This is a genomic window from Flavobacterium terrae (assembly GCF_900142035.1).
Lineage (GTDB): Bacteria > Bacteroidota > Bacteroidia > Flavobacteriales > Flavobacteriaceae > Flavobacterium > Flavobacterium terrae.
Map to the genome: position 1 here is coordinate 403,701 of NZ_FQZI01000002.1, position 57,671 is coordinate 461,371.

Sequence of the window (57,671 nt, forward strand, 5' to 3'; positions counted from 1 at the left end):
AAGAGGTACTGTTCAAAATGCAAACACAAACGAATACGAATATGCTGAAGTAGATGTTACTACCTTTAATGCTAGAATTAACAATACTTTTACAGCAACTAAAAAATTACGTTTCCAGTTGTTTGGAATGTATCGTGGTAGAGATTTAAGCTTACAATTTGCTCGTAAGCAAATGTATAAGGCTGATATTGGCACTACATATAACGTATTTAATAATAAAGGGACAATAACTTTACGCTATAACGATATTTTCAAAAACATGCGTTTTGCTTTTGATGGTAGTGTTCCATACAAACAAAATGGAGCATTTTATTGGGAAAGTCAAACATTCTATGTTGGTTTTAACTACAACTTTGGTGGTGGCAAAAATAGAGCGTTGCAACGCAAACAACGTGATGCTAATGAAACACAAGGTGGTGGTGGCGGATTATTCTAAGCCTATATCTAATAAAAAAACCTCAATAAATTTATCGAGGTTTTTTTATTTACTTAATTATGTATGCTCTTTTTATAGAATCTAGTTTTGGAAATTTCTTAAGAAATGCTTTCCTATTTACAGCTAACAAATCATAAACATTCATTGTATCGTTACCATATCCAGAATACAATTTTTCAACGACATCCATACCTTTATAAACTTTTCCTAGTGGTGGAAAACCTTTGACTTTATTATAAAAAACGGTATCCAAACGCTTGTTATCTTTCAAATTAATAAACAAGTGATTTCCTCTTGAATTTTGTCCAGCTCTAGCATAACTAATCACTCCTTTTAAATTACTCCCTTTTACAGGTTCATCTTCTACTTTGTAGCGATCCCAATTATTTGCTGTAGCAGTCGAATCCATATGACCAAACTGAGCTACAAAATTAGGCACTACTCTATAGAAAACAATTCTATCATAAAATTTATGATTAATTTGTTGGTAAACTCTATCGACTGCTTTAGGAGATAAATCCCTAGAAAACTCTATTTCAAAATCACCTTGAGAAGTTTCAAACCTAGCTTGAAATGTTTGTGGTGCTTTTTCATCCATCCATTTTGGATTAAAAGTTGATTTACCACAACTTAAAGCAATCAATGAAGCAATGATAATAGTTTTTTTCATCTATTACCACTTAATAATAACACTACCCCAAGTAAAACCTGAACCAAAAGCAGCTAATACAACGGTGTCTCCTTCTTTAATTTTTCCTTGCTCCCAAGCTTCTGTTAAAGCGATTGGAATTGAAGCAGCAGTTGTATTTCCATATTCCATGATGTTATTATATACTTTATCATCAGTTAATTGAAATTTTTGCTGAATAAATTGAGAAATACGTAAGTTGGCCTGATGTGGAATTAACATATCTATATCCGAAACCTCTAGGTTGTTTGTTTTTAACCCTTCCATGATTACTTCACTAAAACGAACTACAGCATTTTTAAACACAAATTGTCCGTTCATATAAGGGTAATAACTTTCATCATCAGGATTGTTATCTGCAATAATATCTGTAACCCATCTTTTGCCCATACCTGGAGCAATCAAAGACAACTCTTCAGCATGTTGTCCTTCAGAATGTAAATGGGTAGATAAAATTCCTTTAGTTAAATCTTCTTCCCTAGAAAGAATTGCAGCTCCTGCTCCATCTCCAAAAATCACCGAAACCCCACGACCACGTGTAGTAAAATCTAAACCTCGAGAATGCACTTCAGAACCTATAACTAAAATATTTTTATACATTCCAGTTTTGATGTATTGATCAGCAATAGATATTGCATAAACAAATCCCGAACATTGATTACGAACATCTAAAGCTCCAACGGTTCTTAATCCTAAATCACGTTGTACTAAAACGCCTGGTCCTGGAAAATAATAATCTGGACTTAAAGTCGCAAAAATGATAAAATCTATATCGTCTTTATTAATTTTTGCCCTTTCGATAGCTATTTTGGCAGCTTTAACTCCCATTGAAGTTGTAGTATCTTCTAGGCTATTTACGTGTCTTCTTCTTTTTATTCCTGTACGTTCCTGAATCCACTCGTCATTAGTGTCCATTATTTTAGACAAATCATCGTTTGTAACCACGTTATCAGGCACATAATATCCTAAACCTGTAATTTTAGAATGAAACATATTTTATATTTTAGTTAAAAATCAGTTTGCAAATTTACGTTTACCGCAAAAATTAACAATACAAATTAGCATTTTTTTCTTAATTGACAATTTTATAATTAATTATAAATATATAAAAACTTAAACAAATTACATGTAACAGAAAGACAGTTTAAACCACTAATTGTTAAAATAATTTAAAAAAATTATGAGAATTATTTATTTATAATCTTCATCCTTTAATTTTATACTGAGAAACTAAAAATAAAAATGAGAAAACTATTTTTTACTATTTGCTTTGCTATATTTTATCAAAGCGGTATTTCACAAGAAAATTTGGAATACCAAAAGCCATCAGCTACAATTCTTACTCTTGCTGATTACGAAAGAGCACCATCTGTTAGCATGGACACAAAAAAGGAGTATATGCTATTAACATATCGCAACACCTATAAAACTCTTGAAGATTTAAGCCAAGAAGAAATGCGCTTAGGAGGATTGCGTATTAATCCTATCACCAACATTTCAAGTTCAATAACTTACAGCAACAATCTTAAAATAAGAAAAATTAAAGACAAAACAGAAACGCAAGTTTCTGGCTTACCTCAAAATGCAAGAATTGCATACTTGAATTGGTCACCAGATGAAACAAAAATTGCTTTTACAAATACAACTAGTACTGGTGTTGAACTTTGGGTTATTGATGTACAAAGTGCTTCTGCAAAAAAACTAACAGAAGGGATTCTAAATGCTAATACAGGTTCACCTATTAATTGGTACGCCAACAGCAATAGTATACTAGTGAGACAATTAGCTAAAAACAGAAAAAATCTAATTGATAGCAAAAAAGAATTACCTAAAGGACCTACCGTTTCAACTTCAGATGGAAAAGTTTCTCAAAATAGAACCTACCAAGATTTATTAAAAAGCCCTACAGATGAAGCTAATTTTGAAAATTTAGTAACTTCTGAATACTACACCATTAACCTAGATGGTTCATCAAAACTATTCAAGAACGCAGATTTATATATTAGCGAATCTTTTTCACCTGACGGTAGCCTATTGCTAGTAAATACTCTAAAAAGACCTTTCTCTTACATTGTCCCATTAAGTCGTTTTCCTATTACAACCGAAGTGTTTGATAGCAATGGAAATCTTGTCAAAGTAATTAATGAGTCACCTTTGACTGAAATAATGCCTAAAGGATTTATGGCAGTAAAAAAAGGCAAAAGAAATATTTCATGGCGTAATGATGAGCCTACAACGCTATCATATGTAGAAGCCCTTGATGAAGGTGACCCCGCTAACAAAGTTGATTTTAGAGACGAATTATTTGTTTGGAAAGCACCATTTAATTCAAATCCAATTTCGTTACTAAAAACACCTCAACGATTTGGGGGAATAATTTGGGGAAACAACACAACTGCTATTGCCTATGATAATTGGTACGACACAAGAAATACTAAAACGTATTTATTTAACCCTTCAAACCAAGCAGAAACTCCAAAAGTTATTTCAGATAGAAATCAGCAAGACATTTATTCAGACCCAGGAAACTTTGAAACCAAAAAAAATCAATTTGGAAGAAATGTTTTAGCTATTGAAAACAACAACCTTTATTTAATTGGTGATGGTTTTACTAAAGAAGGGCAATTCCCTTTTGTTGACGAGTTTAACTTAGGCTCTTTAAAAACTAAACGTTTGTACCAAAGCAATTATAAAGATAAAAAAGAGGATATTTTATCTATTGAAGATTTTAAAAAAGGAGATGTTTTAGTTTTAATTCAATCAAAAACAGAATTTCCTAACTATTACTTTAGAAATATAAAATCTAAAGATAAAACAACACCTATTACTGGTTTTAAAAATCCTTTTGAAAGCATAAAAAATGTATACAAAGAAGTAATTAAGTACAAGCGCAAAGACGGAGTAGAGCTTACAGGAACTTTATATTTGCCAGCTGGTTATGATAGAATTGCAAAAAAAGAAAAACTTCCTTTATTGATTTGGGCTTATCCAGAAGAGTTTAAAGACAAGAATTCGGCTGGTCAAAACAATAAAAATCCTAATGAATTTACTTTCCCTAACTATGGTTCATTTATTTACTGGGTAACTAAAGGTTATGCCGTTTTAGATGATGCATCATTTCCAATTATTGGAGAAGGAACTACTGAACCTAATGATACTTTTATCACTCAGCTTGTTGCAAATGGTGAAGCAGCTATCAATGCTGTGGATCAATTAGGATACATAAACCCTAAAAAAGTGGCTGTTGGCGGACATTCATACGGTGCTTTTATGACAGCAAACTTATTGACACATTCAAACTTATTTGCTTGTGGTATTGCTCGTAGTGGTGCTTACAATCGTACATTGACTCCATTTGGTTTCCAAAGTGAACAACGTAACTATTGGGAAGCACAAAAAGTGTACAATGAAATGTCACCGTTTATGAATGCTGAAAAGATGAAGACTCCATTACTTTTGGTTCATGGTGACGCCGATAATAATCCAGGCACTTTTACTTTACAAACAGAGCGTTATTTCCAAGCTTTAAAAGGTTTAGGCGCTCCTGTTAGAATGGTTCTTTTACCTAAAGAATCTCATGGATATGCAGCTAAAGAAAACATCTTCCATTTATTATGGGAACAAGATCAATTTTTAGAGAAATATCTTAAAAACTAATAAATAAAAAGGCTCCTTTAAGGGAGCCTTTTTTATTTAACAACATTTAAGTTTACGTCTAATTGGAGTTCCAAAGGAGTTGAATGCTCAAAAAACAAAGGTTTTCCATTAAAAGCCGCTTTTACAAGATAGTGACTCCCTTTAAAATAGTTTTGTTTCACCGTTACTCTAAGCAATCCTTCCTCAGCTACTTTTAACTGATGTGGGTATACCAAAATCGTTTCAGAAATTGCATTTTTATTCACTATTAATTCATTAACCTCTCCAAATAAAGAAGCTACATACTTATTTTTGGGGTTCTGATAAATTTTCATAGAAGGCGCTTTACAAACTACTTCTCCATCTTTCAAAACTATAGTTTCATCAGCAAACGATAATGCATCTGTACTGTCATGGGTTGCTACAATTACTGTAATTCCTCTTGCTTTCAAATAAGCAAAAAGATTTCTACGCAAAGCATTTTTTCTAAAATTGTCGATGTGACTAAAAGGTTCATCCAGCATTAAAACTTCTGGCTCTAAAGCCAAAACTCTAGCTAGAGCCACTCTTTGTTGTTGACCACCACTCAATTCATTAATTCTCACTCGAGAGTATTCACCCATTTCAACAATCTCTAATAACTCTTGAATGCGCAAACGTTTTATAGCCAATAATTGATTTGATAAAAATTTTCCAACACTTTCGGCAACAGTTTCGTAAGGCATTAACCCAAAATCTTGAGCCATGTATTTCATAAATGGCATCCCTGGTACCAAGTTATACTTTGGTCCCAATACTTCAGTATCATTCCAAAAAATTTTCCCTGCACCTAAATCGTGTAATCCGTAAATTAATTTAAGCAGTGTACTTTTTCCGCAACCGCTTTCTCCAATAACGGCAATATTTTGCCCTTTTTGGATTTCAAAATTAATTGACTTGATAATGGTTTTATCTGTATAGCCAAACGATATGTTATTTACCTGAAGCATTATTTAAAATTAGGAGCACAAAAATAGTGAGATTACCAATAAAAAAGCTGTCACAACGGACAGCTTTTTCAACAATTTATTTTAAAAATTATTGTCCTGCTTCTTTTTTAGCATCTTGAATCATTTTATCATTGGCAGTAATAGCAAATTCCACACGACGATTTTCTCCACGCCCAGCATCTGTGTCATTACTTGCTATTGGTTCAGTCTCTCCCATTCCTACAATTTTAAAACGAGATGATACCAATCCTTTGCTGATTAAATAATTTTTAACCGATTCTGCTCTTTGTTTTGACAAACTCATGTTGTAATCATCAGCACCTTTGCTATCTGTATGTCCAAATATTTCAATGTTTGTATCTGGATATTCTTTAAAAACAGGTACCAATTTATCTAAATTCCCCTTTGCTTTAGTAGTTAAAGTAGCTTTATTAAAATCAAAATTAACCGAGTTTTCACCTAAAGTCAATTTAATTCCTTCCCCTACTCTTTCCACTTTTGCTCCAGGTAATGATTCGCTTATACTACGCGCTTGACGATCCATTTTATTACCAATTAAACCTCCGGCAACTCCTCCAACTACACCCCCAATTACAGCACCTAAAGCTCCGTTTCCTCCTTTACCTATATTGTTTCCTAAAACTCCACCAAGTACAGCTCCCCCAACAGCACCAATTACCGCTCCTTTTTGCGTATTATTAGCATTTTTTACAGACTCACAACTCGACAATGTCATTCCAAAAATGAATGAAAAGGATAATGTGTATATAATAGACTTTTTCATAATTATTTAGTTACGTTATTTTTTTTGAATTGATACACCACACTGGTTAATTTACCACCAACATCAATTTTATCAATTAACTGAAAAGACTCTTGTGTTTGATTGGACAATAGTAAAATATAACCATCTCTTTCTTTTTTTGCTTTTTCACCAGCATCAAGAAACTTGAGCACAAATTGTTGGTCTTTGTTTACGTACCATTTTATTTTTGAAGAAAATTGAGGACAGTTCCCTTTAGTTATTTCCATAGTACCAGAGTCATTATTAGAAACAAACTGCCAGTTACTTCCTTCGAAACATTTTGAATCAGCAATATCAAAAGAAGTTACTTTAAAATATTCTGAACCAGGAAAAGAAACAGATGTAATGGTCCAATTTCCTTTTATAGCAACTTGTGATCTTCTATCAACTGTTGTAGAAGCGACAGTCGTTTGTTTTGGTTTACAGGATAATACTAGTCCAATTAGACATAAAAATAATGCTAGTCTTCTCATATGATTTGTTTTTAATGTATGAATATTCAAAACTACAACTAAAAGTAGAGATCAAATTTACACAATTTCAGCCGATTTTTATACTATTTCTACTACGTCATTTTGTCACTTTTTAAAAAGTGGTATTTAATTTGACAGTCGCTATTTAATAATTTTTAAATCTATTCTTATGACAACAGGAAAAATTAATGTTTCAGTAGAAAACATATTCCCTTTAATCAAGAAGTTTTTATATAGCGATCATGAAATTTTTCTTCGTGAATTAGTTTCAAATGCAACAGATGCAACACTTAAATTAAAACACTTAACAAATATTGGCGAAGCCAAAGTAGAATTTGGCAATCCAATAATTGAAATTAAAATTGACAAAGAAGGTAAAAAACTACACATTCTAGATCAAGGCTTAGGAATGACTGCTGATGAAGTTGAAAAGTACATTAATCAAGTTGCTTTTTCTGGTGCCGAGGAATTTTTAGAAAAATATAAAGATTCTGCCAAAGATTCAGGAATCATTGGTCATTTTGGTTTAGGTTTTTACTCAGCTTTTATGGTAGCTAATAAAGTTGAAATCATTACTAAGTCTTTTAAAGATGAACCTGCTACACACTGGACATGTGATGGTAGCCCAGAATTTACTTTAGAACCTCATTCAAAAACAGAAAGAGGAACTGAAATTATTCTTCATATCGCAGATGATTCATTAGAATTCCTTGAAGATTTCAAGATTCGTGAATTATTAACTAAGTATAATAAATTCATGCCTGTTCCCATTAAATTTGGAACAAAACAAGAAGCATTACCTAAACCAGAAAATGCTCCTGAAGATTACAAAACAGAGTACAAAGAAGTTGACAACATCATCAACAATCCAAATCCTGCTTGGACTAAACAACCAGCAGATTTAAACGATGAAGATTATAAAAACTTCTACAGAGAATTATATCCAATGAATTTTGATGAACCTTTGTTCAATATTCATCTTAATGTGGATTATCCTTTTAATTTAACTGGAATTTTATATTTTCCTAAGTTGGGAGATAATATTCAAATTCAAAAAGACAAAATTTCATTATATCAAAATCAGGTGTATGTAACTGACAATGTTGAAGGAATTGTACCTGAGTTTTTAATGATGTTAAAGGGTGTGGTTGATTCGCCAGACATTCCTCTAAACGTATCTCGTTCATATCTTCAAGCTGATGGAAACGTTAAGAAAATTTCAAATTACATCACTAGAAAAGTATCCGACAAATTAAAATCTCTTTTCACAGAAAATAGAGTCGATTTTGAACAAAAATGGAATGACATTAAAATTGTTTTAGAATACGGTATGTTATCTGAACCTAAATTTTATGAAAAAGCTGGTTCGTTTGTTTTATATCCAACAACTGAAGATAAATACTTTACTCTTGACGAATTAAAAGAAGCTATAAGCCCTAATCAAACTGACAAAAACGGAAAATTAGTAGTTTTATATGCTTCAAATAAAGAAGCACAACACAGTTATATAGATATCGCAAAGGATAAAGGTTATCAAGTATTGCTTTTAGATTCACCAATTGTATCTCACTTAATTCAAAAATTAGAGGCAGACAATGAGAACCTTACTTTTGTTCGTGTAGATGCTGATCATATTGATAAATTAATTGCAAAAGAAGAAACTCAAATTTCTAAACTTTCTGATGAAGAAAAAGAAAAACTAAAAACTTCGTTGGAAGGAATTGTACCAAAAGAAACCTATACTGTACAACTTGAAGCCATGGAAAGTAATGCTGCTCCTTTTATTATCACACAACCTGAATTTATGCGCAGAATGAAAGAAATGAGCGCAAGCAGTGGGGGCGGAATGTTTGGTATGGGTAATTTCCCAGAAATGTACAATTTGATTGTTAACTCAAATTCAGAATTAGCTTCAGCAATTCTAAAAACAGAAGATAAATCAACTCAAGAGCATTTGGTAAAACAAGCACTCGATTTAGCTAAACTCTCTCAAGGTTTACTTAAAGGAGAAGAGCTTACAGCCTTTGTAAAAAGAGGTTTTGAAACCCTTAAATAAGAATTCTACAAATAAAAAAACCTGCAAGTTAATTTGCAGGTTTTTTCTTTTTATAAATAATCAAATACTATTTCCGAACTTTGACAGTAAATACAACAACATGACACTATCTATAGAAACCCCTGCATTGCTATTTTCTGCAACCTCATTAATACTTTTAGCTTACACTAATCGATTTTTAACCATTGCACAAATCATTCGCAGTTTAAAAAAGAACTATCAAGAAGATCATAACAAATCAATCCTTCTAGAAATTAAAAACTTGAACAAACGATTAACCCTAATTCGTTTCATGCAACTTATGGGAGTTCTTTGTCTTTTTTTATCGGTTTTTGCCATGCTTTTACTTTTTATTGATATGCAAAGCATTGCTATTTATCTTTTTGGTTTAAGTATGCTATGCTTATTAATTTCTCTAGGAATTTCTTTTTGGGAAATAAGTATTTCGGTTAATGCACTTAGAGTTCATTTGAGTGATTTAGAAGAATTTTCTAAAAAAGATTAAACCTTATCAAGTTCTCATGGTCTTATTGGTAAACTAAAAAATACAGACTATGAAAAATTATTTTGTCTCCGCTCTTCTTATTTTAGGAATAACAACATCTTTTGCTCAACAAAACGATACTCCCGAATATTCAGGGGAAAACTTCAGCCTTGAAGGAGCACTTTCTATGCTTAAAAAAGCTAATTCTATAGAGGAATTTGAAACTTTAATTAATAAAGAAAGTAATGATGTAAATAATCTTGATTTAAACGATGATGGAGAAACAGATTATGTTACTGTAGAAGATATTGTAGAAGAAAACAAGCACGTTTTAGTTTTATCTGCTTTGTTAAATGAAAAAGAAAAACAAGATGTAGCTACAATCGTAATCGAAAAAACTGGGAATGAAGAAGCGCAACTTCAAATTTTTGGTGATGAAGATTTGTATGCAGAAAATACAATTGCTGAACCATTTGATGTTAATGAAAAGATGGATTCAGGGAAAAATGGGCCAGCCATACCCGAATTAATTACAACAAGAATTGTAGTAAATGTTTGGTTTTGGCCAAGTATAAGATTTATTTATGCTCCTGGTTACAGAGTATGGATTTCTCCTTTCCGTTGGGCTATGTATCCACGATGGTGGAAACCTTGGAGGCCTATTCGCCATACAGTTTTTGTTACTCGTTGTCATGTGCACAAAACTCACATTCATAGAACACCAACACGTCGTGTAGTTGTACACAAATCATACGCACCTCGAAGACATTCATCAACAACACTAGTTAAAAACAGAAGAGGAACTACAGTAGTTCATAAAGGAAGAGCCGGAAGAGTTAAAGCGGTTCACCATTCTAGAAGAAAATAATTTTTTCAATCAATCCAATAAGAACTCATCACAAAAACGCTTGTTATGAATAAATCATCACTTTGGTCGTTACGCTTAGGATTTTCTAATAAGCAAAGTCAACTAATTGAAGAATTAGGCTTAGAAAAGTTTTTACATCTTTCTTTTCAATCAAAAGTAGATTATAGTATCCCTACTTTTCTTAACGAAAGCCCTAAAAGCTTAGCAGAACTTAGAGACAGAAGAAAAACATTGAAAGATTCTGAAAATAAAGAGTTGGCAAAGCAAATGATTGTGAAAGAAGCTAAAATTTCAAATGAAATGAAAGCTTGGTGGATTGAAAAAATGATGAGTGAGAAACATCCACTTCGTGAAAAAATGACCTGCTTTTGGCACAACCATTTTGTTTCAACGTTTCAAAAGGTGAAAGTGAATTATTGGATTTTCGAATACAATCAGTTGCTTCGTGAAAATGCTTTTGGAAATTTTAAAGACTTAACTAAAAAGGTACTCTATAGCAATGCAATGGTTCGTTATCTTGATAATGTTGACAATAAAAAGGGAAATATAAACGAAAATTTAAGCAGAGAATTACTTGAGCTTTTCACACTTGGAATTGGAAACTACACTGAAAATGACATTAAAAATGGTGCAAAAGCCTTAGCTGGATTAGGAATTGGTCAAAAAGAAGCCTTTTACAGACCTTTATTTGAAGATAATGACACTATTACGTATCTAAGTAAAACGGGTAATTTTAAGGTTGATGATTTAGTTGATATCATTTTTGAACAAAAAAACATCCCTTATTTTCTTACTAGAAAAATTTTGAAATGGTTTATATACGATGAACCAAACGAGGATTTAGTAAAGCATTATGGCGATTATTTTCGTAGTGTTAATTTTGAAATTAAACCACTGCTAACTAAAATTTTCACAGAAGAATATGCTAAAAACAATGCTGGGTCAAAAATTAAAAATCCGTTAGAATACATTATTCAACTTACGAGTGAGCTCGAAATAAAAATTCCAAACAAAAGAATTTTAGTTTTGTTTTTAAGAGATCAAGGAATGGATTTATTCAACCAACCGAATGTCAAAGGTTGGGAAGGTGGAAAATCTTGGTTAACATCTCAAATATATCTTCAACGCAACAATGTGACTGATTTGCTATGTGATGGCAAACCTTTTAGAAGAAATGTTCTAAAAGAAGAAATGAACGATGATGCAATTTCCATCAATTTCCAACCTCAGCTAAATTGGAAAGGAGATACCAACAAAAATATTATAAAAGATCTAACTGACAGATTGCTTTTTTTAGTTGATGAAACCAATCAGAAAGATTTTGAAGCTATTTTAAAATACGACTTTAACCCTGATTCTCAAAATGCCAATCATGCAGTTTTACGATTATTTAATGCAATAACTAAAGTACCTGAATTTCAACTAATTTAATTTGAAACCATGAACAGAAGACAATTTTTATCATTATCAGGAACATTTACTGGCGGGATGCTGGTTCTACCTGATTTTTTATATGCTTTTGGCTCACAAAATAATTCAGGCTTATTAACAGAAGAACAATGCCTTGTATTTATTCAACTTAACGGCGGAAATGATGGATTGAACACATTTGTCCCATTTGATGATCCAAATTACTATTATAACAGACCAAAAATTGCCTTATCAAAAGACGATGTAGTTTCAAAAAATAATGGTATGGCTTTTCATCCTGCTCTCAAAGATTTTGCACAAATTCAACAAAATGGTGATTTAACCGTAATTCAAAACGTAGGCTATCCTGAACCTAATCGATCTCATTTTCGCAGTCAAGAAATTTGGCAAACGGCTTCTGCATCAAATCAATATATTAATGAAGGATGGTTAGGACGCTATTTAGACTTACAATGTAAAGAACATACTCCCACAGCAGGTATAAACATAGACAATATTGACAATTTAGCACTAAAAGGTAATGAGCCCAATGCGATTACTGTAAAGGATCCTAATCGCTTTAAACCAAAAACCGAAACAGATGAAACTGCAAAACTATCAAACAACCCACAACTCGATTTTGTTCGAAAAATAGCTAATTCTGCCACTGAAGGTGCAGAAGATATCCAGAAAGCTTTAGCAAAATCAACCTCAGAAAATAGTTATCCTAAAACCAACTTTTCTAAAAACTTAGAGTGGATTGCCCGACTTATTAAAGGAAATTTGAACTCAAAGGTATATTACACTTCTTTGGGAGGATTTGATACACACGATAATCAATTAGCAATTCACAAAAACAAACTAACAGAATTGAACGATGCTATCTTTAGTTTTTATACCGACTTGAAAAATGCAAAACTATTACAAAATGTAACCATAGTCGTATTTTCTGAATTTGGTCGTCGAGTAAAAGACAATGGAAACGGAACTGATCACGGAACTGCTGCTCCACTTTTTATCATTGGCGGAAGCAATAAAGGAAAAATCATTGGTAAAAATCCTGACTTAACAAATCTTGATAATGGAGATTTAAAATTTGAAACCGATTTTAGAAGTGTTTACGCTACATTATTGAAACAAAAACTGAATTTCGATTATTCTAAAATTGGCATTAACAATACTCCATTGACAACAATTTTTTAAATAAATTACAAATTTTAAGGTTATAGTTTGTAGCTTTTTTTGTCAGTATGGTCTGTAAATCCTCTTTATCTAGGTTTAATTTGTTTTAGAAAAAATCCAACTTGATATTCTTGGATAACAAATTAAATTTTTGCAAGCTAAATTTTCATTATCAGGATTAACAAGTTTCATATTAAGAAGAGATTCAATTTTTAATACTGGTATTTCAAAAATCAAATCAAATCCTTCCTTAGAATCAATTAATTTATTTTTTACCTTATACTCTGTATTAATAAGATAATAATTTGATAAATAAGAAAATGTCTTGTTATTATCTTTATTTAAATAAGTTTTAAAAGAACTAATAGGTTGAAAATTCTCATCTAATTTTATAACTTCTGAGATCAAATCATCAAACCCAAAATTTATTGTCATTAAATTTTTTTTAGAAAAATTGATTGAACCAGCCACCATACCAGAGCTAATATACATGAGATGGTTATTAATTCTATCATAAATTAAAAATGATTCAATAGAACCTGGGCTAGAAACATTCATTTTGGATTTTTTTACTTTATTAAAACCCTCAATTATCATAAAGTTCGGTAAAAAAATATAGACATCAAACTCATTTACAGAATATAGTGGGATTAAACAAATATTAAGCTTTTTATTATTCTTTGAATATAAGTCTATTATTTTTGAGCGAGAAGTATTTTTTAAATTACTCTCTCCAATACAATATTTTTGTCTGTTTTTATTAGAAATATGAATTTTTACTTCACCATTGATTACTTTTTGGCCTTGAAATATTGTTGTTAAACTGGTTTGTGAAAACACAGGAACAGCAACTTGTAATATTATGTATAAAATTAAATTCTTTATGTTATTTTAATATACTTCAATAATCCCCGATAACAGGATTTGCAATCCGTGCTCTATATCAAAGTCAAATCTAATTAAAAAACAACAAAAATTACCCTGCTGGGCAAAGTCAGGAAACTTTGCCCAGCAGAGGAGAAACATTTCAGCGTTACCATGTTTTAAGGTAGTGGCAAATATTTAGAAATAACAGAATTACATAAAGTGTCTTTACAATCATCAATAAAAGTATCTTTCATATTTTGATTTAATAAATTTTCAATTTTTTTTAAAGGAATGCTTTCTAAATTATTGTAGGGTAAAATAATTATTTTGCTTGTTTTAGTTATTTTTTTATTTTCAGTTTTGTAGGTTGATATTTTATATTTAAAATTTGAGTTTTCAACAAACATATATTCAATACTACTTAAAGGTAAAAACCAATTATTTATTTTATATATTTTTTTAATATCGGATGAAAAATTTGGAGTAAATTCTAATTCTGAATTATTTTTTTTGCAAACTGTACCAGCTTCAGCAGTTTGAAAATAAAATAAATTATTACTTTCCGTATTGTAAATTAAATATTTGGAAATTGAGTTTGATATGCATAAATCAATTTGTAAATTAATAGAATTAGTATTGTGAAAGCAATAAAAAGCATAATTTTTATAACTGCTTATTTTATAGGTGCTAAAAACGGATTCATTGTTATCACTAGACAATAATTTAAAATTTTTTTTACACTCAAAATTTGATAGAGAGTCTATGCCTAACCTGAAAATTTTAATATTTGAGTCTAAAATATTAGAGTTTCCAAAATTTTCAATTTTATGAAATTCTTTTATTACAAACTGAAGTTTTCTTTGCGAATAAACCAATGAGTTTAAAAGTAAAAATATTAATAAGTACTTATTCATAATATTAGTTAGTTATCTTGCTCTGCTGTATAACTCGATAGCGCAGATTTACAATCCATGAGCTATATCAAAGCCAAATCTAATTAAAAAACTACAGAAATTAACCTATATTTCCCATCCCTTTCCTCAATCCTTACTTCGAATATACTCCGTATCAAAGCCGTACATAAGCCGAGTAAAGCCGAGTAAAATATTTTCAACAGTACTACACAAGAAAAAAATCATAACTTATAACTTATAACTCATAACTATGCATTATATTTGCCAGCTTTTTAAAAATGAAACGATGGCGAATAACAATGTATTAAAAGGGGTTTTATTAGTGGGTCTAGGAGCCACAAGTTACGGTATGTTAGCAACTTTTGTAAAGCTTGCTTATCATGATAAAGGAATGACTGGTTTACCATTTACACCAGCAGAAGTTATTACATCACAATTTATTATAGGAATTTTTGTAATTCTATTAATTAATGCTTTTCAAAAAGCAAAAAAGAAATCAGAAGTAGTAAAAGCCAATAAAAAAGACATTACTCAATTAATGATTGCAGGTACATCAACAGGTTTGACGAGTATTTTTTACTATTTGGCCGTTAAATACATCCCTGTTTCAATTGGTATTGTATTACTAATGCAAACTGTTTGGATGGGTGTTTTATTAGAATGGATTTTAGAGAAAAAAAGACCTTCAACTATCAAAATTATTGCGGTTATAATTGTTCTAGCAGGAACAGCATTAGCTACAAACCTTATCCAAAATACAATTACGTTAGACTGGCGTGGTGTAGTTTTAGGATTATTAGCAGCAGCTTCATTCACAACAACTATGTTTACAGCTAATAAAGTGGCTACACATATCTCATCTGCACAAAGAAGTTTATACATGCTTTTAGGTGGTGCTTTTGTAGTTTTCATTTTTGCATTTTACACACAAACAACTCCATTCAACTATGATATTTTCATGAAATGGGGAGTGTTATTAGCGATTTTTGGAACTGTTATTCCTCCTATGTTAATGAATGCAGGATTTCCTCATACGGGAATTGGCTTAGGAAGTATTGTTTCTTCGTTAGAGCTACCGGTTTCTGTATCTATGGCCTTTTTAATTTTGGGAGAACAAGTTGTTTTCACACAATGGATTGGTATAGTTTTAATCATTTTTGCCATTGTGATTATGAACATTCAGTTCGGAAAAAAATAATTTTTTAAACTTTGTAAGACTTTTTTAGGTAAATTCGTAAGAAAACTACAGCTTATGGGTTTACCTTGGCATTTATATGCAATGGCTTTATTGTATATTATAGCAGGAATCAATCATTTTAGAGTTCCAAAATTATACTATAAAATCATCCCTCCTTACTTTTCTAATCAAAAGCTTTTAAATATAGTTAGTGGTATTGCCGAAATTATTTTAGGTATTGCACTATGTATTCCGCAATTATCACAATATGCTGCTTGGGGAATCATTATACTATTAATCGCCATATTTCCTGCCAATATTTATATGTATCAAAACGATAAAGCAGCACTTGGTTTACCCAAATGGGCAAGAATCCTGAGGTTGCCATTACAGTTTTTACTCATTTATTGGGCCTTTCAATACACTTGTTAACCAACTAAACTTTTAATATTATGAAGAATTTAATTGCAGAATTTTTTGGAACCTTTTGGTTAGTTTTTTGCGGCTGTGGAAGTGCTCTTTTCGCGGCAGGATATCCAGAATTAGGAATAGGTTTTGCTGGAGTTTCTCTAGCTTTTGGTTTAACTGTTGTAACGATGGCGTATGCTGTGGGACACATTTCAGGAGGTCATTTTAATCCTGCTGTTTCCTTAGGACTTTGGGCTGGAGGAAGATTTGATTCTAAAGATTTAGCACCTTACATTATTGCACAATGTGCCGGAGCAATTCTTGCTGCAGTTTTTTTATACTTAATATTATCTGGTAAAGCTGGTTTTGCAATCGACAACACAAAAGCAGGTGCATTTGCATCTAACGGATATGGAGCATTTTCTCCTGATGGATATTCGATGGTTTCGGCTTTTATTATTGAATTCATTTTAACAATGTTCTTTTTGCTAATCATATTAGGAACAACTGATAAATTTGCCAACGGTAAATTTGCTGGATTGGCTATTGGTTTAGCATTAGTGCTAATTCATTTAGTAAGTATTCCTGTAACCAATACATCAGTAAATCCAGCTCGTTCATTATCACAGGCTATTTTTGCTGGCGGCACACCATTACTACAAGTATGGTTATTTTGGGTTGCCCCAATTGCTGGAGCAATCGCTGGAGGTTTCATTTACAAATCATTTTTAGAGACCAAAGCTGCAGCTTAATTAACAGATTTTAATAAAATAAGGCGACAAAGTTATTGTCGCTTTTTTTATTTTTGAAGCATGAGTTTATTTCCTGATGAAAAAATAGTTTTCACACTTCCAGATGCTGAAATAGAATATTTCCCAGATTTTTTTTCAGCAGAAAAATCAAATGATCTTTTTGAAAAACTTAAATCAGAAGTTCATTGGCAACAAGATACTATTACGGTATTTGGGCACTCCCATTTACAACCTAGACTAACTACTTTATATGGTAATGAAGGTAAACCATATGGTTATTCTAATATTGTAATGCAACCTCATCAATGGACCCCTTTGATCATGTATATAAAAAATGAAGTAGAAAAAGTTTGTTTAGAAAACTTCACCACTGTTCTTCTTAACTTATATCGAAACGGTCAAGACAGCAATGGTTGGCATGCTGACAATGAAAAAGAATTGGGCCGAAATCCAATTATAGCTTCGGTTAGTTTTGGTGCCGAAAGAGTTTTTCAGCTCAAACATAATTCAGAAGACATCAAACAAAATATTGTCCTAAAAAACGGAAGTTTATTAATCATGAAGGGATCAACACAACATTTTTGGAAACATCAAATTCCTAAAACTAAAAAAGAAATAGGACCACGAATTAATCTTACTTTCAGAATTATTAAATAATTTTTTTCATTAAATTTGAGTACTAAACCTACTTAAATTATGATAACCGAAATTGTAAATTATTTTCAAACCATACCATCATCACATAGAAGTTTACTCTTAATTGGAGGAATTACTCTTTTTTGGCTAATCGAAAATGGCTTTCCGTTAATTAAATTCAAATACAGCAAATGGCATCATGCAGGAATAAATTTCTTCTTCACTTTTACCACTATACTAATCAATTTTTCCTTAGCTTTTTTGTTATACAAAAGTTCTGTTTTTGTATCTGAAAATCATTTTGGATTAATTTACTGGTTACACTTAGATAATCTTTGGTTACAAGCCATAATAGGATTATTGTTTATGGATCTCATAGGGGCTTATACTGCTCACCTTGTGCAACACAAAACAAAACCTTTGTGGAGATATCACTTAATTCATCATACAGATACTTGGATAGATACTACTACAGCAAACAGACATCATCCTGGCGAAAGTGTTATTCGTTTTATTTTTACAATTCTAGCCATTATTATTGTTGGCGCTCCTATTTGGTTATTCTTTTTATATCAGTCTCTTTCTGTTTTTTTATCACAGTTTAACCATGCAAATATGTCCTTGCCAAAAAAATTAGACAAATACATTAGTTACATAATTGTCTCACCAGACATGCACAAAATTCACCATCATTACAAATTGCCGTATACAGACAGTAATTATGGAAACATTTTTTCTATTTGGGATAGATTATTTGGAACTTTTATGGTTATGCCTACAGAAGAATTAATTTATGGAGTAGATACACATATGAAACCAGAAGAAAACAACAATTTATCGAACTTATTAGTCATCCCTTTTCAAAAATATAGAGCACCTAAAAATTAAAATTTATTTTTTAATATCTTTTTATTAATATTGGTATAAGTATTGCACAAGTTTATTTGAATTAACATTTTATAAATGAGAAAAAGTAAAATAGCTGATTTAGACAGAGAAACTTTAGAAAGGCTTATCAGCATGGCCCAAGAGGAACGCAAACCTTTTGAAGTAATAAAAGAAGAGTTTGGGATTAGTGAAAACGAAGTCACTGAACTAATCCGGAAACGTTTACCCAAAGATCAGTTTGAACTTTGGAAGAAAAAAGTAACTGCTACAAAACCCAAACCGAAGCAGATTAATATTGATGACTTTGACGACGATCTAGACGGAAAATATTACCTTAAAAACAAGTTCGATTAATTACTAACTCCTGATTATCAGGAGTTTTTATTTTTAGTGTAACAAAAAACAAGAACTATATACTTATACAAGAAAGTAAAAATCTACAAAATGAAAAAAATACTCATAGCAGCATCATTAGCTTTTTTTATGGTTAGCTGTAAAACTGCGCAAACTTCATCAAGTAATGTTGCTGCAGAAGTAAAAGTAAACATTGATTTGAATGTTATAAAAGACGATAAAGTAATGGTAACTGTGTTCCCTACTCCGTCAAAAGAAGAAACAATAACTTTCAATATACCTAAAACGGTACCTGGAACATATTCAGCAGACAACTATGGTAAGTATATAGAAAATGTAAAAGCATACGATGCAAAAGGAAACTCACTTCCTATTGCTAAAATGGATGACAATACATGGAGAATTTCTGAAGCTAAAAAATTAAACAAAGTTACCTATTGGGTTAACGATACTTATGATATTGAAACATCTGGTGGAATAGGCGGAAAAGATGTATTCTCTCCAGCTGGAACAAACATCGATCCAGAATGTTTTATGATAAACACTCATGGATTTGTAGGCTATTTTTCAGATAAAAAAGAAGTTCCTTATACATTAAACATTTCTCATTCTGACAAATTGTTTGGAGCAACATCAATGACTGACATGGATTCTGCAGAAAATCAAGACACTTTTAAAGCTTCTCGTTATGCAGATTTAGTTGATCATCCAATAATGTATTCTAAGCCTGATTATACTACTTTTAAAGTAGATGATATGGACATCCTAATTAGTGTTTATTCACCAACAGGAAAATACAAAGCTGCTGACATTACTCCTGCAATGGAAACAATGATGAAAGCTCAAAAAAAATTCTTAGGACCTATCAACAACACAAAAAAATATGCGGTTCTATTATACCTTTCTGATTTAAGTAAAAATGATGCAAAAGGATTTGGAGCCTTAGAACACACAACATCAACAACTGTTGTAATGCCAGAAATGATGCCTGAGCAAGAAATGGCAGAACAATTAAAAGATGTTGTATCGCATGAATTTTTCCATATTGTAACGCCTTTAGGTATACATGCTAATGAAATTCATTATTTTGATTTTAATGCGCCTAAAATGTCTAAACACTTATGGATGTATGAAGGAGTAACAGAATATTTTGCGAACTTATTCCAAATTAATCAAGGATTAATTTCTGAAGAAGATTTCTACAATCGTATGTCTGACAAAATACGTCAAGCTGCTCAAATGAACGACACCATGCCCTTCACAAAAATGAGTGCTAATGTATTAGAAAATCCATACAAAGACCAATACTTAAATGTATACCAAAAAGGAGCATTAATAGGAATGTGTTTGGATATAACTATTCGTGAAAAAAGTAATGGCCAAAGAGGTATTTTAGATTTAATGCAAAAATTAAATAACGAATACGGAATCAATAAACCATTTAACGATGAAGAATTATTTGACAAAATAGTTTCATTAACATATCCTGAAGTTAAAACATTTTTTGACACTTATGTAAACGGACCAACACCAATTCCTTACGAAGAATTTTTCGCTAAAGTGGGCGTTACTAAAGCCAAAACTAAACTTCCAGGAAATGTATTCCTGAAAGGACAAACACCATATATCACAGTTAATCCTCAAACAAAAGAAATCATGCCAATTCCTGGAATTGATTTGCCAGAGTTTTACACTAAATTAGGTATTAAAAGTGGAGATGTAATTGCTTCAATAAATGGAACCAATTATAATTTAGATAATATCTATGACTTAATCATGGCTAGTCAAAGTTGGAAAGATGGAGATGCTATTACAGTTAAAATAAAACGAGATGGTAAAGAATCTGAATTAAAAGGAAAGATTATTTTACCTTACGAAGAAGTTGATGGTTATCAATTAACTGACAAAAGCAAAAACGCACTTAAAGAAGCTTGGTTAAAAGGATAATTTTCATTTAGAAACAACTATATAAATCCTCATTTTGTAAATCAATTTGAGGATTTTTTTATTACTTTGCGCCAAATTGAAAAAATTATGTATAAAGTTATTATAGCTGCTCTTTCACTTTCACTATTAGTCGCTTGTGGAGAAGAAAAAGAAAAAGGAAACCTAGAAATCACAGGAAACATTAAAGGTCTTAAAAAAGGAAAATTATATATTCAAAAAGTTGAAGACACAACACTAGTTGCGCTTGACTCTATTATTTTAAACGGTCAATCTTCATTTAAAAGTAATATAAACATAGATTCTCCTGAAATGCTTTATTTATATGTAGACAGAGGAGTAACGAATTCAATAGATAATAACTTATTATTTTTTGCCGAACCAGGAAAAATAAACATTGATACTGATTTAGAGTTTTTTCTAGCCAATGCTAAAGTAACTGGATCTAAAAATAATGATTTATACACCGATTATAAAAACATCATTTCTAAATTTAATGACCAACAACTTGAGTATGTAAAAGATGAATTGATGGCTTTAAAGAATAAAAAAGATATTTCGGCAGAAAACTCAAAAAAACAAGATGCTCTTTTAAAAAGACGTTATCTATATGCTGCTAATTATGCATTGACTCATGCAGATAAAGAAGTAGCTCCTTACATCGCTTTAACAGACATTTACGACATGAATATAAAGTATTTAGACACCATACAAAAATCGATGTCACCTGAGGTTGCAAAATCTAAATATGGTCAAAAATTCACTAAGTTTCTTAAGGACAGAAAAGTTAATGAAGCAACTGAAACAAAAAAATAATATTATTCTTAAATTAAAAAATAAAAGCCTCCTAAAACGGAGGCTTTTTAGTTTATGAAATTTCAAAACTAAAACATTATCCTATTATAATAAAAAAGGCCTCCAAATGAAGACCTTATATGAGACAAAGGAGAGACTCCCTTCGATAAACTCAGGATAAACTTCCTGCCCCTTTAATACAAATAAAAAAGGTCTTCAAATGAAGACCTTTTATGAGCCGATGGAGGGACTCTCTTCGATAAACTCAGGGTAAACTTCTCGTCCCTTTAATACAAATAAAAAAGGCCTTCAAATGAAGACCTTTTTGGAGCCGATGGAGGGACTCGAACCCACGACCTGCTGATTACAAATCAGCTGCTCTAGCCAGCTGAGCTACACCGGCAAAAGTGCATTTTCAATATTTAAATTTGAGCCGATGGAGGGACTCGAACCCACGACCTGCTGATTACAAATCAGCTGCTCTAGCCAGCTGAGCTACACCGGCGACTCAAATGCGGTGCAAATATAATGGAGTTTTTTAAACTTCCAAACACTTACACCTTAATTTTATTGATTTTTTTACTACTACAATGCGTTGATTTTATCAACTAATTGATTAGCAGCTGCTTCTAAATCTTTATTTATTTGATTGAAATGTGCTTTTTTATTCTCAACATTCTTAGCATTAACTTTAGCAATTAAACCGTCAAAAGTAACAATCACTTCTTCAATAATTGCGTTAGTCGCATCAGTTGGTTTACCAGTAGTAGTCATTTCGTATAAATAAACTGCCTCAATGATATCACCCATTACAAAGTTGATGTCTTTTTTTAAGTTTTTAACACTTCCCATTTTTATGTATTTAAAATTTCGCTTGCAAAAGTACAATTATTCTTTGTAATATGTACTACTCTATTGTTATTTCTAACAAATTTGCCTCTCCAATTAACTGAAATTCAGTCAATATTGAAGGCAATAAAATTGTATCTCCCTTTTGAAAATCAAATTTGTGATGATGATATTGAATCGAAAACTCCCCTTCTGTACACATATATACTACAAAAGCATCATCGTTTTTAATTTTATTATATTTACCATTCAGCGGGATTACATTAGTTGTAAAATATGGACATTTAACAGCTAAATTACTTTTATTTGGTATTTCAGAATACTCTTTTTTTGACTCAATAACCTCATAATTAATTGCTTCTAAAGCTAAATCAACATGGAGTTCACGAGTATTGCCATTTATATCTTTTCTGTCAAAATCGTAAATTCTATATGTTATATCTGATGTTTGTTGGATTTCAGCAATAACTACTCCTGCTCCTATTGCATGTATTGTTCCCGTTTCAAGAAAAAAAACATCTCCTTTTTTTACAGGAATCTCATCTAGAATCGAAACTAAAGTTTTATTATTTAAATGCTTTAAGTACTCTTCTGGAGAAGATTTTTGCTTGAACCCAACAATTAATTTTGCATTTTCATCTGCCTGCATTACATACCACATTTCAGTTTTACCAAATGAGTTATGACGCTTTTTTGCCAATTCATCATTAGGATGTAATTGAATCGACAAATCATCTTTAGCATCTAAAAATTTAAACAGTAAAGGAAAATCTAATCCGAATTCTTTATGAATTTTTTTTCCTAAAATCTCTTCAGGATATTTTTCTATTAATTCGTTTAAATTTGTGCTTTTATAAATTCCATTAGCAACTACACTTATATCACCTGGCACAGTAGATATTTCCCAGCTTTCACCAGTAGTTTGAGTTGGAATTTCTTTATTAAGCTTTGTTTTTAGTTTTGTTCCTCCCCAGATCCGATCTTTCAAAATGGGCTTAAATAATAAAGGATAAACTTCCATTAAATCAATTTTTTAACTGCTTCGACCACTTTAGGAAAATGGCTTTCTGCATCCATACTATCATATATCATATTAACTATTCCTTTTTTATCTACGATATAGGTAACTCTACCAGGAATCAACCCTAGAAAATTAGTTGGAACCCCAAATAATTTTCTAATACTTTTATCATTATCTGATAAGAGTGTAAATGGTAAATCATACTTGTGAGCAAATTTTTTATGTGCAGCAACGCTATCACCACTTATACCTATAACTTCAGCTCCAAGGTCTTTAAACTCCTCATATTGATCCCTAAAAAAACACGCTTGCTTTGTGCATCCTGGGGTGTCATCTTTGGGATAAAAATAAATAACCAATACTTTTTTTTCGAGAACCGAAGCAATGTAAAAATCATTACCTGCTTGATCTTTGGCTCCAAATAGAGGCAATTTATCACCTACTTTTAATCCTTGTTGCATAATCAACCTTTATAAGTTACAAAATTTCTTGGTGTTTCATAAAGAGTGACTTCCAAATCTTGATCTACCTTCAAACGAGCTTTAATTTTATTCCAAATCACAACAACAATATTTTCTGCCGTTGGATTAAGATTTTCAAAATCAGGCACGTCTAAATTCAAGTTTTTATGATCAAACTGAGACTCAACTTCTTCAAAAATAATATCTGCTAAAATTTTAATATCTATCACATATCCTGTTTCTGGGTCGATATTTCCAGTTACACTAACAATCAGCTCATAATTATGACCATGAAAATTAGGGTTATTGCATTTTCCAAAAACTAACTGATTTTTTTCATCAGACCAATCTTTGCGATACAATCTATGAGCTGCATTAAAATGAGCTTTCCTATTTACTGTAACTCTCATAGTTTATGATCTTCTAAATAATGATAAAACTCATCGAAAATAATTTTAAACCAAACTGTATAAATATTTGGATTAATCACCATATCTTCTTTTACTGCCTCAATACTCATCCATTTCCAAGCTTCAACCTCATCATTATTAATATTTGGCTCTTCATTGAAGTAACCAATCATAACATGATCTAATTCATGCTCAGTCAATCCATTATCAAAAGGGGCTTTATAAATAAAATGAAACAGCTCTTTTAATTCTGTTGTAAAACCCATTTCTTCCATTAATCTCCTACTTCCGGCTTGAATGTTTGTTTCCCCTTCTCTCTGATGACTACAACATGTATTTGTCCATAATAAAGGGGAATGATATTTATGATGTGCTCTTTGCTGAAGCATTAATTCATTTTTATCATTAAGTATAAAAACTGAAAAAGCTCTATGCAATAAAGCTTTCTCATGAGCTTCTAATTTTGGCATCAAACCTATTTGCTCATCCTTTTCATTAACTAAAATTACTCTCTCTTCAATCATATTATTTAATTGCTTGGTAAAAATACAAAAAAAGAAAACCGCCACATTTTAATTGAAGCGGTTTTTGAAATTTTAAAACTAATTTTACTATTCTTTAATAATTTTTTGAGAATAATTCTGCCCCTCAGTATCTTTTAAAACTAAAATATATGTTCCTTTAGACAAACTTTCTATGTTAATTTTACTATCTAATAATTCTTTTTCTAAGACTTTCTTACCAGCTAAATCATATAATTTAGCACTTATTATTTCAACATTTGAAGTATTCATTTGAATGTTAATAACATTCTTTGCAGGATTTGGATAAATACTAAAAACCGAATTGTTGACATTTTTGATAACCGATAATGTTGTTCCTTCTACAACAAGTAATTGCTGATTAGGATTCACATTGTTGTAAGTGTCTACAATTCCAGAAGGCCAATGAATAATTACTTGATCTATAGCTGTTGCCGAACCTAATCCAAAATGAGCGTTTAGAGTACTCATATAAGCAAATCCTTCACCGCTTCTAATGTCCCGAATTTGTTTTCCCCAAGACCCATGAATTTCAATTCTAGCTCCAATTCCATTTTTATTACTTTGTACACCTTGTAAAGCTACTTTTAACCAATTATTACCGTTTGGTATAGCAAAATGAATCGTGCTTCCATTAACAATATCTAGAAAACCATCATCATTCAAATCTCCTACACCTCCTACACCTAATCCTAAGCCCGTGTAAGCAACAGGAGAAAAAATGTTATTTCCTTGATTGAACATAATTTTATTAGCGCTTCCCATAATATCTACAAATCCATTGTTATCAAAATCATAAGCTATATAATCTCGATTAATAGATGTATCTGTATCCCAGCCTGATCCACTGGTAATTTCTGTATATGCTTCTTCTGTATTGTTTGTTAAATCAAGATTGTTTCTGAAAAATTTATGTGCAGTAGACCCATTTGAACCAATTAAAATATCCATATCACCATCATTATCAAAATCTGCAACTGCTGATGACCATGATTGCACTGGTGTTGGATTAATTTGAGCAATTGCAGAAATATCCGTAAAAACACCATTCCCATCATTTCTATGTAATTCGCATGGAGGTCCTGAACATTTAGAAATAAACATATCAACATCTCCATCATTATCAAAATCAGTCCAAATTGAAGCGTAATTTCCTCCACTAGGAGTAAGTCCTAAATTGTAAGCTCCTGGTGTAACTCCTGATTGATAATAGGTTAGATTGTTAGAAGAATTGTTTAAATAATACACATTTCTGTTCACATCATGACATGAAAAAATATCTAAATTCCCATCATTATTAATATCTACAAAATTTGTTCTTTGGCAAAAAATATACTCACCAGGTGTTATAGGAGAATATGTAATTATTCCATTATCATTTTGTGAACGCCAAATCGACAGACCATCACCTGCACCTAAAACTAAATCATTATATCCATCTCGATTGTAATCACCTGCTGCCATACTCCAATTTGGCATTTTACTGGCACCCGTAAGTGTAAAATTTGAAACAGAAAATGTACCAGCAGTTTCTTGAATATGTATTTTTAAATTCCCATTACTTACACCAACAATATCGTCTTTATGATCGCCATTCATATCAACTACACATTTGTTGTGTGTACTATTAATAGTACTAACTACTTGATTTGTGTATGATACAGGAGCTGGAACTGGAACAATTACTGCATTTTCAACTAATTGAAATGTAAAACCATTTGAATTCCAACGATTGTCAAAAGCTATTATATATGTTGTGCCCGCTGTTACATTAAATGTCACTATAGAAGAATATTGATAATAAGTACCCGCATCATCATCTCCCGCATAACATACTAGTGCTCCACAGCTTCCTGTATAAACGTGAACACGAGTGTCTATTCCAGAAGTATTTTGCGTCAAATCAGTTGTAACTGTAACAGTATAATTAGCCGAAGGTGTATAAGCATACCATTCTGCCCCAGGAGGTCTAGTTGAAGGAATTGCTCCATTCTCTGCACAAATCAAGGTAGGCGGTGTTCCATTAATAGTTCCAACCGTGTAAAATCCGGCTGTTGTTATTGGAATTGCTCCGTCACAACTATCTTGCGCTGAAGTAATCTGCAAAAAAAATAGTATTGCAATTAAAGTAGTAATTTTTTTCATTGTTCAGTAGTTTTGGTTTGATTGATTGTTTTTTCTTAAGGACATCCTTGCAGGGAATTAATCCATTGTTCAATAAGCGAAACACCCTCTTCATGAACCATAGTTCTTCCATGAAGTGGCATTCTATATGTCTCATCATTTGTGCTTACTCTAAAATAAAGCATAGACCTTTCTGTATTACCTGGGGTTATAATTTTACTTAAGGCAGAAGGAAACCCTTGCATATCTTGAGTATCAATACAAACCCCTAAGTTGGTCATTCCTAACCCATTTGACAAACCAGTTTTTTTATAGGCAAATTTCATTGGTCGATAATCACAATGTCTTTCATCATCATGACAATGCGCACAATTACTATCAAAATAAGAGCGAACTCTTTTTTCGAGTGGTTTAGTTTGATCATTGTAATCTACAACCGAATTAGCTTCGGTGGGTAATGAAAAATTATTTTCTAAATAACCTGCATCAATCCATTTTTGAATTTGATTGATTGTTTCATTACCATATGTATAGTTAAAATTAAGGTTTTGTGGTTTTATTCCTATTGGGATATTTTTAGTAACTTCAACATTATTTACTGTAGTTTTTGATTTATGACAAACTATACATTGTGACTCTTCAGGAATTCTATAATCAGTACTTTTTACAACATTATTATTGTCTTTCCATTGTATGAGTGTAACACTTCCTTGTAAGTCAAACAAAGCTTCAGTTTGTGCATCGTTCCAAACATAATTTGCAAAAATCCAACCAGATGATTTTCTAATCATAACCCTAGTTTCTATAATTCTAGTAGTATTATTAGGCTGAACATTAGTATAATAAAAATTCTTAATTAATGCGGAACCTACAGGCAGTTCTAAAACTTTACCTTCCTCCGTATAAGTTGCTTTAAGCCCTTTTGGAATCCAAACAAAACGCCTTTTTTTAGCATAATCAGTAAAAAGTGTACTTCTTGGTTCAAAAGGTAATACACCGAGAGAAGGATTCTGATTTTTCATATCTCCTTCAAAAAATTTATAATCTGATAATTTAGGATAAGGAACCTGTGATAAATCAACCTTGACTGGAGAAACTGGAACATATACACTTTCTTCTTCAGTGCTGTCTTTTGAACAAGAATAATATATTGAAATGACTGATAAAGCAAATAATAAAATTAAGTATTTGTGTTTCATTGGGTTATAAAGTTTTCTCAAATATAAATAAAAAAACTTCATGTTATAAAATTGACTTTTTATTCTAAAAATGGATTATATTGATATCTATTTTAAATTATTTAAGGCATTTTAATTACAATTCGCAACAAAACAACTTTTAGTTAATTGATTTTCGTAAGAAATTTCTCTTTTCGAAAATCCGCATTTTTTCTCTTTCACTTAAAAACATAAGTTTTAAACATAAATTGCAAAACAAAAAAAGTCCCTAAAAGGGACTTTTTATCTATATGTGAATTCAACTATTTAGTCAAATACATTTTTCTTCGAGAATATAACTCGTAGAATTGATCATCTTTCAAATCATCTATAAACAAAATACTTTCTCCAGTTGATTTCATTTCAGGACCTAATGCTTTGTTCACACCAGGGAACTTGTTAAAAGAAAAAACAGGTTGCTTAATTGCATATCCATTAAGATGTGGATTAAAATTAAAATCGGTAACCTTATTTTCTCCAAGCATTACTTTAGTTGCATAGTTTACATAAGGTTCTCCATAAGCTTTAGCAATAAAAGGAACAGTACGAGACGCTCTAGGATTGGCTTCTATAATGTAAACCGTATCGTCTTTTATCGCAAATTGTATATTAATTAATCCAACCGTTTTTAAAGCTATTGCAATTTTTTTAGTATGATCTTTAATTTGCTGCATCACAAATTCTCCTAAGTTGAATGGAGGCAATGTAGCGTTACTATCTCCTGAGTGAACTCCACACGGTTCTATGTGTTCCATGATTCCAATGATGTAAACATTTTCACCATCACAAATTGCATCTGCTTCTGCTTCAATAGCACCATCTAAATAATGATCTAGTAGCAATTTATTATTTGGAATATGTTTCAAAATCTCTATAACATGCTCTTCTAGTTCTTGCTTATTGATTACAATTTTCATTCCTTGACCACCCAAAACATAAGAAGGGCGAACTAATAAAGGAAAATCTAAATCATCAGCTAATTTTACAGCTTGCTCTGCGTTTTCTGCCACTCCAAACTTTGGAAAAGGAATATCTAATTCTGTCAACAACTCTGAGAATCGTCCCCTATCTTCTGCTAAATCTAAAGCATCGAAACTTGTTCCAATAATTTTGATTCCGTATTTATGAAGTTTCTCAGCTAATTTTAGTGCTGTTTGACCGCCTAACTGAACAATAACACCTTCAGGTTTTTCATGACGGATAATATCATAAATATGTTCCCAGAAAACTGGTTCAAAATATAATTTATCTGCAGTATCAAAGTCGGTAGAAACTGTTTCTGGATTACAGTTGATCATGATTGTTTCATAACCACATTCTTTTGCCGCTAATACTCCGTGAACACAAGAGTAATCAAACTCAATACCTTGACCTATTCGGTTAGGTCCTGAACCTAAAACTACTATTTTTTTCTTATCAGTAACAACACTTTCATTTGCTACATAACGAGTACCATCAGGGCGTTCGATTTCGGCTTCAAATGTTGAATAGTAATATGGTGTTTGTGCTTTAAACTCTGCGGCACATGTATCCACCAGTTTATAAACACGCTGAATATTCATTGTTTCTCGCAGCGTATGAACTTGGCTCTCCAAGCAACCTAACATATGAGCAATTTGACGATCGCCGTACCCCTTTTGCTTTGCTTCCAGCAACAATTCTTTAGGAAGCGTGTCTAAACTATATTTAGAGATTTCTTTTTCTAGTAAAAATAACTCTTCATATTGTTTTAAGAACCACATGTCAATTTTAGTAATTTCATGGATTCTAGATAATGGTATTCCCATTGCTATTGCATCATAAAGCACAAATACTCGATCCCAACTTGCATGAGTCAACTTTTCGATTATTTGCTCGTAATTTTTATAACCTTTACCATCAGCACCTAAACCGTTACGCTTAATTTCTAATGATTGGGTTGCTTTGTGAAGTGCTTCTTGGAACGAACGACCAATACCCATTACCTCTCCTACCGATTTCATTTGAAGTCCTAATGTTCTATCAGAACCTTCGAATTTATCAAAATTCCAACGAGGTATTTTTACGATTACATAGTCTAATGTAGGCTCAAACAAAGCCGATGTTGACTTTGTAATTTGATTTTGTAATTCATCTAATGTGTATCCTAATGCTAGTTTTGTTGCAACTTTAGCAATTGGATAACCCGTAGCTTTTGATGCTAAAGCAGAAGAACGCGACACACGAGGATTGATTTCGATTGCTACAATATCTTCTTTTTCATCTGGCGAAACCGCAAACTGCACATTACATCCTCCAGCAAAATTTCCTATACTACGCATCATATGCATAGCCATATCGCGCATTTTTTGAAATGTAGTATCAGATAATGTCATTGCTGGTGCAACCGTAATACTATCACCAGTATGAATTCCCATTGGATCCATATTTTCGATAGTACAAATAATAACCACATTATCGTTTTTATCTCTAAGCAATTCTAACTCATATTCTTTCCATCCTAAAAGAGCCTTATCAATAAGCACCTCATGAATTGGAGAAGCTTCAAGTCCGCGAGTTAACAACTCATCAAAATCTTCTTTTTTGTGTACAAAAGCTGCACCAGTTCCTCCAAGAGTGAATGAAGGACGGATTACTAATGGGAAACCGAATTCTTGAGCAATTTCTTTTCCTTTTAAGAATGAGTTTGCTGTTCTAGCAGGTGCTTGAGGAATTCCTATTTTATTTAATAAGTTTTTAAACTGATCTCGGTCCTCAGTGATGTTGATAGCATTAACATCAACACCGATTAATTTGACTCCAAAATCTTTCCAAATTCCTTTATCTTCTGCTTCCAAACAAAGATTCAGAGCCGTTTGACCACCCATTGTTGGTAAAACCGCATCAATTTGTGGATGTGCTTTTAAAATTTCAATGATAGACTTTGTAGTTAATGGCTTTAAGTAAATGTGATCCGCCATTGAAGGATCTGTCATGATAGTTGCTGGATTAGAGTTAATTAAGATAACTTCTATTCCTTCTTCTCGCAAAGATCTTGCTGATTGTGAACCTGAATAGTCAAACTCGCATGCTTGACCAATAATTATGGGACCTGACCCGATAATTAAAACCGATTTAATTGAATTGTCTTTAGGCATTGTTGTGTTGTTTATTTTGAGTTAAACTCAAAATCTAGTTGTTGTTTGTATATAGCCCTGATGAAAGCGGCATCCTTTTTAATTTTGCTACTTTATCTTTCTACGTATAACGCAAAATTAAAAAGATACAGCGTACAGCAGGAAAAAGCTCCAAATATTTATCAATATTTTTATGAACAGTTTAAAAAAAAGGCGTTACTAATAAAAGTAACGCCCATGTATTTGATTGAAAATCAATCATTATTTTTTGTGTCTTGGTTCGCAAGAAACAGTTAACTTATGTCTTCCTTTAGCGCGACGACGAGCTAGGACTTTTCTTCCATTCGCAGAAGCCATTCTGTCCATAAAACCGTGCTTATTTCTTCTTTTTCTTTTCGATGGTTGAAATGTTCTCTTACTCATAGCTTTGTATCTTTAAAATCTTGTATAAATATCTTATCATTTAGGTTTTCTCAAAACCGAGTGCAAATATACAACGAATTTTTATTCTTGCAAGTGCTTTTATAAAAAATAATTTTAATTCTTTTCCTATATTTGCATCTCATAATTAAAAACGTCTATATGTTTCACAAAAACATCAAACTTATACTAGCTGGATTGCTTTTTATTACTGGTATTTGGCAATTTACTGAAGGAAATATTGGGAATGGAATTTTTTTAACACTTCTTACATTGATTCCTATTTTCTTATACTTTAGAAACGAATACATTTTAATGGCTTTCTTAAAATTAAGAAATCAAGATTTTGAAGGTGCAAAAAAATGGTTAGATAAAATTAAAAATCCTGAAACTGCATTAATTCAAAAACAACAAGGTTATTACAATTATTTAAATGGATTAATGGTTTCTCAAACTAATCTAAATCAAGCAGAGAAATTTTTCAAGAAAGCAATTAGTCTAGGTTTATCTATGGATCAAGATTTAGCTCTTGCGAAATTAAACTTGGCCGGAATTGCATTAAGCAGAAGAAGAAAACTTGAGGCTACAAACCTTTTAAATGAAGCAAAAAAGTTAGATAAGCAAAACATGCTGAAAGATCAAATTAAGATGATGAAAGATCAACTTAAAAAAATATAAAAAATTTCCTACATAAACAAATTAAAACCATACTTTTGTATGGTTTTTTTTATTACTGTATTGTAGATAATCGGAAATTTGTATATTTAATCGATATTATTGAAATACAGAGGTTTATATTTATAGTTTTGACTAAGTTTTATTGCTTATGAAAAATATTTACACCGCTATTTTAGTACTTGTTACATGTTCTTTTAGCTCTTTTGCTCAAAATGATGAACTGTCATTTCCTGAAGCATTAAAAGAGCATTTAAATAAATATAACATTGTAAGTAATAATGCATTTGCGAATAGAGAAATTCAAAAGGGACAAATACTTTTTGACTCATTAGTTTCTCATCATTTGATTGGAACTACTTTTGAAGACTATACTTTAAAAAGTTTTGAGAAAAGAAAAATAAAATTAAGTAGTTTTAAAAAACCAATTTTTATTCTGACTTACGCATCTTGGTGTATCCCAAGTAAAGGTGAAATTCCAGCGCTTAATAAATTAGCGCAAAAATATGCTAAAGATGTTCAGTTTGTCATTTTGTTCTGGAACAAAAAGCATGAGGTAAAACAAATTGCTAGAAAATTCAACCACAATATAACTGTATGTTATGCACACGAAACATACAAAAAAGATGCAACTGTTGTTTCACATTTGAAACATACTTTAGGATTTCCGACTTCCTATTTTTTAAACCAAGATCTTAAAGTAGTCAATATTAAAAGAGGTGGTGCACAACCAGATAACAAAAGTACTTATGTAAAAGCTTATACTTTAAATTATAATGTTTTTAGAGAAGGTTTGAGCAGTTTACTTATTGAGAAAAATATTTCTGACGAGCAACTTACTACGAATTAGTTTTATTTCTCCAATAGCATTTTACCAGCTACAATTATTAAAACAACTCCAAATACTTTTTTTAACATTTTTTGGTCAATACCAACAGCTAATTTACTCCCAAAATAACTACCCACAACGAAGAAAACAGCAATAATTGCAGCATATTTCCAATTGATATAGCCTTCCTTATAGTAATTATAAACAGCAAGAGCTGTAACAGGAACAACTAACACAGTTAAACTTGTACCTTGAGCCTGATGCTGATTAAAACCCAACAATAAAACAAGTAATGGAACCATAATTATTCCACCCCCTACACCTACTAATCCGCTTAACATACCTGCTAACAAACCAATCACAATCAATGATACTATTATTGTTCCTGTCATAACTTTCATTGTTAATTACTCTTTATTGGGATCTCTATAACATATTTTTTCTTAGAAGGATTATCTAATTTCTTATCTCTCAACCAAGGATTAGATAATTTAAGCTCCTTATAATTAACCCCTTGAGATTTTGCGAATTTAGCTAAATCTGTAATACTGCTATCTACTTCAATTTTTCTTATCGGCAATGGCTGATACAATTCTTCTGCACTTAAATTAAAACCATAAACATGTTTATTTTGCATAATCTCTTTTAGTGCTAAAATTCTAAAAACATATCTAAAAGTCTCATCCGTTAATAATAAATCGTAATAATTAGTTTCCATTTGCTGATCAACCGCCTTTTGCAAACCGTTCACACCTCCATTATAAGATGCCGCAGCCATAGTCCAAGAACCAAACTTTTCTTTTGCTTTTATCAAATACTCACAAGCCATTTGAGTAGCCTTTTCTAAATGATAACGTTCATCAACCACATCAGTTACCTCTAACCCTTTTTCTTTTGCTGTTAAAGGCATAAATTGCCAAAACCCTTTAGCCCCCGAAGGCGATGTTGCATTTGTTAACGAACTCTCGATTACGGCAAGATATTTAAAATCATCTGGCACATTATTTTTAGCCAAAATAGGTTCGATTATTGGAAAAAATCTGTTAGCACGTTTTATAATCAAAATGGTTGAGCCATGTAAGTTTTGATTTACGACTAGCTCTCTATCAAATCGTTCACGAACATCTGGAATATGTAAAGGTGCTTCTTCTCCGCAAAAATCAATTTTACTAGGTATCTTTTTCTCTCCATTTTTAGCAGCACTTAAAAGTAACGCTCCAAAAAAAACAACTGTCATCAATAAAATTACTTTCTTCATGTTAATTCAAAATTATTTGAGGCAAGTTAGCATTTATCCATCGATATTTATTAATAATCATAATATGTGTTCCTCCTTCAACTTTTATATACTCTTTGATATTTTTTACAGGAAACACTTCATCTGCATCTCCATGAATATGGATTACTCTAGGATCTGCTTCAACTCTACCCCAGTTTAAAATTTGATCTATTGCCCAATCCAAATATGATTTTTCTCTCATACTAAGGAATTTCTCATACAGTTCTAATCTTTTTTTAATAACATCACCAAAAGCATACTTTGCCAAAACCTCAACATTTTGCGCCAAGCTAGTTGGGACCAATTTGTATATTTTAGTTATTCTAGCAATTTTCATTCGGCTAGGCAATTCCTTATTACTTTTTACACTAGATATAATAATAGTTTTTCTTACCTTAAGAAACTGAGCCATTTCTTGAACTAAAACACCCCCAAAGGAAACACCAATCAAAACAATATCTTCATGTTTAATATTTTGGCACATTCTTTTAGCATAATCTACAAGAGTTTCATTTTTCTCAGGCAGCACCCATTCTAAAAAATGCATCTCAAATTGTTCTTCTGGAAGTTTAATTCGCTCAAAAATAGATGAACTAGCTGCCATACCTGGCATAAAGTAAACATGAATTTTACACATAAAATGTTTAGAGTTAGTAAGATTTTACCGAAATTTGCATAAAATTAATTATTTCAAACAAATAGTTTTAGCCTTCTCAGTTAATTTATATTTATTTTAAGATTACTTATCAAAAGTTATGGAAATTAAAGACAACTCTTTTTCTCGTCAATTTGAAGCTATTGCTACTGAAGGCATGGTTACTGTGGAATATTCATTTCAAGAAAGAAAGATATTTCTAACACGAATAAATACTCCAGAAAACTTTGACAACGAAACTTTTATTGATGACTTACTAAAAGAAATCATGACAATTGCTGAAGAAAAAAAGTTTAAAGTTGTCCCTATTTTTCCAAGAATTGCAGCTTTTATCAAAAGAAATCCGAAATACAAAGAATTGCTCCCTCCTGGAATTAGACTTTAAAAACACTATTTATGAGATAATTTTACCCCACAAACAATGAGTCACCAACAAAACAATCAGAGTATTATTGATTTTTTTGAAAAAATTGAAAAATACTACGGAAGTAAAACCGAAATTACAGAAGGCATTTGCACTTCTTACGGTGACTTTAGCGCAGATTATACAACGTGGAATTTGTTTGAATTTGATTTGGTTCGCTCTGCTTATCGAAACAATGGAGCCCGATTTATGATGGAAGGTAGCGGGATGTATTATGAAATTGATGCGCAATCGATCATTGCTTTAAATCAACCTGGAAGAAATAAATTTGAGTTTGTAGAGAAATTAGGCGAAAACGTTTATAGAATTACTAAACTTCGATTTCATTATAAATATTAATATAAAAGCCTGTCAAAATTGACAGGCTTTTTTTTTATGCTAACTCTTTTATAAATTCCATTCGAACACTACCATCTTCATCAATCTTTGTTAGATTCACATGATGTAATGTATTCACTAATTCTGGATTCCAAGGCGTTTTTACTTTCACATAATTTTCTGTAAATCCATGAATATAACCTTCTTTATTTTCGCCTTCAAAAAGAACTGTTCTATCTGAACCAATTTGGCTTTCATAAAAAGCACGACGTTTTTTTACTGATAACCCTCTCAACATTTTACTACGTTTTGCTCTAACATTAGCTGGAACAACTCCATCCATTTCAGCAGCTTCGGTATTATCTCTTTCCGAATAGGTAAACACGTGTAAATATGATATCTCTAATTCATTTAAGAAATTATAAGTCTCTAAAAATAACTCATCTGTTTCACCAGGAAAACCAACAATCACATCAACACCAATACAAGCATGTGGCATTACTTCACGAATTTTAGCAACACGATCTGAATACAATTCACGCAAATAACGACGTTTCATTTTTTTCAAAATAGTATTACTTCCTGATTGTAGTGGAATATGGAAGTGCGGTACAAATGTTCTACTCTGCGATACAAAATCTATAGTTTCATTCTTCAACAAATTGGGCTCAATAGAAGAAATACGCAAACGCTCAATTCCTTCAACTTTATCTAAAGCTTGAACTAATTCATAAAAAGTATGTTCGTGTTTTTTATTTCCAAATTCACCTTTTCCATAATCGCCAATATTCACACCAGTCAAAACGATTTCTTTAATCCCTCTTTCTGAAATTTCTTTGGCATTTTTCATTACATTTTCCATCGTATCACTTCGAGAAATGCCGCGTGCTAATGGAATGGTGCAATACGTACATTTATAATCACAGCCGTCCTGAACTTTTAAAAAAGCTCGTGTTCTATCTCCTATTGAATAACTTCCTACATAAAAATCGGCCTCTTCAATTTCACATGAGTGAACTTCGCCCATGTCATTTTTAGACAAATCATTTATGTAATCAGTAATCTTGAATTTTTCAGTAGCACCTAAAACTAAATCTACTCCATCAACAGCTGCTAATTCTTCTGGCTTTAACTGAGCATAACATCCAACAGCAGCTACAAAAGCTTTATCATTAAGCTTCATGGCTTTTTTTACAATCTGTTTAAACTGTTTATCTGCATTTTCTGTTACGGAACATGTATTGATTACATAAATATCAGCAACTTCTTCGAAATCTACACGGTCAAAACCTTCGTCTTTAAAATTTCTCGCAATAGTAGATGTTTCCGAGAAATTCAATTTACAGCCTAAAGTATAAAAGGCTACCTTCTTTTTATTTTCCATATAATAGCTCAATCAATGAAATCGTTGTCAAAAAATTGAGGGTGCAAATTTACATACAAAATTTGATTAAATGAAACATCTTGTCATTTTATCAAATTAGGACTCTAAACTAACTTATTGTGAGTCAAACCATTCATTCGTCTATTTAAAACTTCATTCGTCTATTTTGTCTTTTAGCATTACAATTACCAATATACTTTTACATCAAATAAAACAAACGCTATGAAAAATTTAATTATTAAAGGGGCATTATTAGCCTTATTATCTACAGGAATCATTGGATGTAGTAAAGATGACAATGATAATCAACCACCAGCTGTTGCTGCAGAAGAGAACCCATTACAAAAATACATTACAGACACAGGTTTTAGTACTACAACTAACTTTGTGAACTCTGGAGATTATGAGTTTGGAATGCGCTTTAAACCTACTACTAACGGAACAATAAACAAAATATTTGTAAAAATTCCAGATGCTCAAACTAATGTAAGGGTTACCATTTGGGATGTTACTGAAGGTATTATTTATAGAACTGAAAAAATAGCATCAGTTACTGCTGGAGTTGAAGCTTCTAAAACAATATCTCCTCTTGCCTTGACAAAAGATAAAGAATACATGATTACCTACAATACCAATGATTGGTACAAAAGAAACAAAGCAGATAATAGTGCAGCAACTTATCCTATTACTGCTGGAAACATTTCTGTTACTGGTTATGGATGGAAATCAGGAACTGCTCAAGCATATCCAACAAACTTTGAAAACAATTACTATGCAGGTGATTTAAGCTTTGCTTTTCAACCATCGTTATAACAATTAAAAAGGGAGATTCATGAATCTCCCTTTTTTTATTTATCTATCTATTCTTTTCTATACTTTTTAGTTTCTTCAAAAACGTGTTCTAAAATTCTGGCATCCTCATCAGTAAATTCTACTTGTCTGCGTGCCATCACTATCTTTGCCGTTTGAAAAGCTTTATTAGTCATGTATGTAGTAAAGCCTGAAGCTCCCCCCCAAGAATAACTTGGCACAAAATTACGTGGAAACCCTGAACCAAAAATATTTGCCGAAACACCAACTACAGTACCTGTATTAAACATTGTATTAATACCGCACTTACTATGATCGCCCATCATTAAACCACAAAACTGCAAACCAGTTTTAGCAAAATTTTCGGTTTCATAACTCCAAAGTTTAACTTCTTCGTAATTATTTTTAAGATTCGAATTATTACTATCCGCACCAATATTACACCATTCTCCAAGCACCGAATTTCCTAAAAATCCATCATGTCCTTTATTAGAATACCCAAACAATACTGAATTATTCACTTCTCCACCAATTACAGAATGAGGACCTACAGTTGTTGCTCCGTAAACCTTAGTAGCTAATTTTACCCTACCATTATCACAAAGTGCAAAAGGCCCACGAATTACTGAACCTTCCATAATCTCGGCATTTTTACCAATATATATAGGACCTGTTGAAGCATTAAGTGTTACAAACTCTAATTTTGCTCCTTCTTCAATAAAAATATTTTCTGGTGATAGAACATTAACCGACTTTGGAATGGGTTGCGAATGTCTACTTTCGGTAATTAATTCAAAATCTTCACGCAGAGCAGCATCGTTTTTGGAAAAAATATCCCATGTATGTTCTATCCTAAGACATTCATCAGTAAATTCAATAATTTCGAAAGTATCAAAATCAACTTCTTGATTTTCTTTGCTATAAAAGGCAATAACTTCTTCTTTATAAAAAATAGCTTGATTTTCTTCTAAAGACTTCACCATTTCCACTAAAACATCATTTGGCAAAAAGGAAGCATTAATCATTACATTCTCTTCCATCTCTACCATTGGATACTTTTCTGAAAGATATTCTTCAGTAACCGTTGTAGTAGTATATCCTAAATATTTTTCCCATTTTTCTCTGATGGTTAAAATACCCACACGAATATCGGCAACAGGGCGTGTAAATGTAAACGGAAGTAATGCATTGCGAACTGTTCCGTCAAAAAGTATATAGTTCATTTTTTAGATTTCAGAATTACGATGTCGCTAAGTTACAAAGTTTAGCAGTAAAATGATAATAGGAAAACAAAAAAGCCTTTCCAGTTGGAAAGGCTTTAATTGTATATAAAAAACAGCTATTATTTGCTGAATTTAGCGTATTTGTTTTTGAATTTATCAATACGTCCTGCAGTATCGATAAGTTTAGATTTACCTGTGTAAAAAGGGTGAGACGTTCTTGAGATCTCCATTTTGTAAACTGGATACTCTACTCCTTCGTGAGTGATAGTTTCTTTAGTTTCAACAGTAGACTTAGTGATAAAAATATCGTCATTCGACATATCTTTAAACGCAACTAATCTGTAATTTTCTGGGTGAATTCCTTTTTTCATGATAAATCTTTTTATGATTTGTTACCTTAGGTTTTGATGCTTTTTTACTAATAAAAAGGTATTAACTTACAGTAACTTTTGTTTTTACTAATTTTATTTTAGGGTGCAAATGTACAACTATTTTTTAAAATTCAAATCTTAATAGTAACTTTTTTGGGTTTTATAATACTAACTGAGTGACTTTAATTAAATTTGCAACCTAATCATTGATACATGAGAAAGAATATCATATTAAACTATGGCTTTTATTTAGGCCTTTCGACAATTTTAACATCTGTCTTAAAGTATACTTTTGGAAATTATTTAGAAAAAAGCTTAGTTGAAACTTTTTTAGGCATTATCCTTATAGTTTTGTTTATTTATTTAGGAATAAGTACTTTCAAAAAAAACAATTCAAATTTTTTAAGTGTTAAAGAATCATTACAAATTGGACTAGGTATATCTTTAATAGCAGCTTTACTTTCTGTATTTTATATTTATGTATTTTCAAGTTTTATTGAACCTAATTTTCAGAATGAAGTTATCAAATTAGAGATAAATAAGATGAATACTTCTAATTTATCGAAAAAAGATATCGAAAAAAGTGTCTCAATAATGAGAAATTATATAATGCCGATGATGTATTTTGGAATTATCATTATGAATTTATTTTTAGGATTTATTACTTCCTTAATATTGGGGCTTGCATTAAAAAAAGACAAATCAGTTTTTAACTAATTCTATTTAATGGATATTTCTATTATCATCCCTTTATTGAACGAACAAGAATCGTTACCTGAATTAACATCATGGATTACAAGAGTCATGACTGAAAACAATTTTAGTTATGAAGTTATTTTTATTGATGATGGAAGTACTGATAAATCTTGGGAGACAATCCAAAATTTATCAACAGAAAATTCAAATATTAAAGGAATTAAGTTTCTAACAAACTTTGGGAAATCTCAAGCCCTACATGCTGGTTTTGCAAAAGCTCAAGGTCATGTTGTAATTACAATGGATGCTGATTTACAAGACAGCCCAGACGAAATTCCAGAATTATACAACATGATTACCAAACAAAACTATGATTTAGTTTCTGGTTGGAAAAAAAAGAGATATGACTCTGTTGTAGCAAAAAATCTACCTTCAAAATTATTTAATTGGGCGGCAAGAAAAACATCTAATGTTCAACTTAATGATTTCAATTGCGGATTAAAAGCCTACAAAAACATAGTAATAAAAAACATTGAAGTTTCTGGTGAAATGCATCGCTACATACCTGTTTTAGCAAAAAATGCAGGATTTGGAAATATTGGTGAAAAAGTTGTTATACATCAAGCTAGAAAATACGGAGAATCAAAATTTGGGATTAATCGTTTTATAAACGGTTTTTTAGACCTAATTACCATTTGGTTTTTATCAAAGTATGGAAAACGCCCAATGCATCTATTTGGAGCAGCTGGCGTTTTGATGTTTATCATTGGATTTATATCTACATTTTTAATAATTGGATTAAAATTACTTAAATTGTATACTGGTTACGAAACCATTTTAGTTACCAGCAATCCATTATTTTACATTGCTCTAACAGCGATGATTATAGGAACTCAACTGTTTTTAGCAGGTTTTTTGGGAGAAATTATTCTTCGAACAAAAAACAATGAGGAACGATATAAAATTTCTAAAGAAATTAATCTCTAGATTTAACATTAACTCTAAAATTAAGATAATGCATATAGAAAAGGCAATTTTAGACAAAGTAAATATTTGGCTTACCCCAACCTTCGACAATCAAACACAAGAAGCCATCAAAGAAATGATGACATCTTCTCCAAAAGAATTAGAAGATAGTTTTTATAAAAATCTTGAATTTGGGACTGGAGGAATGCGTGGTATAATGGGTGTTGGAACAAACAGAATCAATAAATATACTTTAGGTAAAAACACTCAAGGCTTATCAGATTACTTAAAAAAATGTTTCCCTGGTGAAGAATTAAAAGCAGCTATTGCATACGATTGTAGAAATAACAGTAACACTTTAGCCAAAGTTGTTGCTGATGTTTTTTCTGCTAACGGAATTAAAGTATATCTTTTTTCTGACATGCGTCCAACTCCAGAACTTTCTTTTGCTGTTAAGCATTTAAATTGTCATGTTGGAATTGTTCTTACTGCTTCCCACAACCCACCAGAATACAATGGTTACAAAGTATACTGGCAAGATGGAGGTCAAATTGTACCACCTCAAGATGGAGAAGTAATCAAGATCATTGAAAATTTAGAATATACAGATGTAAATTTCAATGCTAACGAAAACTTGATTGAATATATCGACGTTGCTGTTGATGAAGCTTTTAGAGACTCAACTGTTGCTAATGCAAGTTTTGAGACATCTAAATCAGCAAGAGAAAATTTAAAAATAGTTTATACTCCACTTCATGGAACTTCTATAAAAGCAATTCCTGGAGTCTTAGCAAAGGCAGGATATACAGATGTAAACATAGTAAAAGAGCAAGAAGTTCCTAACGGAAATTTTCCTACAGTAAAATCTCCTAATCCTGAAGAACCTGAAGCTTTAGAAATGGCTATGCAATTGGCAGAAAAAATTAATGCTGATATTGTCGTAGGTACAGATCCAGATTCAGATCGTTTAGGAGTTGCCGTAAGAAATACTAAAGGAGAAATGATACTTTTAAATGGCAATCAAACCATGGTTGTAATGACAGCTTTCCTTTTAGAGCAATGGAAAAAACAAGGCAAACTTACTGGTCAAGAATTTATAGGATCAACCATTGTATCAACGCCTATGATGCTTGACTTAGCCGAAGCCTATGGCGTAGAATGCAAAGTTGGATTGACAGGATTTAAATGGATTGCTAAATTCATAAAAGATTTTCCTAATCAAAAATTTATTGGTGGTGGTGAAGAAAGTTTTGGATTCATGGTTGGAGATGCTGTTCGAGACAAAGACGGCGTGGGAGCAATATTATTAGTTTGCGAAATTGCAGCCCAAGCCAAAGAAAAAGGAAGCACTTTGTATCAAGAATTACTTCAAATGTATGTGGACTTTGGTTTCTATAAAGAACATTTAATTTCAATTACTAAAAAAGGGATTGAAGGTGCAAATGAAATCAAACAAATGATGATTGACTTGCGTGAAAATCCGCTTTCACAAATTAATGGTCAACGTGTCGTTTGTGTAGAAGACTATCAGAGTTCTAAAGGAAAAGACTTTATGAATAATGAAGAGTTTGAAATTACAATTCCTAAATCAAATGTTTTAATATATTATTTAGAAGACGGAAGTAAAATTTGTGCTAGACCAAGTGGTACTGAGCCAAAAATCAAATTTTATTTTAGTGTGAATTGCACTATAGAAAATCTTTCAGATATTCCTGAGGCAGAACAACTTTTAGATGCTAAAATAACAAACATCATAAAAGAACTTAATCTTAATTAATGGATAACAATTTAAAAAAAATAATCCCTTTTGCATTACATTACAAAAGGGATGTTACTTTAAACATTATTTTTAACGTACTATATGCTTTATTTAGCACGTTATTAATGGTTTCGTTAATGCCCACTCTCGATGTTATTTTTGACAAAGGCGAAAGGGTATTAATTAAGCCTATTTACACAGGTATAGCTAATATAAAAGATTACGGTGTAGATTATTTAAACTACACAATAACCAGTGTTTCTAATGAACATGGAAAACAAAACGCTTTACTATTAGTTATTGGAATTGTTTTAATCACTGCATTACTTAAAAACTTATTTAACTATTTAGCTTCAAGGCATGTCACTGCATTAAGAAACGGAGTGTTACGTGATTTAAGACAAAAACTATATCATAAAATCATTCATCTTCCTGTTTCATATTATTCAGATCAACGTAAAGGAGATGTGATGGCTCGAATGCTTGGGGATGTTGGCGAGGTTCAAAACTCTTTTTTTCAAATTCTTGAATTAATAGTTAGAGAGCCATTAACCATTGCTTTCTCAATCGTGGCCATGTTTGCTATAAGTGCTAAACTAACGTTGTTTGTATTTTTATTTATCCCAATTTCAGGATTCATTATTTCTAGAATTGGTAAAAGTTTAAAATCAAAATCACAACGTGCTCAACAAGAGTCAGGAGTTTTCATTTCTACGTTAGATGAAACTTTAACTGGTTTAAAAGTGGTTAAAGGATTTAATGCGGAGAATATTTTCATTCAAAAATTTAATGATTCTATAAACCGATTACTAAAGTTATCTAACAGTATTTCCAACAAAAATAATTTAGCATCACCAATGAGTGAATTCTTGGGAATCATGACCATCGGAACTTTACTATGGTATGGAGGAAAATTAGTTTTAGTAGATCAAACATTAAGTAGTACAGCATTTATAACTTACATCGCCTTAGCCTATACTATCCTTACTCCTGCAAAAGCAATTTCAAAAGCTTCTTATCAAGTTAAAAGTGGATTAGCCGCTGCCGAAAGAGTTTTCGTGTTATTAGAACAAGAAAACACTATTACAGACAAACCAGATGCAGTCGAAAAAACTTCTTTTGACAACAAAATTACCATTGAAAATATCAATTTTGCTTACGCAGAAGAAAATGTATTGAAGAATTTTTCATTAGATGTACCAAAAGGGAAAACAGTTGCTTTAGTTGGACAATCTGGAAGTGGAAAAAGTACAATTGCCAATTTATTGACTCGTTTTTATGATGTACAAGAAGGAAACATCTCAATAGACGGAATCAACATCAAAGACATGAACATGCACTCTCTTAGAGGCTTAATGGGCTTAGTGACACAAGATTCAATCTTATTCAATGAAACTATAAAAAACAATTTACTTATTGGTAAACCTAATGCAACTGATGAAGAAATCATTGAAGCACTTAAAGTCGCTAATGCTTATGAGTTTGTAAAAGATTTACCTAACGGAATAGAGACTAACATAGGTGATGCTGGAGGAAAATTATCTGGTGGTCAAAAACAACGTTTATCTATTGCTCGTGCCGTGCTTAAAAATCCTCCAATCATGATTTTGGACGAAGCAACTTCTGCACTTGACACAGAAAGCGAAAAATTTGTTCAAGTTGCACTAGAAAACATGATGCAAAATAGAACATCAATAGTAATTGCACATCGTTTATCTACAATTCAAAAAGCAGACAAAATTGTAGTAATGCAAAAAGGAGAAATTGTAGAGCAAGGAACTCACGATGAACTTTTAGCTAAAAACGGAACCTATTCCAAATTAGTAATGATGCAATCTTTTGAATAAATAGAATCCCGACTAGCTCGGGATTTTTTATTAAATAAAAGAATATATATCTTAGTAAAAAAATCAATTCATGAAGCAAAGCACTTTTACAGGACTCTTTATTATACTTTCAGGAATTATTTTTTATTTGATTAATGAATTTTTAGGTGAATATATTCTCTCGAGATTTATTGTAATCTTTACATTGAGTTCATTTTTCCTTGGAAGATATTCAGCAAAATTTCCTAAATAATAAATATGTACATTCCTAACAGCAATATCAAACTTCCTGAAAATCCAGATACTGTTGTTTGGAAATACCTTGATTTATCTAAATTTTTAGACATTTTGCTGTCTGGAAAAATGTTTATGTCTCGTTCTGACAAGTTCGAAGATCAATACGAAGGTACGTTTAGCGAACCCACTTTTGAAGAGATTAAAAAAATTTCTCAAAACAATCCAAAATTTCTTGATTATTACAAATCACATCGTGAAAATGTAGTAGTTAGTAGTTGGCACACTAATGAATATGAAAGTTTTGCCATGTGGCAAATATTTACTAAAAACAATGAAGGATTAGCCATTCAATCAACTATTGGCAGATTAAAAGAGGCTTTACAAAAAGAAAGACATTTTGAACAATATATAGGCGAAGTAAATTATATAGACTACAAAAAAGAATACATTCCTTTTGATGATGCTTTTTTCCCTTTTCTATTTAAACGAAAAAGTTTTCAGTATGAAAGAGAGATAAGGGTTATTTCTGATGTTACTGCTCACAACTTCAGTATCAATGATGGTTTAAAAATTCAAGTAGACATTAACACTCTTATCGAAAAGATTTACATTCACCCAAAAAGCGAAAACTGGTATAAAAAACTAGTTATTGAATTGGTTGAGCGATTAGGATTTGATTTTGAAATAGAAAAATCAGATCTTGAAAGTGATATTTTGATTTAAATTTTTACTAAAATCAAATTATTTCACCACCTTAAATTCTTCAGCTTTCCAATCTTTGTTAATATTTACTGTAAAATAATGCAGATCATCGTTTTTATCGAAAGCGCCATTTTTATTGCGATCATCGATAGTCCTAAAAAATATTTTATTAGCAGCTTCTACATAGTTCCAATCAATCAACTCTTGCAGTTCAGGTGATACTTTAGTAAAATTTTTACCCATATCAGTACTAATGTACAAAGATTTTATATCATCTGAATCAACCTTGCTGTCTTGATTTGTATCAGCATCTGCAAGCACATAAACTAATACTTTTTTAGATTTCAAAAATGTTACTCTTTCAATCATTAGCAATTTATCTGTTAAAACATGCAATGAATCTGATCCAATTTCTTGAAATTTAATATTTTGCAAATAACCCGTTAATTCGTCTTCTAAAACATTTGAAACATTATATGTTGAACCCGCTTCAATTTTTTCTGTATAACTGCTTTTTTGAAAATTACTAACTTGTAGTGCTCCAATAGTATAAATCAATACATTAGAATTAGCAAACTGAATTGGCAAATCAGCTACCATTAATTTTGAGGTATCCTTTTTAACCTCAACTTTATTTAATGGCTTATCGTACTTCACTTTTGGTTTTTGTTCCTCTTTACAATTCCAAAAAAGTGAAAATAAAGGAAGTATATAAACAATTATCTTTTTCATGCTAGCTAATTTTAATCAAATATATTCTAAAAAATTACAACTTGGCAACCAACTTAACACTAAAAACACGAGTCGTTAGATAATTTGGCACCCCATACTGCTGCTTTGTATAAACATCTCTAACCCATGTATTGGTTATAGCGTTTTGATTATTAAACATATTAAATATTTCAAGACCCAATGATAGTTCTTTGAATTTATACAACCAACTACCTTCTTCTTTTGCTCTAGCTCTATCAGTAAACACATACGAAAAACCAGCATCAGCTCTTCGGTAATCTCTTAATCTCAGTTGATAATCATAAGGATTAGCATAAGACGGTGAACCACCAGGCAATCCTGTATTGTAAACCAAGTTAAGGTACATTTTCAATGCTGGAATATTTGGCACATAATCCTGAAAAAGAATTCCAAATTTTAATCTTTGGTCTGTAGGTCTAGCAATAAATCCTTTGTTATCAATATTTTCTTCAGTTTTTAAATACCCAAAACTTAACCATGATTCTGTTCCAGGAACAAATTCTCCATTTAAACGCAAATCTAGACCTTCTGCGTATGCAGTCGCATTATTATTTGCCGCATAACGAATTCGAACATTATCTAGTGTATATGGATTAACATCTGAAAGTGATTTGTAATATATCTCAGAAACCAGTCTAAAAGGTCGACTCCACATTTTAAAACTATAATCATTTCCTAAAACTATATGAACAGATTTTTGTGCTTTTACATTAGGTTGAACCACACCTTCCTTATCTCTTAACTCTCTATAAAAAGGAGGTTGATGATACAAACCACCTGATAATCTAAAAAGCATATCCATATCCCAATTAGGCTTGATAGCAAACTGAGCACGTGGGCTAAAAGTCATCTGGCTTTTACCATTGATATTATCTTCACTTACTTGCCACTGTTGAGCTCTAACCCCAATATTTGTAAAAATATCATGTTCATTCCATTTTGTCCTTCTATTCCATTGAGTATAACCTGAAATTCGATTGATATCTGTGAAATTCTTTGCCCTAACATTGCTATAAGGTACTAAAGGACCCGTGTAAGGTGTATAAGGTTGTTCATTAACAGGTGTATCTAGAATTGGATTGTTTAAAGAAAAACCAGCAGAGTCAACCACTTCCCATTCTCTTAAACGATCACGAATACTTTCCTTTGTATATTTTATTCCCCACTCTATCTGATTGTCATTTTTTTTATGAAACCCTTTTACTTCTGCATTTACTATTAATGCATCTAAATCATTTCTAGCATGTGATAATTGAGAACCTACTCCACGAGTGTATTCTACATTCCCAAAATTATCGTCACCTAAATTAGAATTTACTTCCCCTAATCTATATTGTGCTAGAATATCAAAATACTCTTGTTCAGTAGTATGATAAGCAGAACCAATAAATTTTAAATCAAAATTTTCATTTACAGAATAAGTCCCTTTATAAGCACCAAAAACAGTAGTATACTTGTCTTTTTCCTGCCCTTGATATTCTATAAGTAAAGCAATTGGCTCACTAATAGTCCCAAAATTTGTTTTGCTAAAAAGAGGTTTATAATCGTACTTATTTTGAGATATATTTCCTAAAAAGCTGTGTTGCCACTTAGCATTTGGTGTAAATGTTATGTAAGTCTGAATATCTGCAAAACGAGGTTTAAAATCTGTTTCAGTCTTCTGACTGTTTACTAACAATCTATTATCTCTATATCTAACTCCTGTAATAGCAGTCCATTTTTGATTTTTTGAAGCATTTTCAACTGCTAAACTAGCCCCAAGGAAACTTGCTTCTAATGAAGCTCCAAATTTTGTAGGTCTTCTGTAAGTGATATCCAACACTGAAGACAATTTATCACCAAATTTCGCTTGAAAACCTCCCGCAGAAAAATCAACGTTTTGAACCAAATCTGTGTTTGTAAAACTCAATCCTTCTTGTTGCCCTGAACGAATCAAAAAAGGTCTATACACTTCAATTTCGTTTACATATACTAAGTTTTCATCATAATTTCCGCCTCGTACAGCATATTGTGTACTCAATTCATTATTTGAATAAACTCCAGGAAGTGTTTTCAAAATATTCTCAACTCCTGCATTGGCTCCGGGAATTAATCGAATGGCTTTAGGAGAAATAGTTGTAACTCCTTCTACTCTCTTACGACTATTATTTGTAATAACCACCTCTCCTATTTGTTCAACATTACTTTTAAGGATTATATTGAATTCATAATCTTCATTAGGCTTTAATTCTAAAGAAATTACTGCTACTTTGAGAGATACATGAGAGAATTTAAGGTTTGATTTAACATTTGATGGAATTGTCAAGATGTAAAAACCATTCGAATTAGTTACCGTTTTATTTTCCTGAAAAGAAACATTTACATTTTCTACTGGCTGATTATTTTCGTCTAACACTATTCCTTTTACCCTTGCAGTTTGGGCAAATGTCAAAATTGATACCAGAAAAAAGAAGATAGAATATAAGGTTTTCAAAATATTTATTTGGTTTTGGTAAAATAGGATTCAAATGTACTAGAATTTCCCATATTATCTTTTACAATTAATTTAAAATCATTTTTACCATTTACAAAAATAGCATCAGTAAAATTATGAGTCAATCTATTTTGCTTAGTTTCATATTCCATTAAAATCCACTTTCCATTCAAATAAGCATTATATTCTTTTATCCCTGATAAATTATCCGAGATAGATATTTTTAATGTTTTTGCTTCATCAAGAACATCTCCTTCTTTAAAACTAGGATTATAAATTCGTGGAGCTTCTTCATCTTTAAACAAGAAAAACTTTCCAAGCTTTTTTGTGTATATAGTAAATGTATTTTCCTTTTTGTATGTGGTATTAAATTCTGTACGACCTCTGTCCAAGTTGGCTATAAACATTTTCTCTCTTTCATCAACAGGTATTTTAGACACATCGAATGTAATCGTAATATTTTTGCTTACTGCAACCGAGTCATTGTGTAAAAACAATTCGTTATTTTTAACATTAAAATCTAAATAAAAATCTTCATAAAAAGTTTTTTCTGGTATAAAAACAGAAATATCATCCTTAACATAACTGTGCTCGTTAAGTGTTTTTAAAAAGTAAGGAGTGATTTTTTCCTTTTTTTTCTGAGTTACAGGCAATACTCCATAAGACACAGGTATTATTACTTCTGTTTTGTTTTGATTAAAATCCTCTAAAATAACTTTATAATTAGATGTAAGATTTGATGAAATAGTTAAAATTCCATCATCTTTTCTGGTTTTTATAATACTTGGAGGAAAGAAATAACCAACAAATAATTTTTGAAAACGTTGTTTTTGAGATTGATATCTTGGATAGTCTATAAAAGTATTTATCAACTTGGTTTCATCAAACGAAAAAGTTTCAAATTCATATCCAAAGTATGGCAACCCGTTTACAAAAGATGTCATTTTAAAAATACCATTCTTACCATAACTATTATCAGCGACATCATATGCATTAACTGCAAAACTAATTTTACCATTAGCTACAATTTTGTTTGTAATATATGTACCATCTTTTTGCAAGTTTAGACTTAAAAAAATTGGTTCAGCAGAACCATTAATTTGAGAACTCTCATCGAGAGGATAAGCTAAAATTGAATTCAGAATAGGCTTTTTTGTATCTTTTAAACTATCACACAGACCAAAATAGAGTGGATTAATAATGAATTCAGATTGAGTATCTCTAATTTCAAAATGCAAATGTGGTCCACTTGACCCACCCGTATTTCCAGAATAAGCTATTAAATCACCTTTTTTAACTATTAATTCATTAGGCTTAGGTTTTATTTCAATTTCATAATTTTGCTTATCATAATGCTCCTTATTCAAAACAGCTTGAATTTCTGGCGCACAACGTTGCAAATGCGCATAAACAGTTGTAAAACCATTAGGGTGATCAATGTATATAGATTTCCCATAACCAGCCGTTGAAATTTTGATTCTTGAAATGAATCCATCAGCACTGGCATAAACAGGCAAACCTTCTTTTTTTTGGGTTCTAAAATCTATACCAGAGTGAAAATGATTGGGTCGCAATTCTCCAAAAGATCCTGCCAATGATAAAGGAATATCTAATGGTGAACCAAAATAATCTTTCGGGTACTTATCCTGAGCAGATAAAAAATTTGTTAGTAAAAATATTGCGGCAACTGCAATTCTCATAAAAAACATTTTTTGCTAATATAACGAATTTGTTTTATAAACTTTTACTTATAAAAGTAAAGATGTAACTATATAACAGCAAACAAATTAATAGACCAAAATGCAAAAAAATAATTTTTTTTCTAAAAGATATTGCTATAATTCATTAGGAATATTAACTTTGTGAAGTTATGTAATGAATTTTTATTGTAATGAGTGATATTGGAGGAATAGTTGATTCTCTTGAAGTTAGATTTCAAAAACTCCTTAAAAAAATGGAGGATTTGAAACAATCAAATCAAGAAATACAACAAAAGCTTAACCAAGCAGAACAAATTATCCAACATCAAGCTCAAGAAATAAGAGATTTAAAGTCAAATTTTGACTCTATTAAAATCACAAATTCATTACTTGGTAGTGACGAATACAAAAGAGATACTAAGCTTAAAATAAATTCATTGATTAGAGAAATTGATTACTGTATAGCTCAATTATCTGATTAAAAAGCATAATGAGTGATAAACTAAAAATTAAAATATCTATTGCTGACAGAATTTACCCATTAACGGTAGATCCTAGCCAAGAAGAAGGACTTAGAAGTGCTTCAAAAAAAATAGATGCAATGATTAAACAGTTTGAACAAAATTATGCAGTGCGTGACAAACAAGATGTTTTAGCCATGTGCGCTTTACAATTTGCAGCTCAAGTTGAACAAAGACAAATAGACAAATCTACTGTTGAAGAAACAACTAAACTGAAATTGGAAAAATTAAATGATTTATTAGCAGATTATCTAGATAAATAACGTTCTTAACATACACTAAAAATACTACCTACATTAGTACTTATTTGATAAACTCAACACTAACAAATTAGAATGAGCAAATCATCGTGACTATAGCAAGCCTTTAAGTAGGAAGCTTGAAAAACGAGTTAGCTCAAAACTTGTCTATACGAGTTTATGCAATTCTCCTAATGTAGGTTTTTTTATATATAAACATTCAAATAAACTATGGACATTTTAACAATAATTATTGCTGGAATTATAGGATTAGCAGGCGGATTTGGGATTGCAAAATTCATTGAAAAAAGTAATGTGTCAAACTTGATTAAAAATGCAAAAAAAGAAGCAGCTTCGATTTTAAAAGATGCTAATCAAGAAGCAGAAAACATTAAGAAAGATAAAATTTTACAAGCCAAAGAAAAATTCATTGAATTAAAAGCAGAACACGAACAAGTAATCTTGTCAAGAGATAGAAAAGTTGCCGAAGTTGAAAAAAGAGTACGAGACAAAGAATCTCAAGTATCTAACGAATTAGCTAAAGCAAAAAAAGTAAACGACGAGTTCGAATCAAAAGCCGCAGAATATCAAACTAAAATTGAAGCTTTAGACAAAAAATCGGCTGAAATTGAGAAGATGCACAAATCTCAAGTTGAGCAACTTGAAGTAATTTCTGGACTATCTGCTGAAGATGCAAAAAATCAATTGGTTGAAAGCTTAAAAGCTGAAGCTAAGACAAACGCTATGGCTTACATTCAGGAAACACTTGAAGAAGCTAAATTAACAGCACAACAAGAGGCTAAAAAAGTTATCATTAACACTATTCAAAGAGTTGGTACCGAAGAAGCAGTTGAAAACTGTGTTTCTGTATTCAACATTGAATCTGATGATGTAAAAGGAAGAATTATTGGTCGTGAAGGACGTAACATTAGAGCAATAGAAGCTGCCACTGGCGTTGAAATTATTGTAGATGATACTCCAGAAGCAATCATATTATCATGTTTTGACCCAGTTCGTCGTGAAATTGCCAGATTAGCGCTTCATAAATTAGTTACTGACGGACGTATTCACCCTGCTCGTATTGAAGAGGTTGTTGCAAAAACTCAAAAACAAATTGAAGACGAAATCATTGAAGTTGGTAAACGTACTGTAATCGATTTAGGAATTCACGGATTACACCCTGAATTAATTAAAATAGTGGGTCGTATGAAATACCGTTCTTCATACGGACAAAACTTATTACAACACTCTCGCGAAGTAGCTAAACTTTGTGGTTTAATGGCTGCCGAACTTGGATTAAATGTTAAACTTGCAAAAAGAGCTGGTCTATTACACGATATTGGAAAAGTTCCTGACACAGAAAGCGACTTACCACACGCTTTATTAGGTATGCAATGGGCTGAAAAATACGGCGAAAAAGAAGAAGTTTGCAATGCTATTGGTGCACACCATGACGAGATTGAAATGAAATCATTACTTTCTCCTATCATTCAAGTATGTGATGCAATTTCTGGTGCACGTCCAGGAGCACGCCGACAAGTTTTAGATTCTTACATTCAAAGATTAAAAGACCTTGAAGATATTGCATACGGATTTGGCGGAGTAAAAAGCGCTTATGCAATTCAAGCTGGTCGTGAGTTGCGTGTAATTGTAGAAAGTGAAAAAGTATCTGACGAAATGGCTTCAAAACTATCTTTTGATATTTCTCACAAAATTCAAACAGAAATGACTTACCCTGGTCAAGTTAAGATTACAGTTATTAGAGAAACAAGAGCTGTTAATATTGCTAAATAAAATTTATTTATACAATAAAAAAGACCGCTCTCAAGCGGTCTTTTTTATTTATTATAATTGTGATTTCTTTTTAAAATAAACTTTAAAAGTAGTCCCCTCACCTACAATACTGTCTACAGTTATTTTACCATCCATTGCTTCGACTTGATTTTTGGTTATATAGAGGCCAATTCCGGTGGAATTTTCATTTCTATGAAATGTTTTATACAAACCAAAAACAGAGTCCTTATATTTATCTAAATCGATCCCAAGCCCATTATCTCTTACACATAAAACATCAAAACCATCTTCTTCTTCCACATAATACTCAATTAAAGGTTGTTTTGAAGGATCCGAATACTTTATAGCATTGGTAGAAAGATTAAGCAAAATACTATCTAAATAAGCAGGAATAAACCAAACTTTTAAATCACTAGGTATATTATTAATGATTTGAACATCATTCTTTTTAATATCATCACCTAAAAGCAAAACTACTTTATTAAAATAATCAAGAATTTTCAAATTTTGACTTTCTATATTATTAGAAACCTGAATATTTACTAATTCTACTAAGTTTTCAATTGTGGTAGTCAACTCATCAGAAACAATGCGGATACTTGATAAAGTCTCTTCAGTTGTTAGGTATTCTTCAGCATGCATTTTTAAAAGCGAACTTAAATTACCTGTATGATTCTTTAAATTGTGAGAAACGATATGAGCAAAGTTTAATAATTTACTTTTTTGATTATTAACCAAATCTAGTGTTTCTTGTAGTTTTTGTTCTCTAATTTTTTGTGAAGTTACATCGGTATGTGTTCCAATTATCCTAAGTGGATTACCATTTACATCTCTTGAAATAACTTTTCCTCTATCAAGAATCCATTTGTATTTTCCATTACACAAAACTCTATGATAGGTCTCATAATATGGCACTCTTCCTTCAAAATGCTCTTTAATATTTCCAAAATAAACATCAAGATCATCTGGATGCACCAATTCATCCCATTTTTCAGGATTAGAAATCAAATCAAGCTCGCTATTTTCTAATTCTAATATTTTTAAAGACTGAGCAGAATAAAAAACTTCATTTGTTACCATATTCCAATCCCAAACACCTATTCCTGAAGCCAAATTAGCAAATTGACTTCTAGCTTCAGATATTTTATACTCAGTTTCTTGATGTTTCAAGGATGTTACATCACTATTAGTTCCATAAAAAGCGATACCCTCTTCAGTTCTTTCGCAGGTACCAACAACTCTATACCATTTATCACCACGTTTTGGCAAAGTGACTCTATAATCAAATTCGCAACTTTTAAGAGTATCAATACTTTCAAAAAAGACCTTCTTCATTTTCTGAAGATCTTGCTTATTGATTCTATTCTCAAAAATTAAATTTGGATTATCATTTATCTGTTCTAAAGAATATTCGAAAAATTCATCAACTAATCCTCTTAAAAAATTAATTGTTACAGATAAATTTGGCGCAAGAGTGAACTGAAAGAATAAATCTTTCTGCTGAGATACTATCTTTTTTAAATAATCATTCTCTAAATCTTCTAAGTAGCCGTTATTCATAAAGAGAAATTTACATAGCAATGTACCTAAAAAAACTTAATTTTACCAGTTTTTTCACTTACAACTTATTTAAAATAAAAAAGCCCAGCGATTAACTGGGCTTTTTTTTGTAGCGAAGACGGGAGTTGAACCCGTGACCTCAGGGTTATGAATTCAAATTTTATCGAAGTTAAACCCTTTATATTGTTGATGTGATGAAAATCGTGTACCGTTTCGTGTACTCAAATTGGATCGCAATATAATCATTTTTTTTAATGATTATAATTCCATTTTCTTTTTCATCTATTAGGCCAAAAAGTTTCAATAAACGAAAAACGAACTAACCTATAAAATATCTCTATTTTATTGATATTTTAAAAATTAAATTTAAACACAAAAAAAATAAACATCCTTGAATTATTGCAATTAAAATTAGAAATCATTGCAATGATATTGCAACCTAAATTGCAACTAAAGATTAGAATTTAGGTTGCTTTTAAAGGAAACACTAAGACTTTATAATAAATACAACACAATTAGCGAATTGTTTTTAATCAACTACAATTTTCAAAGGTTGCAATTTTAGTTGCAACTAAAGTTAAACACACTAATTTAGTATAGAGTTTATCGTATTCTTCTATTGAAAACTTGACAATGAACAATGTAAAAAGTATTATCTTTTCAACGTAAAATGCCCTTTTATATCTCTACCATCTTCCAACTTTATAGAGTACCAATAATCAGAAGAAGGTAATGGTTGTCCTAGATAAGTGCCATCCCAACCTTGGGAAGTTGGATTCAATTGCTTGATTAGTTTTCCAAAACGATCAAAAATATGAATTTGGGTTTTAGTATTTATTTTACTGCTTATTCCTTGAATGTTCCAATAATCATGATAACCGTCTCCATTAGGTGTAAAATATTTTGGAATTCCTAAAACACTAACTTCTTCTTGGGAAATGCCACAACCATTTAAATCTTTTACATAAACAGTATAAACACCCGCAGGTAAATTGTAAAATGTGTTGGATTCTTGAAAGTTAATAGCATCTAAACTAGATACATAATTTCCATTACCAGTAACATTTACAATTATTGAATTCGATTCGGACAAATCACTAACTTGGATGTCTGAAATAGTAGCAAGGTCAGAAGCAACAACATTAATAGTTCTTGTTCGAGTACAGCCAAAAGCATTTTTAACCTCAACTGCGTAAGTCCCTTCATTATTAACATTTAGTGTGTAGTTTGTCTCATTAGAAAGTATAAGTCCATCTTTCTTCCAGATGTAAGTATAATCATTTATTGAAGTCCCATCTTCAATCCCTGCATTGAGAATTTTAGTGATTGTTAATTCGTTACATACAATTTCATTTCCGTTTAAATTGATTTTTGGAACAGGATGAACTACAAAAGGAATATTGTAGATTGCCTTACAGTTTACATTATTAGGATTAACTATCTCAACACGTACATTTTGTGTAGCTGTAATAAATGGATTAGGGAGTGGACTAGCTAATGGATTATTATTTTGATCAAAATAATTGACTATCATACCTGTTTGGTTGCCTAAAATCGAATTTTGGAATGTTGATGTATCAAAAGCAAATAATCCGTCTTGATTCATTGGATTTAATTCATCATCACAAACTGTAGTTAAAGTTGTACTTATTGGGAAAGCTTCAGGTAAATCATCTACAATAAATTTTATTGTTGTTTCATAGTTACAAGCAGTTGGCGTGTTATTAGTCACAACTGCTCTAATAGTTTGTGAAGCTGTTACAAATGGATTTGGTAATGGACTTGGCAAAATATTATTATTTTGATCATAATAAGCGACAGACACATTGGTTAGTCCGTTTAATAAACTTGATTGTAAATTTGTTGTATTAAATGGATATTGTCCATCTTGATTATCATCACAAAATCTGTACTCTTGTGGCTGTACAATAGGAATTCGTTCTACATTTAGTGTTATGTGTTGCCCTAATCCTAAACAATCATTATTTACAGCACTATCTACTCTAATATAAATATTTTGAGAATTAGGATAACCCGTGTTTCTATAATTTGAAATGTCAAATATAGCATTTTGTTCTCCAAGTGCGTCTTGTAAATTTCTATAATAAGATATAATTAGCTGTTGACCCACAGGAAATAGACTCTGAATTTGCGGAGTGACACTACTGAAATCAAAACTACTTACACCATCTATGTTTGTGCCTAAAATAGCATCATCACAAGACGTGAAATTTCTGTTGAAATTTACAGGAATTTGTGTAGTTGATACACTTAAATTAAGTTGTGCTATCCTAAAACAACCATTTATATTAGCTACTCTAACATATACTACATCATTACTTACCACTTGGTTGATATAAGTAGTAAAATTTGTTATGGGATTAACATTATTTTGAGCATCTGAAACAGTTTCAAAATAGCTGAATGTTTCATTTGCAAAATTAGCAGATATTTTACTATTGACTTCAGTTAGATTAAAACTACTAAAACCATCAATATTGTCGTCGCATTGGTTGAGTGAAATGATAGAGTTTATGTTTGGTTTAGGATAAATAGTAATAACTCTTGTATTTGAA

General features: G+C 31.2%; 56 protein-coding genes and 2 tRNA genes (2 of these 58 cut by a window edge). 29 read left to right on the plus strand and 29 right to left on the minus strand.

The window, feature by feature from the left end; genetic code table 11:
• Window positions 1–436: the end of a TonB-dependent receptor gene (locus BUC09_RS06170; protein WP_073309718.1), read on the plus strand. 2,048 nt of this gene lie to the left of the window's left edge; only the last 436 of its 2,484 coding nucleotides appear in the window; the start codon falls outside the window, past its left edge; its stop codon occupies window positions 434–436.
• 49 nt (window positions 437–485) lie between these two features.
• Here BUC09_RS06170 and BUC09_RS06175 read toward each other — a convergent pair whose 3' ends face one another.
• Together BUC09_RS06175 and BUC09_RS06180 are read right to left on the minus strand one after the other, a co-directional pair.
• Window positions 486–1,106 (minus strand): peptidylprolyl isomerase, encoded by a 621-nt coding sequence (locus BUC09_RS06175; protein ID WP_073309719.1) that lies wholly within the window; start codon window positions 1,104–1,106, stop codon window positions 486–488.
• A 3-nt stretch (window positions 1,107–1,109) separates the two neighbouring features.
• A complete protein-coding gene (locus BUC09_RS06180; protein WP_073309721.1) occupies window positions 1,110–2,117 on the minus strand; it encodes a 3-oxoacyl-ACP synthase III family protein in 1,008 nt (335 codons plus the stop codon).
• A 249-nt stretch (window positions 2,118–2,366) separates the two neighbouring features.
• On the opposite strand from BUC09_RS06180, the gene BUC09_RS06185 reads away from it, so the two are divergent.
• Entirely contained in the window at window positions 2,367–4,781 is a 2,415-nt protein-coding gene (locus BUC09_RS06185; RefSeq protein ID WP_073309724.1) for a S9 family peptidase, read from the plus strand.
• 32 nt (window positions 4,782–4,813) lie between these two features.
• Here the strand turns inward: BUC09_RS06185 and BUC09_RS06190 are convergent, their stop codons facing one another.
• The 3 genes from BUC09_RS06190 to BUC09_RS06200 all read right to left on the minus strand — a co-directional run bounded on the left by BUC09_RS06190 (window position 4,814) and on the right by BUC09_RS06200 (window position 7,027).
• Window positions 4,814–5,749, minus strand: a complete 936-nt coding sequence (locus BUC09_RS06190; protein ID WP_073309726.1) for an ABC transporter ATP-binding protein — start codon at window positions 5,747–5,749, stop codon at window positions 4,814–4,816.
• An 88-nt stretch (window positions 5,750–5,837) separates the two neighbouring features.
• Window positions 5,838–6,533, minus strand: coding sequence for a YiaD family glycine zipper/OmpA-like lipoprotein (locus tag BUC09_RS06195; RefSeq protein WP_073309728.1), 696 nt, complete (start codon window positions 6,531–6,533; stop codon window positions 5,838–5,840).
• A gap of 2 nt (window positions 6,534–6,535) precedes the next feature.
• Window positions 6,536–7,027 (minus strand): lipocalin family protein, encoded by a 492-nt coding sequence (locus BUC09_RS06200; RefSeq protein ID WP_073309730.1) that lies wholly within the window; start codon window positions 7,025–7,027, stop codon window positions 6,536–6,538.
• Window positions 7,028–7,196: 169 nt separating this feature from the next.
• On the opposite strand from BUC09_RS06200, the gene htpG reads away from it, so the two are divergent.
• From htpG to BUC09_RS06225, 5 genes are all read left to right on the plus strand, one after another.
• Window positions 7,197–9,083 carry a molecular chaperone HtpG gene (gene htpG, locus BUC09_RS06205; RefSeq protein WP_073309732.1) on the plus strand — a complete coding sequence of 629 codons (1,887 nt, stop codon included), beginning with the start codon at window positions 7,197–7,199 and terminating at the stop codon, window positions 9,081–9,083.
• A gap of 100 nt (window positions 9,084–9,183) precedes the next feature.
• Window positions 9,184–9,588, plus strand: a complete 405-nt coding sequence (locus tag BUC09_RS06210; RefSeq protein ID WP_073309734.1) for a DUF2721 domain-containing protein — start codon at window positions 9,184–9,186, stop codon at window positions 9,586–9,588.
• A gap of 49 nt (window positions 9,589–9,637) precedes the next feature.
• The gene (locus tag BUC09_RS06215; protein WP_073309736.1) at window positions 9,638–10,435 is read left to right on the plus strand and encodes a hypothetical protein; all 798 of its coding nucleotides are present in this window, start codon (window positions 9,638–9,640) and stop codon (window positions 10,433–10,435) included.
• Between the two features lie 45 nt (window positions 10,436–10,480).
• The gene (locus tag BUC09_RS06220) at window positions 10,481–11,866 is read left to right on the plus strand and encodes a DUF1800 domain-containing protein (protein ID WP_073309738.1); all 1,386 of its coding nucleotides are present in this window, start codon (window positions 10,481–10,483) and stop codon (window positions 11,864–11,866) included.
• Between the two features lie 9 nt (window positions 11,867–11,875).
• A complete protein-coding gene (locus tag BUC09_RS06225; protein WP_073309740.1) occupies window positions 11,876–13,048 on the plus strand; it encodes a DUF1501 domain-containing protein in 1,173 nt (390 codons plus the stop codon).
• Between the two features lie 75 nt (window positions 13,049–13,123).
• On the opposite strand, the gene BUC09_RS06230 is transcribed toward BUC09_RS06225, so the two are convergent.
• Both BUC09_RS06230 and BUC09_RS06235 read right to left on the minus strand, forming a co-directional pair.
• Window positions 13,124–13,867, minus strand: coding sequence for a hypothetical protein (locus BUC09_RS06230; RefSeq protein ID WP_073309741.1), 744 nt, complete (start codon window positions 13,865–13,867; stop codon window positions 13,124–13,126).
• A gap of 203 nt (window positions 13,868–14,070) precedes the next feature.
• Entirely contained in the window at window positions 14,071–14,613 is a 543-nt protein-coding gene (locus BUC09_RS06235) for a hypothetical protein (RefSeq protein ID WP_143161874.1), read from the minus strand.
• Window positions 14,614–15,094: 481 nt separating this feature from the next.
• Between BUC09_RS06235 and BUC09_RS06240 the strand changes: the two genes are divergently transcribed.
• From BUC09_RS06240 to BUC09_RS06275, 8 genes are all read left to right on the plus strand, one after another.
• Window positions 15,095–16,006, plus strand: coding sequence for an EamA family transporter (locus BUC09_RS06240; RefSeq protein WP_073309745.1), 912 nt, complete (start codon window positions 15,095–15,097; stop codon window positions 16,004–16,006).
• 54 nt (window positions 16,007–16,060) lie between these two features.
• Window positions 16,061–16,417 carry a DoxX family protein gene (locus tag BUC09_RS06245; RefSeq protein WP_073309746.1) on the plus strand — a complete coding sequence of 119 codons (357 nt, stop codon included), beginning with the start codon at window positions 16,061–16,063 and terminating at the stop codon, window positions 16,415–16,417.
• A gap of 20 nt (window positions 16,418–16,437) precedes the next feature.
• Entirely contained in the window at window positions 16,438–17,145 is a 708-nt protein-coding gene (gene aqpZ, locus BUC09_RS06250; protein WP_073309748.1) for an aquaporin Z, read from the plus strand.
• Window positions 17,146–17,205: 60 nt separating this feature from the next.
• Window positions 17,206–17,802, plus strand: coding sequence for an alpha-ketoglutarate-dependent dioxygenase AlkB family protein (locus tag BUC09_RS06255; RefSeq protein ID WP_073309750.1), 597 nt, complete (start codon window positions 17,206–17,208; stop codon window positions 17,800–17,802).
• 42 nt (window positions 17,803–17,844) lie between these two features.
• The gene (locus BUC09_RS06260; protein WP_084127146.1) at window positions 17,845–18,669 is read left to right on the plus strand and encodes a sterol desaturase family protein; all 825 of its coding nucleotides are present in this window, start codon (window positions 17,845–17,847) and stop codon (window positions 18,667–18,669) included.
• 75 nt (window positions 18,670–18,744) lie between these two features.
• A complete protein-coding gene (locus BUC09_RS06265; protein WP_073309754.1) occupies window positions 18,745–19,023 on the plus strand; it encodes a TIGR03643 family protein in 279 nt (92 codons plus the stop codon).
• 90 nt (window positions 19,024–19,113) lie between these two features.
• On the plus strand, window positions 19,114–20,970 hold the full coding sequence (locus BUC09_RS06270) for a M61 family metallopeptidase (protein ID WP_073309756.1): 1,857 nt from the start codon (window positions 19,114–19,116) through the stop codon (window positions 20,968–20,970).
• An 87-nt stretch (window positions 20,971–21,057) separates the two neighbouring features.
• Entirely contained in the window at window positions 21,058–21,783 is a 726-nt protein-coding gene (locus BUC09_RS06275) for a DUF4369 domain-containing protein (protein WP_073309758.1), read from the plus strand.
• Between the two features lie 305 nt (window positions 21,784–22,088).
• Here BUC09_RS06275 and BUC09_RS06280 read toward each other — a convergent pair.
• From BUC09_RS06280 to rpmH, 11 genes are all read right to left on the minus strand, one after another.
• Window positions 22,089–22,165: transfer RNA gene (locus BUC09_RS06280), tRNA-Thr, on the minus strand.
• Between the two features lie 28 nt (window positions 22,166–22,193).
• Window positions 22,194–22,267, minus strand: a tRNA-Thr gene (locus BUC09_RS06285).
• Window positions 22,268–22,347: 80 nt separating this feature from the next.
• The gene (locus BUC09_RS06290; protein WP_073309760.1) at window positions 22,348–22,614 is read right to left on the minus strand and encodes a hypothetical protein; all 267 of its coding nucleotides are present in this window, start codon (window positions 22,612–22,614) and stop codon (window positions 22,348–22,350) included.
• Window positions 22,615–22,669: 55 nt separating this feature from the next.
• Window positions 22,670–23,632 (minus strand): type I phosphomannose isomerase catalytic subunit, encoded by a 963-nt coding sequence (locus BUC09_RS06295; RefSeq protein ID WP_073309762.1) that lies wholly within the window; start codon window positions 23,630–23,632, stop codon window positions 22,670–22,672.
• Window positions 23,632–24,093, minus strand: a complete 462-nt coding sequence (locus BUC09_RS06300; protein WP_073309764.1) for a peroxiredoxin — start codon at window positions 24,091–24,093, stop codon at window positions 23,632–23,634. Before BUC09_RS06300 ends, BUC09_RS06295 begins: the two co-directional genes overlap by 1 nt.
• 2 nt (window positions 24,094–24,095) lie before the next feature.
• Complete coding sequence (locus tag BUC09_RS06305) at window positions 24,096–24,503, minus strand: 6-pyruvoyl trahydropterin synthase family protein (protein WP_073309766.1); 408 nt, start codon at window positions 24,501–24,503, stop codon at window positions 24,096–24,098.
• Window positions 24,500–25,027 (minus strand): isopentenyl-diphosphate Delta-isomerase, encoded by a 528-nt coding sequence (idi, locus tag BUC09_RS06310; protein WP_073309768.1) that lies wholly within the window; start codon window positions 25,025–25,027, stop codon window positions 24,500–24,502. Before idi ends, BUC09_RS06305 begins: the two co-directional genes overlap by 4 nt.
• An 87-nt stretch (window positions 25,028–25,114) precedes the next feature.
• On the minus strand, window positions 25,115–27,190 hold the full coding sequence (locus BUC09_RS06315; protein WP_073309770.1) for a T9SS type A sorting domain-containing protein: 2,076 nt from the start codon (window positions 27,188–27,190) through the stop codon (window positions 25,115–25,117).
• 35 nt (window positions 27,191–27,225) lie between these two features.
• Complete coding sequence (locus tag BUC09_RS06320; RefSeq protein WP_073309772.1) at window positions 27,226–28,368, minus strand: hypothetical protein; 1,143 nt, start codon at window positions 28,366–28,368, stop codon at window positions 27,226–27,228.
• Window positions 28,369–28,649: 281 nt separating this feature from the next.
• Window positions 28,650–31,502, minus strand: a complete 2,853-nt coding sequence (gene carB / locus BUC09_RS06325; RefSeq protein ID WP_073309774.1) for a carbamoyl-phosphate synthase large subunit — start codon at window positions 31,500–31,502, stop codon at window positions 28,650–28,652.
• A 240-nt stretch (window positions 31,503–31,742) separates the two neighbouring features.
• Entirely contained in the window at window positions 31,743–31,904 is a 162-nt protein-coding gene (gene rpmH / locus BUC09_RS06330; RefSeq protein WP_007136275.1) for a 50S ribosomal protein L34, read from the minus strand.
• Window positions 31,905–32,063: 159 nt separating this feature from the next.
• Here rpmH and BUC09_RS06335 point away from each other — a divergent pair, with 159 nt between their 5' ends.
• Window positions 32,064–32,579: a hypothetical protein gene (locus tag BUC09_RS06335; RefSeq protein ID WP_073309776.1), complete on the plus strand. Its 516-nt coding sequence runs from the start codon at window positions 32,064–32,066 to the stop codon at window positions 32,577–32,579.
• Between the two features lie 148 nt (window positions 32,580–32,727).
• Window positions 32,728–33,426: a TlpA family protein disulfide reductase gene (locus BUC09_RS06340; RefSeq protein ID WP_073309778.1), complete on the plus strand. Its 699-nt coding sequence runs from the start codon at window positions 32,728–32,730 to the stop codon at window positions 33,424–33,426.
• 2 nt (window positions 33,427–33,428) lie between these two features.
• Here the strand turns inward: BUC09_RS06340 and BUC09_RS06345 are convergent, their stop codons facing one another.
• The 3 genes from BUC09_RS06345 to BUC09_RS06355 are packed head-to-tail and all read right to left on the minus strand — an operon-like array spanning window position 33,429 to window position 35,321.
• On the minus strand, window positions 33,429–33,797 hold the full coding sequence (locus BUC09_RS06345) for a sulfite exporter TauE/SafE family protein (RefSeq protein ID WP_073310392.1): 369 nt from the start codon (window positions 33,795–33,797) through the stop codon (window positions 33,429–33,431).
• 11 nt (window positions 33,798–33,808) lie between these two features.
• Window positions 33,809–34,642: a lytic transglycosylase domain-containing protein gene (locus BUC09_RS06350; protein ID WP_143161883.1), complete on the minus strand. Its 834-nt coding sequence runs from the start codon at window positions 34,640–34,642 to the stop codon at window positions 33,809–33,811.
• 22 nt (window positions 34,643–34,664) lie between these two features.
• Window positions 34,665–35,321, minus strand: coding sequence for an alpha/beta hydrolase (locus tag BUC09_RS06355; RefSeq protein ID WP_073309782.1), 657 nt, complete (start codon window positions 35,319–35,321; stop codon window positions 34,665–34,667).
• 118 nt (window positions 35,322–35,439) lie between these two features.
• On the opposite strand from BUC09_RS06355, the gene BUC09_RS06360 reads away from it, so the two are divergent.
• Together BUC09_RS06360 and BUC09_RS06365 are read left to right on the plus strand one after the other, a co-directional pair.
• Entirely contained in the window at window positions 35,440–35,724 is a 285-nt protein-coding gene (locus tag BUC09_RS06360) for a GNAT family N-acetyltransferase (protein WP_073309784.1), read from the plus strand.
• A gap of 36 nt (window positions 35,725–35,760) precedes the next feature.
• On the plus strand, window positions 35,761–36,102 hold the full coding sequence (locus tag BUC09_RS06365; protein WP_073309786.1) for a hypothetical protein: 342 nt from the start codon (window positions 35,761–35,763) through the stop codon (window positions 36,100–36,102).
• Window positions 36,103–36,136: 34 nt separating this feature from the next.
• Here BUC09_RS06365 and mtaB read toward each other — a convergent pair whose 3' ends face one another.
• Window positions 36,137–37,465 (minus strand): tRNA (N(6)-L-threonylcarbamoyladenosine(37)-C(2))-methylthiotransferase MtaB, encoded by a 1,329-nt coding sequence (gene mtaB / locus BUC09_RS06370; RefSeq protein ID WP_073309788.1) that lies wholly within the window; start codon window positions 37,463–37,465, stop codon window positions 36,137–36,139.
• 222 nt (window positions 37,466–37,687) lie between these two features.
• Between mtaB and BUC09_RS06375 the strand changes: the two genes are divergently transcribed.
• Window positions 37,688–38,278, plus strand: coding sequence for a DUF4082 domain-containing protein (locus tag BUC09_RS06375; RefSeq protein WP_073309790.1), 591 nt, complete (start codon window positions 37,688–37,690; stop codon window positions 38,276–38,278).
• A gap of 47 nt (window positions 38,279–38,325) precedes the next feature.
• Here BUC09_RS06375 and BUC09_RS06380 read toward each other — a convergent pair whose 3' ends face one another.
• A complete protein-coding gene (locus tag BUC09_RS06380; protein ID WP_073309792.1) occupies window positions 38,326–39,498 on the minus strand; it encodes a GlmU family protein in 1,173 nt (390 codons plus the stop codon).
• 119 nt (window positions 39,499–39,617) lie between these two features.
• Window positions 39,618–39,869 carry a type B 50S ribosomal protein L31 gene (locus BUC09_RS06385; RefSeq protein WP_073309794.1) on the minus strand — a complete coding sequence of 84 codons (252 nt, stop codon included), beginning with the start codon at window positions 39,867–39,869 and terminating at the stop codon, window positions 39,618–39,620.
• A gap of 213 nt (window positions 39,870–40,082) precedes the next feature.
• On the opposite strand from BUC09_RS06385, the gene BUC09_RS06390 reads away from it, so the two are divergent.
• The 6 genes from BUC09_RS06390 (at window position 40,083) to BUC09_RS06410 (ending at window position 46,076) form a co-directional block, all read left to right on the plus strand.
• The gene (locus BUC09_RS06390) at window positions 40,083–40,586 is read left to right on the plus strand and encodes a DUF4199 domain-containing protein (RefSeq protein WP_073309796.1); all 504 of its coding nucleotides are present in this window, start codon (window positions 40,083–40,085) and stop codon (window positions 40,584–40,586) included.
• A 9-nt stretch (window positions 40,587–40,595) separates the two neighbouring features.
• A complete protein-coding gene (locus BUC09_RS06395; protein WP_073309798.1) occupies window positions 40,596–41,552 on the plus strand; it encodes a glycosyltransferase family 2 protein in 957 nt (318 codons plus the stop codon).
• Between the two features lie 28 nt (window positions 41,553–41,580).
• Window positions 41,581–43,308 (plus strand): phospho-sugar mutase, encoded by a 1,728-nt coding sequence (locus tag BUC09_RS06400; protein ID WP_073310393.1) that lies wholly within the window; start codon window positions 41,581–41,583, stop codon window positions 43,306–43,308.
• On the plus strand, window positions 43,308–45,137 hold the full coding sequence (locus BUC09_RS06405) for an ABC transporter ATP-binding protein (protein ID WP_073309800.1): 1,830 nt from the start codon (window positions 43,308–43,310) through the stop codon (window positions 45,135–45,137). Before BUC09_RS06400 ends, BUC09_RS06405 begins: the two co-directional genes overlap by 1 nt.
• A 70-nt stretch (window positions 45,138–45,207) precedes the next feature.
• On the plus strand, window positions 45,208–45,369 hold the full coding sequence (locus BUC09_RS14765; protein WP_159432941.1) for a hypothetical protein: 162 nt from the start codon (window positions 45,208–45,210) through the stop codon (window positions 45,367–45,369).
• Window positions 45,370–45,374: 5 nt separating this feature from the next.
• Window positions 45,375–46,076 (plus strand): hypothetical protein, encoded by a 702-nt coding sequence (locus BUC09_RS06410; protein WP_073309802.1) that lies wholly within the window; start codon window positions 45,375–45,377, stop codon window positions 46,074–46,076.
• An 18-nt stretch (window positions 46,077–46,094) separates the two neighbouring features.
• Here the strand turns inward: BUC09_RS06410 and BUC09_RS06415 are convergent, their stop codons facing one another.
• Genes BUC09_RS06415 through BUC09_RS14985 form a run of 3 tightly spaced genes read right to left on the minus strand, consistent with a single transcriptional unit; the run spans window position 46,095 to window position 50,981 of the window.
• Window positions 46,095–46,787, minus strand: coding sequence for a hypothetical protein (locus tag BUC09_RS06415; protein ID WP_073309804.1), 693 nt, complete (start codon window positions 46,785–46,787; stop codon window positions 46,095–46,097).
• A gap of 34 nt (window positions 46,788–46,821) precedes the next feature.
• Window positions 46,822–49,290, minus strand: a complete 2,469-nt coding sequence (locus BUC09_RS06420; protein WP_073309806.1) for a TonB-dependent receptor — start codon at window positions 49,288–49,290, stop codon at window positions 46,822–46,824.
• Window positions 49,287–50,981: a M23 family metallopeptidase gene (locus BUC09_RS14985; protein ID WP_073309807.1), complete on the minus strand. Its 1,695-nt coding sequence runs from the start codon at window positions 50,979–50,981 to the stop codon at window positions 49,287–49,289. The genes BUC09_RS06420 and BUC09_RS14985 overlap by 4 nt, the downstream gene beginning before the upstream one ends.
• Window positions 50,982–51,172: 191 nt before the next feature.
• Here BUC09_RS14985 and BUC09_RS06430 point away from each other — a divergent pair, with 191 nt between their 5' ends.
• The 3 genes from BUC09_RS06430 to rny all read left to right on the plus strand — a co-directional run bounded on the left by BUC09_RS06430 (window position 51,173) and on the right by rny (window position 53,535).
• Complete coding sequence (locus tag BUC09_RS06430; protein WP_073309809.1) at window positions 51,173–51,463, plus strand: hypothetical protein; 291 nt, start codon at window positions 51,173–51,175, stop codon at window positions 51,461–51,463.
• An 8-nt stretch (window positions 51,464–51,471) separates the two neighbouring features.
• Entirely contained in the window at window positions 51,472–51,765 is a 294-nt protein-coding gene (locus BUC09_RS06435; RefSeq protein WP_073309810.1) for a cell division protein ZapA, read from the plus strand.
• A 207-nt stretch (window positions 51,766–51,972) separates the two neighbouring features.
• Entirely contained in the window at window positions 51,973–53,535 is a 1,563-nt protein-coding gene (rny, locus tag BUC09_RS06440; RefSeq protein ID WP_073309812.1) for a ribonuclease Y, read from the plus strand.
• 51 nt (window positions 53,536–53,586) lie between these two features.
• Here rny and BUC09_RS06445 read toward each other — a convergent pair whose 3' ends face one another.
• Window positions 53,587–55,095: a sensor histidine kinase gene (locus tag BUC09_RS06445; RefSeq protein WP_073309814.1), complete on the minus strand. Its 1,509-nt coding sequence runs from the start codon at window positions 55,093–55,095 to the stop codon at window positions 53,587–53,589.
• Window positions 55,096–55,747: 652 nt separating this feature from the next.
• Window positions 55,748–57,671 carry the 3' portion of a T9SS type B sorting domain-containing protein gene (locus BUC09_RS06450; RefSeq protein ID WP_073309816.1) on the minus strand. Its footprint extends 1,289 nt past the window's final position, so 1,924 of the gene's 3,213 nt are visible here — the last part of the coding sequence; its start codon lies beyond the right edge, outside the window; it ends in the stop codon at window positions 55,748–55,750.

Excerpts from the sequence above, each read along its gene's own strand:
- BUC09_RS06175 (WP_073309719.1), bottom strand. The coding sequence starts at position 1,106 with ATGAAAAAAACTATTATCATTGCTTCATTGATTGCTTTAAGTTGTGGT.
- BUC09_RS06180 (WP_073309721.1), bottom strand. The coding sequence starts at position 2,117 with ATGTTTCATTCTAAAATTACAGGTTTAGGATATTATGTGCCTGATAAC.
- BUC09_RS06185 (WP_073309724.1), top strand. The coding sequence starts at position 2,367 with ATGAGAAAACTATTTTTTACTATTTGCTTTGCTATATTTTATCAAAGC.
- BUC09_RS06190 (WP_073309726.1), bottom strand. The coding sequence starts at position 5,749 with ATGCTTCAGGTAAATAACATATCGTTTGGCTATACAGATAAAACCATT.
- BUC09_RS06195 (WP_073309728.1), bottom strand. The coding sequence starts at position 6,533 with ATGAAAAAGTCTATTATATACACATTATCCTTTTCATTCATTTTTGGA.
- BUC09_RS06200 (WP_073309730.1), bottom strand. The coding sequence starts at position 7,027 with ATGAGAAGACTAGCATTATTTTTATGTCTAATTGGACTAGTATTATCC.
- htpG (WP_073309732.1), top strand. The coding sequence starts at position 7,197 with ATGACAACAGGAAAAATTAATGTTTCAGTAGAAAACATATTCCCTTTA.
- BUC09_RS06210 (WP_073309734.1), top strand. The coding sequence starts at position 9,184 with ATGACACTATCTATAGAAACCCCTGCATTGCTATTTTCTGCAACCTCA.
- BUC09_RS06215 (WP_073309736.1), top strand. The coding sequence starts at position 9,638 with ATGAAAAATTATTTTGTCTCCGCTCTTCTTATTTTAGGAATAACAACA.
- BUC09_RS06220 (WP_073309738.1), top strand. The coding sequence starts at position 10,481 with ATGAATAAATCATCACTTTGGTCGTTACGCTTAGGATTTTCTAATAAG.
- BUC09_RS06225 (WP_073309740.1), top strand. The coding sequence starts at position 11,876 with ATGAACAGAAGACAATTTTTATCATTATCAGGAACATTTACTGGCGGG.
- BUC09_RS06240 (WP_073309745.1), top strand. The coding sequence starts at position 15,095 with ATGGCGAATAACAATGTATTAAAAGGGGTTTTATTAGTGGGTCTAGGA.
- BUC09_RS06245 (WP_073309746.1), top strand. The coding sequence starts at position 16,061 with ATGGGTTTACCTTGGCATTTATATGCAATGGCTTTATTGTATATTATA.
- aqpZ (WP_073309748.1), top strand. The coding sequence starts at position 16,438 with ATGAAGAATTTAATTGCAGAATTTTTTGGAACCTTTTGGTTAGTTTTT.
- BUC09_RS06255 (WP_073309750.1), top strand. The coding sequence starts at position 17,206 with ATGAGTTTATTTCCTGATGAAAAAATAGTTTTCACACTTCCAGATGCT.
- BUC09_RS06265 (WP_073309754.1), top strand. The coding sequence starts at position 18,745 with ATGAGAAAAAGTAAAATAGCTGATTTAGACAGAGAAACTTTAGAAAGG.
- BUC09_RS06270 (WP_073309756.1), top strand. The coding sequence starts at position 19,114 with ATGAAAAAAATACTCATAGCAGCATCATTAGCTTTTTTTATGGTTAGC.
- BUC09_RS06275 (WP_073309758.1), top strand. The coding sequence starts at position 21,058 with ATGTATAAAGTTATTATAGCTGCTCTTTCACTTTCACTATTAGTCGCT.
- BUC09_RS06290 (WP_073309760.1), bottom strand. The coding sequence starts at position 22,614 with ATGGGAAGTGTTAAAAACTTAAAAAAAGACATCAACTTTGTAATGGGT.
- BUC09_RS06295 (WP_073309762.1), bottom strand. The coding sequence starts at position 23,632 with ATGGAAGTTTATCCTTTATTATTTAAGCCCATTTTGAAAGATCGGATC.
- BUC09_RS06300 (WP_073309764.1), bottom strand. The coding sequence starts at position 24,093 with ATGCAACAAGGATTAAAAGTAGGTGATAAATTGCCTCTATTTGGAGCC.
- BUC09_RS06305 (WP_073309766.1), bottom strand. The coding sequence starts at position 24,503 with ATGAGAGTTACAGTAAATAGGAAAGCTCATTTTAATGCAGCTCATAGA.
- idi (WP_073309768.1), bottom strand. The coding sequence starts at position 25,027 with ATGATTGAAGAGAGAGTAATTTTAGTTAATGAAAAGGATGAGCAAATA.
- BUC09_RS06315 (WP_073309770.1), bottom strand. The coding sequence starts at position 27,190 with ATGAAAAAAATTACTACTTTAATTGCAATACTATTTTTTTTGCAGATT.
- BUC09_RS06320 (WP_073309772.1), bottom strand. The coding sequence starts at position 28,368 with ATGAAACACAAATACTTAATTTTATTATTTGCTTTATCAGTCATTTCA.
- carB (WP_073309774.1), bottom strand. The coding sequence starts at position 31,502 with ATGCCTAAAGACAATTCAATTAAATCGGTTTTAATTATCGGGTCAGGT.
- rpmH (WP_007136275.1), bottom strand. The coding sequence starts at position 31,904 with ATGAGTAAGAGAACATTTCAACCATCGAAAAGAAAAAGAAGAAATAAG.
- BUC09_RS06335 (WP_073309776.1), top strand. The coding sequence starts at position 32,064 with ATGTTTCACAAAAACATCAAACTTATACTAGCTGGATTGCTTTTTATT.
- BUC09_RS06340 (WP_073309778.1), top strand. The coding sequence starts at position 32,728 with ATGAAAAATATTTACACCGCTATTTTAGTACTTGTTACATGTTCTTTT.
- BUC09_RS06345 (WP_073310392.1), bottom strand. The coding sequence starts at position 33,797 with ATGACAGGAACAATAATAGTATCATTGATTGTGATTGGTTTGTTAGCA.
- BUC09_RS06350 (WP_143161883.1), bottom strand. The coding sequence starts at position 34,642 with ATGACAGTTGTTTTTTTTGGAGCGTTACTTTTAAGTGCTGCTAAAAAT.
- BUC09_RS06355 (WP_073309782.1), bottom strand. The coding sequence starts at position 35,321 with ATGTGTAAAATTCATGTTTACTTTATGCCAGGTATGGCAGCTAGTTCA.
- BUC09_RS06360 (WP_073309784.1), top strand. The coding sequence starts at position 35,440 with ATGGAAATTAAAGACAACTCTTTTTCTCGTCAATTTGAAGCTATTGCT.
- BUC09_RS06365 (WP_073309786.1), top strand. The coding sequence starts at position 35,761 with ATGAGTCACCAACAAAACAATCAGAGTATTATTGATTTTTTTGAAAAA.
- mtaB (WP_073309788.1), bottom strand. The coding sequence starts at position 37,465 with ATGGAAAATAAAAAGAAGGTAGCCTTTTATACTTTAGGCTGTAAATTG.
- BUC09_RS06375 (WP_073309790.1), top strand. The coding sequence starts at position 37,688 with ATGAAAAATTTAATTATTAAAGGGGCATTATTAGCCTTATTATCTACA.
- BUC09_RS06380 (WP_073309792.1), bottom strand. The coding sequence starts at position 39,498 with ATGAACTATATACTTTTTGACGGAACAGTTCGCAATGCATTACTTCCG.
- BUC09_RS06385 (WP_073309794.1), bottom strand. The coding sequence starts at position 39,869 with ATGAAAAAAGGAATTCACCCAGAAAATTACAGATTAGTTGCGTTTAAA.
- BUC09_RS06390 (WP_073309796.1), top strand. The coding sequence starts at position 40,083 with ATGAGAAAGAATATCATATTAAACTATGGCTTTTATTTAGGCCTTTCG.
- BUC09_RS06395 (WP_073309798.1), top strand. The coding sequence starts at position 40,596 with ATGGATATTTCTATTATCATCCCTTTATTGAACGAACAAGAATCGTTA.
- BUC09_RS06400 (WP_073310393.1), top strand. The coding sequence starts at position 41,581 with ATGCATATAGAAAAGGCAATTTTAGACAAAGTAAATATTTGGCTTACC.
- BUC09_RS06405 (WP_073309800.1), top strand. The coding sequence starts at position 43,308 with ATGGATAACAATTTAAAAAAAATAATCCCTTTTGCATTACATTACAAA.
- BUC09_RS14765 (WP_159432941.1), top strand. The coding sequence starts at position 45,208 with ATGAAGCAAAGCACTTTTACAGGACTCTTTATTATACTTTCAGGAATT.
- BUC09_RS06410 (WP_073309802.1), top strand. The coding sequence starts at position 45,375 with ATGTACATTCCTAACAGCAATATCAAACTTCCTGAAAATCCAGATACT.
- BUC09_RS06415 (WP_073309804.1), bottom strand. The coding sequence starts at position 46,787 with ATGAAAAAGATAATTGTTTATATACTTCCTTTATTTTCACTTTTTTGG.
- BUC09_RS14985 (WP_073309807.1), bottom strand. The coding sequence starts at position 50,981 with ATGAGAATTGCAGTTGCCGCAATATTTTTACTAACAAATTTTTTATCT.
- BUC09_RS06430 (WP_073309809.1), top strand. The coding sequence starts at position 51,173 with ATGAGTGATATTGGAGGAATAGTTGATTCTCTTGAAGTTAGATTTCAA.
- BUC09_RS06435 (WP_073309810.1), top strand. The coding sequence starts at position 51,472 with ATGAGTGATAAACTAAAAATTAAAATATCTATTGCTGACAGAATTTAC.
- rny (WP_073309812.1), top strand. The coding sequence starts at position 51,973 with ATGGACATTTTAACAATAATTATTGCTGGAATTATAGGATTAGCAGGC.
- BUC09_RS06445 (WP_073309814.1), bottom strand. The coding sequence starts at position 55,095 with ATGAATAACGGCTACTTAGAAGATTTAGAGAATGATTATTTAAAAAAG.